The sequence below is a fragment of the Ensifer sp. LBL genome, assembly GCF_050435225.1.
Taxonomy (GTDB): Bacteria; Pseudomonadota; Alphaproteobacteria; order Rhizobiales; family Rhizobiaceae; genus Ensifer.
On sequence record NZ_JBNDJY010000003.1, the window covers coordinates 221,792 to 276,831 of the forward strand.

Here is a 55,040-nt window from a genome sequence, read left to right on the forward strand (position 1 = left end):
ACCGGGGCGTTTCCAAGAGTGGAGCGCCCCGGTGAGATGGACGGTGAGGACACATTTCCAACGGCGCTTAACACCTCGGCAATGCAGAGTGCGTATACACCCAAGATACAATCTGGGGGTGTTGGAATGCGTGTCGAGACACTGTTTTGGATCGCCGTTGTCGTCCTGAGTTGCCTGTTTCTTCTCTACCGGCATTTGGACCGGCGAAGGCTGAGCAGGGCACTCGGCAAATTGCCGGAAATCTACGGCGCGGCTCGTGCAAGCTTTCTGTCCGGTTCGCGCGCAGCGCCTTCCTCAAGTCAGCCGCGGCACGCCATGCTCGGTGCGCTGCAGGCGCTCTCCGAGACCAAGAACGGTGAGCCGCCGCCGGCATTTGCCGACCTCAGCAAGCGCGAGCGGCGTCTTTTCGAATTGTTGCACGCGACAACGTGCATGAACGATCGTGAATTCAAGCGGACGCTCGCCCGGCTTTCCAAGCAGGAGCAAAAGACGTTCCAACAATTGCGCGACATTTACGGTGGGCCGCCGCCACGCAGATCGTATGTTCGGCAGATGATCGATCACGTGGCCGTTTACAGGCGGGTTCGGCGCAAAGCCAAGCTCGACGCGGAGGCTAAACGGGCCTCGGATGCCCGTTGGGCGGCAGAATATTATTTCTGGGAGATTCCAGACATTTTGCAGTGGTTGAGGACTGAAGCGCCGCGAGATCCTGATCTGTGGCACCTGTTGCCTGGTCTCAATTGGGATTATCCGGAGCTCTACGACGTGCTGTTATGGGTTGTGACCCAGCCCGAATGCGATGCTGCAACGGCGATACTCATCCTTCATCTGATGGCGCCGGATGTCGCAATGGATAAAGCTTCGCGCGGTACCCGATGGCTCAAGCCTGGTGAAGTGGAGCCAGCGGAAATTACGGAGGTGAAGCTTCTCGCCATGATCAGCGTGCGATCGGAGGATTCCAGTTTCGCACGTCACGAACTGGCGCCGGATGGGCTTTGTACTACCGAGAGCAATGCCGGACTGCTTGACATGATGCTTTCAGAAAAAGAGCGCATCGAAGCGGCTGGTCGGAATGTGCCTTTCCCGTTGCCGGTGAAACTCCTGTCGACGCCAGTTCCTGTGACGGGGCGAATGCCAGCTACACCCTATGAAGCGCACGACGATCGCTTGCTCCTGGCGAAATCGAAAAATCTCCAGGCGGTTTAGGCAGCCTGAGCCGCAACGCGAAAGTGTGCAAATCACCTCGATATCGATTCCGGGTCTTCCGCATATGCGCTAGAGCTTTTCCTGTCGGGTATCCGCGAGCACTGCGGAGCCCCTTGAGTTCGCCGGATGGCTGTTCCCACGCCATCCGCACCCGATCGCGGAGGAATTGCGATGACCTGGCTACCGGCGGAAAACCGCTACGACACCATGAAATATAACCGCGTCGGCCGTTCGGGCCTGAAGCTGCCGGCGATCTCGCTCGGGCTCTGGCACAATTTCGGTGGCGACACGCCGCATGACCGCAAGGTCGACATGTGCCGCACCGCGTTCGATCTCGGCATCACTCATTTCGACCTCGCCAACAACTACGGCCCGCCTCCGGGCTCCGCCGAAACCGCCTTCGGCGAGATCATGCGCACGGATTTCGCCCACCTGCGCGACGAGCTGATCATCTCGTCCAAGGCCGGCTACGACATGTGGGCCGGTCCCTATGGCGAATGGGGCAGCCGCAAGTACATGATCGCGTCCTGCGACCAGAGCCTGAAGCGCATGGGCCTCGACTATGTCGATATCTTCTATTCGCACCGCTTCGATCCGGAGACGCCCCTCGAAGAGACCTGCGGCGCGCTCGACCATATCGTGCGCTCGGGCCGCGCGCTCTATGTGGGGATTTCCTCCTACAATTCGCAGCGCACTCGCGAAGCGGCGGCGATCCTGAAGGATCTTGGCACGCCGTGCCTTATCCACCAGCCGAGCTATTCCATGCTCAACCGCTGGATCGAGGATGACGGGCTGACCCACACGCTCGAAGACCTCGGCATCGGCTCGATCGTGTTTTCGCCGCTGGCTCAGGGCATGCTGACGACGAAGTATCTGGGCGGTATCCCGTCCGACAGCCGCGCGGCGCAGAACCACTTTCTCAAGAAGGACTTCATTCGTCCCGAAATCATTGACAACATCCGCAAGCTGAACGGCATTGCCGAAAAGCGCGGCCAGACGCTGGCGCAGATGGCGCTCGCCTGGGTGTTGCGGAACGGCCGCATCACCTCGGCGCTGATCGGCGCCAGCCGCTCGGAGCAGATCGTCGATTGCGTCAAGGCGCTCGAAAACGACACGTTCACGGCCGACGAACTGGCCGAGATCGATCTCTACGCGCGCGAGGCCGACATCAACCTCTGGGCCAAGTCAGCCGAGCTCTGATCTTGGCCGAAAATATTGATTTGCCTGCATTTTGGGCAAATCTCATTGCTTTCCGGCGCATTAGACAAAAGTCGAATAAGCGCCGGAAAGCGGCTTCTGGACATGATCAGGTGTTTCTGTAAGGTGCGACAATGCCTGGCGGTTGCGATGCCTGTTTGCGTCGTCTTCGACGGGTAACGAGGAGGAGAGCCACCCATCGTCCGGGAAGGGGCAGGGTGGATTGATGGGCCGTGGTGCTGAACGCGCCCGCCCTTTTGGCGAGAACTAGGGGAGGAACCATGGATCGCCGTTCATTCATGAAAAACGCAAGCCTTGGCGGCTTGGCCGCAGCCGGTGCCGCAGCACTGGCGACGCCGGCGCTTGCGCAGGCAAACCCGAAGGTGAACTGGCGCCTGGCATCGTCGTTCCCGAAGTCGCTCGACACGATCTATGGCGGCGGCGAAGTGCTGTCGAAATACGTCTCCGAGGCGACCGACGGTGCGTTCCAGATCCAGGTCTTTGCCGCCGGCGAAATCGTGCCGGGCCTGCAGGCCGCTGACGCGGCTGCCGCCGGTACGGTCGAGGCCTGCCACACGGTCGCATACTATTACTGGGGCAAGGATCCGACCTGGGCGCTCGGTGCGGCCGTTCCCTTCGCGCTCAACGCGCGCGGCATGAACGCCTGGCACTACCATGGCGGCGGCATCGACCTCTTCAACGAGTTCCTCGGCACGCAAGGCCTCGTCGGCTTCCCCGGCGGCAACACCGGCGTGCAGATGGGCGGCTGGTTCCGCAAGGAAATCAAGACGGTCGCCGACATGCAGGGCCTGAAGATGCGCATCGGCGGTTTCGCCGGTAAGGTCGTCGAGAAGCTCGGTGTCGTGCCGCAGCAGATCGCCGGCGGCGACATCTATCCGGCGCTGGAAAAGGGCACCATCGACGCTGCCGAATGGGTCGGCCCCTATGACGACGAGAAGCTCGGCTTCTACAAGGTCGCGCCCTACTACTACTATCCCGGCTGGTGGGAAGGTGGCCCGACGGTTCACGCCATGTTCAACAAGGCGGCCTTCGAGGCGCTTCCGAAGAACTACCAGTCGCTGCTGCGCACCGCCTGCCAGGCGACCGACGCGAACATGCTGCAGAAGTACGACTACCTGAACCCGGCGGCGATCAAGCGGCTGGTAGCTTCCGGTGCCAAGCTCAGCCCGTTCAGCGCCGAAATCCTGTCGGCCTGCTTCGACAAGGCCAACGAAGTCTATGCGGAGATGGAAGCCTCGAACCCGACCTTCAAGAAGATCTGGGACTCGATCAAGGCTTTCCGCGGCGAGTACTACCTCAACGCCCAGATCGCCGAATACAACTACGACACCTTCATGATGATCCAGCAGCGCGGCGGCAAGCTTTAAGCTTTCTCCCTTGCTCATGGAAACGGGCCGCTCGCGATATCCTCGCGGGCGGCCTTTTCGTTGCGGCTCGCACAGCGCGTTGCGCGCCGTCGTTTCCGCATTTCGTGGTATGGTTGCTGCCTCAACAGGACGGAGGAAGAGCGATGCCAAGCGAAGGCGAATCCGTCGTGCTCGGTCCCGACGAGGGGCGGCGCTACGACATGGGCGCGATCCAGGCGGTGTTCAAAGCCGATGGCGCCGAGACCGCGGGGCGCTTCTCGATTTCGGAATGGTGGCTGGAGGCGCGGCATGAAGGGCCGGGCGCCCACAGCCATGACGACAATGACGAGATCTTCTATGTGATCGAAGGCACGGCGAGCGTGCTCGTCGGCGACACCTGGCACCGCAAGCCGAAGGGTTCGCTGTTCGTCATCCCGCGCGGGACGATGCATGACTTCAAGAATGAGAGCCGGGCCCGCATGGGGCTGCTCAACGTCTATGTCGGCGGACCGTTTGAGGAGATGATGCCGATGATCGTCGACTGGTACCGCGACAATCCGGCCAAGCGGATTGAGTGAGTATTCGACGTCGAAGTCTGCGATCGTCGAAACAAGAAGGCGGGCCATGGTGTGTGACCGAACCAATCGGAAGTCCGGGCAATTGAGCCCGAGATCAGCCGCTTGTATTTACCATGACCGCGCCCAAATGCGAATAGCGATGCGCGAGTTGTTGCGGGGCTTTGCTACCTATAGGAAAGACAACGCACCAGGCGTGCGATGGCGGATTTCGGATCTGGCTGTCCGCGCTTGCTTTTTGATAGGATCATTCGAAACGTGACCTTGCTGAAAAATTTGTTGCTCGCACCATTGATGGCGAGTGCGCTCGCTCAAGTCGTGTTGGCGAAAGAGCCACATGTCCTTGAATACGAAAGAAAGAATCCGGTTGTACTCGAAATGCTTCGGTTGGCCGAGGCCGGCGATGTCGACCGTCAATATGTTCTCGGCTTTATCTACACGACGCTCAAAGACGAGTCCGGGCCAAGGTGGTATCGGCGCGCATACGAAGGATATGTGAAACGTGCTGAAAAAGGAGACCCTGAAGCTATGTACAAAGTGGGAGTAATGCACTTTGACGGCACTGGCGTTTCCAAGGATCTTCGCAAAGCTGCCGAATGGTACCAGAAAGCGGCCGACCGCGATCATCAGGAGGCACAGCAACAACTGGCTGGAATGTACCAATTCGGGGACGGCGTCGAAGCAGACGAAGATAAAGCATTCTATTGGATGTCTCGCGCCGCAAGCCAGAACAAGCCCTGATTTAGGCTGCCGCATGACTAGGTCCGGCCAATGACTAAGGGCGGCCCATGGGCCGCCCTCGCTTTGTCTCTCCGCCTGCCGTCTTACTTGAACGACGGCGGCTGGCTGAGGTCGTTTGAAGGTGCTGTCTGCGGCTGGGCACCCGGGCTGCCAAACGACGGAGGCTGGCTGAGGTCGTTCGACGGAGCGGTCTGCGGCTGGGCGCCGCCCTGGTCGGCTGGCTTCTGGTCGAGCGGGCTGCCACCTGGAAGCTGCAGGCCGCCGGGAAGGCCGAGGCCGCCGCCATTGTCCGGCAAGGTGAGGCCGCCGCCGGGCGCAAAGCCGGGTACCTCGATCTTGATCGTGTTCGGATCGACCGCGGTGCCCGTCCCCTTGTAGTGCATGACCATCTGCGGGAACATGATCGTCAGCGCCACCATCAGGATCTGGATCCCGACGAAGGGCACGGCACCCCAGTAGATCTGGCCGGTCGTGACCGGCTGGATGTTCTTGCCGGTGATCTTGTCGAGATAGGGCACCTTGGCCGCGACCGAGCGCAGATAGAAGAGCGCGAAGCCGAAGGGCGGGTGCATGAAGCTCGTCTGCATGTTGATGCCGAGCAGCACGCCGAACCAGATGAGGTCGATGCCGAGCTTGTCGGCAGCCGGTGCGAGCAGCGGCACGATGATGAAGGCGAGCTCGAAGAAGTCGAGGAAGAACGCCAGGAAGAAGACGAGCAGGTTGACGGCGATCAGGAAGCCGGTTTCGCCGCCCGGCATCGCCGTCAGCAGGTGTTCGACCCAGATGTGGCCGTTCACGCCGTAGAAGGTGAGCGAGAAGACGCGCGCACCGATGAGGATGAACAGCACGAAGGCGGAGAGACGGGTGGTGGCCGTCAGTGCGCCGCGCACCACGTCCATGTTGAGCCGGCCCTTGGCCGCCGCCATGATCAGTGCGCCGACGGCACCCATGGCGCCGCCTTCGGTCGGCGTGGCGATGCCGAGGAAGATGGTGCCGAGCACGAGGAAGATCAGCGCCAGCGGCGGGATCAGCACGATGATGACCTGCTGGGCAAGGCGCGACATCGCATTGATCTTGAGACCACGATCCAGCAGGGCGACGACGTAGATGAAAGCGACGCCCACGGTTGCGCCGAGGATGTCGGCGTTCTCGCCGTGGGTCGGATAGAGGTAGACGTGCGCCGCATAGGCAAAGGCGCCGGCGACGATGAGGGCGATGATCAGCGAGGTGACGCCCGAGCCGAGCGTGCGGGCTGCGAGCGGCAATGCCGGCATCGAGTCACGCCGGATGAAGGTCATGATCAGGATGTAGAGCATGTACAGCCCGGTCAGCACCAGGCCCGGGATCAGCGCGCCGGCATACATGTCGCCGACCGAACGGCCGAGCTGGTCGGCAAGAACGATGAGCACCAGCGACGGCGGGATGATCTGGGCGAGCGTGCCGGAGGCGGCAATAACGCCCGAGGCGACCTTCCGGTCATAGCCATAACGCAGCATGATCGGCAGCGAGATCAGGCCCATGGCGATGACCGAGGCGGCAACGACGCCTGTGGTCGCCGCAAGCAGCGCACCGACGAAGATGACCGCATAGGCAAGACCGCCGCGGATGGGACCGAAGAGCTGGCCGATCGTGTCGAGCAGGTCTTCGGCCATGCCCGATTTCTCGAGCACGATCCCCATGAAGGTAAAGAAGGGGATGGCAAGCAATGTGTCGTTCGACATCACCCCCCAGAACCGGTCGGGCAATGCATTGAGCAAGGGCCAGGAGAGGTTGATCGAGTCCGAAAGGGGCGCGAGTTCGACGCCGATGATGAAGAACAGCAAGCCGTTGGCGGCGAGCGAGAAGGCGACCGGGTATCCCAAAAGCAGGAACACGATCAGCGACACGAACATGATCGGCGCCAGGTTTTCAGCAATGAATTCGATCATGGACGGGTCTCCGGAGACACGACATCGTCAAGCGGCGCATGGGTCGGCACATACGGTGTCGGGTCGTCCATGTTTCCGGTCATGATCGCGATTTTCTTGATGATCTCCGACACCCCCTGGAACGCCAGAAGCAGAAAGCCGACGAGCAGGATGGCCTTGGCTGGCCAGATGATCAGGCCGCCGGCCGAGGAAGAGACCTCGCCCGAGACATAGGACATCTTCACATACGGGAAGAGGTAGTAGAGCACGAGCAGCACGAAGGGCATCAGGAAGAGGAGGTGCCCAAGAAGGTCGATCCAGTGCTGAACGCGGCGCGAGAACTGGCCATAGACCACGTCGATGCGGATGTGCTCGTTCTGGCTCAGCGTATAGGCGGCCGCAAACATGAAGGCAGCGCCGAACAGATACCATTGCGCCTCGAGCCAGGCATTCGACGACATGTTGAAGATCTTGCGGATGATGGCATTGCCGGCGCTGACGAGAACAGCGGCCAGGATCAGCCATGAAACGCTCTTTCCGATAAATTCCGTGATCGTGTCTATAAGTCGGCTAAAGCCGAGCAAAGCTCTCATCGATTTCCTCCCCGCGATGGCTCTTATGGTTCTTGTGCCAAGCACAGCAAGAGTGCCGATTTCAAGCGCGCGTTCAAGTCCGGGCCGCGATTTTCCCGTGTAGTTGGGCCGCTTCCGACTAAAGTAGAATAAGCCGTTTCGGCGCTCTGCTCATTGTTTGTGCAATCCAACCGGCCGGTCCCGGTACATGATGGTCGTCAGCCATCTCTAGGGGCAGATCGCAGTCCCGAATCGATGTGGATAGCTGGCCGCAACAGCGGGGATAGTGCTTTACTGTAACGTTGCAGGCTTGAATTTGTATGATTTTTGGGATCGGATGGCGCCGCCAACGGAGGACACCTAGACATGACCGCCATGATCCGAAACCCGATCCTTAAAGGGTTCAACCCGGACCCATCGATCTGCCGCGTTGGCGACGATTACTACATCGCCACCTCTACATTCGAATGGTATCCGGGCGTGCAGATCCACCATTCGCGCGACCTCGTGAACTGGAAGCTCGTCCGCCGGCCGCTGGAGCGCGCAAGCCAGCTCGACATGCGCGGCAATCCTGACAGCTGCGGGGTCTGGGCGCCGTGCCTTTCTTATGACGACGGCCTGTTCTGGCTGGTCTATACCGACGTCAAGCGCTTCGACGGCAACTTCAAGGACGCGCACAACTACATCGTCACGGCGGAGACGATTGAGGCGACCTGGTCGGATCCAGTCTATGTCAACTCCTCCGGCTTCGATCCGTCGTTGTTTCACGATGACGACGGCCGCAAGTGGTTCCTCAACATGCAGTGGAACCACCGCACGATGAGTTTCGGCGGCTCGCCGAAACATCCGGCCTTCGACGGCATCCTGCTGCAGGAGTGGGACGAGCGAACACGCCGGCTCGTCGGCCCGGTCAAGAACATCTTTGCCGGCTCACCGCTCGGCCTCGTCGAGGGGCCGCATCTCTTCAAGAAGAACGGCTGGTACTATCTGACGACGGCCGAAGGCGGCACCGGCTACGACCATGCCGTCACCATGGCGCGCTCACGCACGATCGACGGTCCCTATGAAATGCATCCGGACATCTACCTGATCACGTCGAAGGATCACCCCGAAGCGCCGTTGCAGCGCGCCGGCCATGGCCAATATGTCGAGACGCCCGACGGGCAGGCCTATCACACCCATCTGACCGGCAGGCCGCTTGCGCCGCAGCGTCGCTCTCCGCTCGGCCGCGAGACGGCGCTGCAGAAATGCGTCTGGCGCGCGGATGGCTGGCTCTATCTGGAAAATGGCGGACCGGTACCGGAGGTGCTGGTGCCGGCGCCGGGACCGGTGGAGCAGGTGGTGGCTCCCGTCGTCGTGGAGACGGAGTTCGACGACGGCGTGCTGCCGATCGACTTCCAATGGCTGCGCACGCCGCAGCCGGAGCGCATCTTCTCGCTCGACCGGCGTCCGGGCCATCTGCGTCTCATCGGTCGCGAAAGCATCGGCAGCTGGTTCGAGCAGGCGCTGGTGGCGCGGCGGCAGGAACATCATTCCTTCCGCGCCGAAACGACGGTCGACTTCACCGCCGAGACCTATCAGCAGGTGGCAGGCCTGACGCATTACTACAACCGCCACAAGTTCCATGCGCTCGGCGTCACCTGGCACGAGACGCTGGGACGGACGCTGACGATCCTCTCGTGCCCCGGCGATTTTCCGCATGCGCGGCTGGAGTTTCCGGTCGGCGGCGGCATCGCCCTTCCCGAAGGTCCGCTCGAGCTTGCGATGGAGGTCCGCGACAACGACCTGCAGTTCCTCTGGCGGGCGAGCGGCACAGCGGAATGGCAGCCGATCGGCCCGGCTCTCGACGCGGGCGTGGTCTCGGACGAGGGCGGCCGCGGCGAGCACGGATCCTTCACCGGGGCCTTCGCCGGCATGTTCGCCTTCGACACCTCAGGGGCGGGCAAGGCTGCCGATTTCGACTACTTCCGCTACGTCAGCCTTACGGCAAGTTGATCCATAAACATTAGAAATGTGAAATAAGTGATGGATATCATTACGCATTTGTAATGTAGAGTTTCATATTCGGTTCAGGAAGCGGGGTCTAATTTTCGGGTGCAGACAACGAAAGGACACCCGAATGAAACGTCTCCTGATCGCGCTCGTCGCCAGCTCCGTTCTGATTACGCCGGTCGCAGCCCTTGCCCAGCCGGCAGGATCCTTCGAGGTGGCGCAGAACTATGATCGTTCGCGTCGACCCGTCGATCGCGACTACGATCGTCACATGGACCGCCGCGTGGATCGTCACGTTGACAAGCACGTTACGATCGAAAAGCGGGTCATCGTCAAGAAGAAGGAGCGCTGGGCGCGCGGCCATCGCCTGTCGCCGGCCGAGCGTCGCCACATGGCGCAAGTGCGCGACTACCGTTACTACAAGCTTCGCCAGCCGCCGCGCGGCCAGCAGTGGGTGCGGTCCGGCAACGACTTTCTGCTGATCAGCCTTGCGACCGGCGTCATCGTCGGCCTGGCGGCAGCACGCTGATAACACCCACTGGGTTCAGCGAAGGGGCGGCGTTTTCACGCCGCCCCTTCGCCTTTTCGGTGACCGGAGCGTGGGTTTTGCCGATCACCAAACAGAAGGAGTTCGATGGTCCCTGCCGCCTCGCACTCGTCCTCACCGGCAGGTTCATCCCCCAGAAACGAATCGAACATCGGCACCGGCCGCCCAGCGGCGTTGAGCGCCATGCAGATGTAGCGCGGTCGACGCGGTACGCGCGCGGCGTCTGCCATCAGGCGGCCCGTGGCGACCAACTGGCGAAGGGGTCGGCAAGATCGCGCCAACGTTCCGGACGAAAGCGCTCGTCGGCGATCAGGCAGGCATCGAGTTCGGCGCGAAGTTCCGCCTCGTCCATCGGGTCGGCGCCGATGAAGACGATCTCCTGGCGACGATCACCCCAGACCGGGTCCAGGTAGGGAGCGACCGCCTTCAGGAAGCCGGGTTCGCGCGGCCATTGCTCCTGCGGCACGGCCGACCACCAGAGCCCCATCTTGCCGGTGCGAACGAGCGGGCCGGCCTGGCTGATCTCGCCGACATAATGCGGTCGGGTCGCCAGCCAGAAGAAGCCCTTGGCGCGAAGCACGCCCGGCCAGGTGCGGTTGAGAAAAGCCTGGAAGCGCATGGGATCGAGCGGACGGCGGGCGCGATAGACGAAGGAGCGGATGCCGTATTCCTCGGTCTCCGGGATATGATCCTTGAAACCGTGCAGTTCCTTGTACCAGAGCGGATGTTCTTCGGCCTTGGCGAGGTCGAAGCGACCGGTTCCAAGGACCTCGCGCAGGTTCACCTTGCCGAAATCGGTTTCGATCAGCCGCGCATCGGGGTTGAGCCCGACGATGATCTTGCGGGCGGCATCCACCTGCTCGGGCGTGGCAGTGCCGACCTTGTTCAAGACGACCACATCGGCGAACTCGATCTGCTCGACCAGGAGGTCGACGAGGGTGCGTGTATCGCCTTCGCCCGCCGTTTCGCCGCGATCGGCGAGGAAATCGAGCGAAGAATAGTCGGCGAGAAGATTTGCCGCGTCGACGACGGTCACCATCGTGTCGAGGCGGGCGACATCGGCCAGGCTTTCGCCGTCCTCGTCGCGAAAATCGAAGGTGGTGGCGACGGGCAGGGGCTCGGAAATGCCGCTCGATTCGATCAGCAGATAGTCGAAGCGGTTCTGTTCCGCGAGATTGCGGACCTCCTTCAGGAGATCGTCGCGCAGCGTGCAACAGATGCAGCCATTGGTCATTTCCACCAATTGCTCCTCCGTGCGCGATAGACCGGCGCCGCCGTCACGCACCAGCGCTGCGTCGATATTGACCTCGCTCATGTCGTTGACGATGACGGCGACGCGCAAGCCGTCGCGGTTGGAAAGCACGTGGTTGAGCAGCGTCGTCTTGCCGGCGCCAAGGAAGCCGGAGAGAACAGTGACGGGGAGCTTTTCCATCGATTGGTTCCTGTATGTTATATCGTTTCAATTGCTATCGGTAAAAAAGGCGAGCGATATTGCTCGCCAGATCCGACTGTGAAACTGGCTTCAAGCCGCGGCATGCCTCCGGTTGTTGCCTAGGCAGATCTTCGCTTGACGTTTCTGTATTCGCGGTCGGCCGCCAGGCTCGTCATCCTCGGGTCGAGCCTGCGGATGACGGATCAAGCCCGAAGGTAAGGAGAGGGGTGGGCGCCCCCATAATCGAGCGACGCGAACGCCCACCGATACCGTCTTGGGAGGACGGGTCAGCTTGCCGAGGTGAGGCAGGTCTTCAGCGAAGTGCCGATCCCTTCCATCATCTGGAAATAGAGATCCGGGCCGGCCTCCAGCGTACCGGCTTCCGGGTCCAGCGTTCCGGATTTTGCCGGCGTTCCCTCGATCACCACATTGATCAGCTTCGGCTCGAACTGCGGCTCGGCGAAGACGCAGGTCGCGCCCAGTTCCTTGATCTTGGCGTGGATCTGGGACACCCGCTCCGCACCTGGCAGCACTTCGGGGCTAACGGTGATCGAGCCGGCGACGCGCACCTTGTAGCGGTGCTCGAAATATTGATAGGCGTCGTGGAAGACGACGAAGGGCTTGTCCTTGATCGGCGCCACCGTCTCCGTGAGCTTGGCGTCGAGTGCATCCAGGCGCTTGTTCAGCGCGTCCAGGTTGGCCTTGTAGGCGCCGGCATTGTCGGGATCGGCCTCGGTGAGCGTCTTTTCGATCGCGGCCGCCATCGCCTTGGCATTCATGGGATCGAGCCACATATGCAGGTCGGTGTCGCCGTGGCCGTGATCATGGTCATGCCCGTGATCGTGCCCGGCTTCGCCCTCGGCATGCTTGTGGCCTTCCTCACCATGGCCTTCGTCGCCATGGTCATGAGCCTCGAACGCACCGCCTTCGCGGAACTTCAGCTTCTCGATGCCTGGGGCTTCGCTGAGTTCCACCACCTTTGCGCCGCTTGTTAATGCGTCGAGTGGCTTGTCGAGGAAGGCCTCCAGGCCGGGACCGACCCAGAAGACGACCTTCGCTGCCTGCAAGGCCGACGCGTTCGAGGGCTTCATGTTGTAGGTATGCGGGGAGGCCGCGCCCTCGACGATCAGCGACGGCTCGCCGACGCCCTGCATGATCGAGGCGACAAGGGAGTGGATCGGCTTGATCGAAACCACCACATTGGGGCTGTCGGCCGCGGCGGGTGCCGCAAGAAGCATGGTGGAGGCAAAGAGCAGGGCGGATGTCGACTTCATCGGGTTCTCCGGGCTTGATTGACGCCCCTGTCCGCATCGGCCAGAGGTACTGTCGGGCATGCAAATCTCTCGCTTCAGCAGGCCGTCGATGGCCTTGAAGTCCGAATGTAATGTTATTACATCAATTGCGTTATGCTATAACGTGTGCGATAGCCAGTGGCAACCATGCAATCCGGAATTTTTTCATGTTGAATGTCCGCTCCCCAGATACGCTGCCGCTGGTCAATCTCAGCAATGCCGGCGTGCGCCGCAACGGCCGCTGGCTGGTGCGCGGCGTCGAGTTCTCGATCAGCCCGGGTGAAATCGTCACGTTGATCGGGCCGAACGGTTCGGGCAAATCGACGACGGCAAAGACGGCGATCGGGGTGCTCAAGCCGGACGAGGGCTATGTCGAGCGCAAGCCGGGCCTGAAGGTCGGCTATGTGCCGCAGAAGCTCGCTGTCGACTGGACGCTGCCCCTGACGGTCGAGCGGCTGATGACGCTGACCGGTCCTTTGAAGGGGCGGGAGATCGAAGAGGCGCTGTCGGCGACCGGCGTGCTGCATCTGGCGAAAGCTGAGGTGCAGCATCTCTCCGGCGGCGAGTTCCAACGCGCGCTTCTTGCCCGCGCGATTGCCCGCAAGCCGGACCTGCTGGTGCTCGACGAGCCGGTGCAGGGGGTGGATTTCAGCGGCGAGATCGCGCTCTACGAACTGATCAAGCAGATCCGCAATCGCACCGGCTGCGGCATTCTCCTGATCTCGCACGACCTGCACATCGTCATGGCCGAGACCGACACGGTCGTCTGCCTCAACGGCCATGTCTGCTGCCGCGGGACGCCACAGGCCGTCAGCCAGAGCCCGGAATATCAGAAGCTTTTCGGCAGGCGGGCCGCCAATACGCTTGCCGTCTACAGCCACCACCACGACCACACGCATCTGCCCGACGGCCGGGTGCTGCATGCGGACGGTTCGATCACCGAACATTGCTATCCTGGCGACGGCCATCACCACGACGACGAGGAAAATGTGCACGACCACGGCGAGGATTGCGGCTGCGGCCACCATTCACGACTGCATGGCTATGACGTGAAGGAGAAGCGCGATGCTTGACGATTTCTTCGTGCGCGCGCTGATCGCCGGCGTCGGCATTGCCGTCATGGCCGGGCCGCTCGGCTGCTTCGTCATCTGGCGGCGCATGGCCTATTTCGGCGACACCATGGCCCATTCGGCGCTGCTGGGCGTGGCGCTGTCGCTGCTGCTCGAACTCAACCTGATGCTCAGCGTCTTCATCGTTGCGGCCGTCGTCTCGGTGCTGCTGCTCTTCCTGCAGCGGCGCGGGGCGCTGTCGACGGACGCGCTGCTCGGCATCCTCTCACACTCGGCCCTCTCCTTTGGCCTTGTCATCGTCGCCTTCATGACCTGGGTGCGCATCGATCTCGTCGGCTTCCTCTTCGGCGATATTCTCGCGGTCTCCGAATCCGACATCGACATCATCTGGGGCGGCGGCATTCTGGTGATCTTTGCGATCGTCTATCTCTGGCGGCCGCTCCTGGCTTCGACCGTCAATCCGGAACTGGCTGAAGCCGAGGGGCTGAAGCCGGAGCGCACGCGGCTCTTTTTCATGCTGTTGATGGCGCTGGTGATTGCGATCGCCATGAAGATCGTCGGCATCCTGCTCATCACCTCGCTGCTGATCATCCCGGCAGCAACAGCACGACGCTTCTCGACTTCGCCGGAAGTCATGGCGGTACTCGCCTCGGTCATCGGCGCGCTCGCCGTCACCGGCGGGCTTTTCGGCTCGCTGCACTGGGATACCCCGTCGGGACCGTCTATCGTCGTTGCCGCGGTTGGGCTTTTCGTTCTGAGTCTGCTACCGATCGGCCGCCGCCCGATCGAGGCGGCGCATCATTCCACGCCTGGAGGGCACCACTAATGGCTACGCCGCAACTGACCAAGAACCAGACGCTGGTGATGGATGCGCTCAGCCACTCCGAAGGGCCGATGAGCGCCTACACCATCCTCGACAAGCTGCGCGATCATGGTTTTCGCGCGCCGCTGCAGGTTTATCGGGCGCTCGACAAGCTGCTCGAATACGGTCTCGTGCATCGGCTGGAGAGCATCAATGCCTTCGTTGCCTGCACCTGCCCGCACGATCACGAGCACGACCATGGCGTCACCGCCTTTACCATCTGCGAAGGCTGTGGCCAGGTGACCGAATTTCATGACGAGGCAATCGAGCAGCGGCTTTCGACGCTGACGCGGGCGCAGAACTTCAAGACCGAAAAGACGACGATCGAGATCCGCGGCCATTGCCAGAGCTGCGCGTAAGGGCAACTCCTTCAGGGCCTGTGGAAAGCTTACCTTGAGGTGTTTGGCGCTCAGTCCAGCCGCGTGAGATCGGCGGCGTAGCGCCGCCAGTTCTTGACGTAATGCGCCGCCGAGCGCTTCAAGCCTTCCACCGCCGCCTCGTCCAGCGTGCGGATCGCCTTGGCCGGCGCGCCGACGATCAGCGAATTATCCGGGAACTCCTTGCCTTCGGTGACCAGCGCGTTGGCGCCGACCAGGCAGTTGCGGCCGATCTTGGCGCCGTTGAGCACGGTTGCGCCCATGCCGATCAACGAATTCTCGCCGATGGTGCAGCCATGGATGATGGCGCCGTGCCCGATGGTGCAACCTTCGCCGATCGTCACCGGGAAACCGGGGTCGACATGGATGACGACGTTTTCCTGGATGTTGGTGCGCGCGCCGAGCCGGATGGGTTCGTTGTCACCACGCAGAGTCACGCCGAACCAGATGCCGACCTCGTCGCCGATCTCGACCTGGCCGACGACATTGGCGTCCGGGGCCACCCAATAGCTACCCTTCGGCGGCGTCTGTGGGCGCAGTGATCCAAGGGCGTAGAGCGGCATCCATTCTGTCCTTTCGCTACATGGCCGATTGCGGCCGGGCGGCAGGCGGCGGGCCGCCTGCCGGAAGTGAGCCGGTCAGACGACGCTGACGGCGAGTGCCGCAACGCCATCGACGCCGCAGGTGACCTCGTCGCCGCGCGCGACTGGGCCGACGCCAGAGGGCGTGCCGGTCATGATGACGTCGCCGGGAGCCAGTGTGAAGAGCTTGGAGAGTTCGGCGATGATCTCCGGCACTTTCCAGATCATCTGGTCGAGATCGCCCTGCTGGCGCAGTTCGCCGTTGACCTTCAGCCAGATATTGCCGTTGACCGGATGGCCAATCGTTTCGGCAGATGCGATCGCCGAGAGCGGGGCGGAATGCTCGAACGCCTTGGCTGCGGCCCAAGGCTTGCCAGCCTTCTTTGCCTCTGCCTGCAGGTCGCGGCGGGTGAAATCGATGCCGACGGCATAGCCGTAGACGCAATCGAGCGCGTCTTCGACGGCGATGTCGCTGCCGCCACGCTTCAGCACCACGACCAGTTCGACCTCGTGATGAACGTCGGTGGTCAAGGGCGGGTAGGGGAAGGCGCTACCGGCGGCAAGCAGGTTGTCGGGGTTCTTCTGGAAGAAGAACGGCGGCTCGCGGTCCGGGTCGTGGCCCATCTCGATGGCATGGGCGGCATAGTTGCGGCCGACGCAATAGACCCGGCGGACCGGAAAGCCGACGAGGCTGCCGGAAATCGGCAGCAGCACGGGAAGCGGTGGGGGGATGATTGTTTCCATGATCGTCCGGTCTTGGGCGCCCGCCTAATCGCAACCGACAGGAAGAGCGCCGCGCGTGTGTTGTGCGCTCGCTGTTGGCCGATTTCGGTTCCAGCGAGGCGGGAGAGAATCCGGACGTTACTGCATAAATCCGCGAATCGGAATCGATCTGCAGAAAAATTAGGAACAAGGATTGAGGAAGAAGGTTTTGGTTGAAGCGCGCCCGACCGGGCGCGCGCGATCACGGCATCCGCAAGGATGCCATCATCGCCAAAATCAGGCGCACTGCGCGTAGGCCTGAAGCTGGTCGCGGGTCAGGAACCGACCGTCCGAACGCGAATTGAGCTCGGGATGGCTGTATTCGAGGCTGGGGACCTGGGGAAGCTCAAGGGCCTGGCGCACGGTCATGATGCCGAGATCACGACGGCCACCTTCACGCTTCACGGTGACTTCAACGATGCGATAGAGATTGCTCTCGCTCATATGTTCTCTCCCGTATATCGTTTTTCTTGAATTCCCTTGCGGGGACTAAGGCGCTCCGAAATGGGTTTTTGTGAGGCACCTCAGAATATAGTAGAAAGAAATGAATGCTTCACGACAGAAATCGGGCCATTTCTGGAAAAATCACCCGAGATTGGGCAGTAATGTGCTGAAATGATGCGTTTGTCGGGCGAATGCCCGGAGCTTGAACAATCGTAATCGGCCATCAGAGGCCGTGGTTTTTCAATCAAAAAGTCATTGTGCCGCTTGCCCGATGACAAGCGCTCGCCACCTTGACGGCGGCATCTTCCATTCTGCGCCGGCTGGCGCGTCAGTGCGTATGCAGCTCGGCTTCTTCGGCGGCCGAGATGAACAGCGATCGGGCTTCCTCGGCGGTGCGACGGCCGTCGATGGCGGCACGGCAGGCACTGCGAGCGGCGACATAGAATGGTCCGCGGCGAGGCCAGTGGTCTGCAAGGCAGGCGAGGGCGTCTGAGGGGCCTTTGACGGTGCGGCAGTCGCCGCTAACGAAGTCGAGTTCGATCGGCTGTTTCCAGACTAGTTGCATGCGTCTCCTCCTCGAGATCATCTCAATGAACATCGGCATTTGCGACCGCCGGCGTCTGGCTCCTCTCGAGAGCGCCGACAGTCGATCTTGCTAATGTAGCGCAGGAGTTTGCTTTTGTAAGCAGCTTTTCGGCATGGCAGGGCCCGCTGCCAGCGGCGGTGGCGAAGCCATGTCGTGCGAATGTCGCTGGTGGCGCTATCGGGGCATATCGCGCTGCAATCTTTCGGCAAATGCGCGACCGGCAATGAGCAGTCGCCCCTCGCTCGTATTGCCCGCGAGATAGTCGTCGATCAGCATCCTGGCATGGCGCCGCGCCGGCTCCCCGTCGCGTGCCCAGCCCTGCTCGATGCAAAGCGCGTCGAAGACACGCTGCAGCCTCGCCATGTCGACCTTCGACAGCGCCAGGCATTGTGTCGCTCGCAATGGGGCCACCCGTCCCTCCCACAAGGTCGCATTCCCGCGCGCACTATGGCAGAAGGCCGGCGAATTGAACCCCTCGGGAATGAGGGGTTACACAGGCGCCCGTTGTCCTCGAGTCAGGCTGCCGGGACGACGCGGTCGACCTTGGTGCGGCGGCCGCCTTCCTCGATCCGGTAATAGTCGGAACCGATCAAGGCATACTGGTCGCAGCGACGCCCGCCGTCCTCGAAAGTGATGCAGACCTCGTCGCCTGATATCGTGTAGCTGCCGCCGTCGCGCACCTCGTAGTCGCGATAGCCGTAGCGGCCGTCGGGGAAGAAGGTCGAGTTGACGCCGTTGAGATTGTAGCGGAGCGTCTTGCCGACGAGAAAGGCCTGGAGCGCGTCGCCCGACAGCGTCGGGACGGACGGGGCGGCCGGTCGGGGCCTTGCGATTTCGGGCGCCTCCAACTCCATCGATTGGCATCCGGCCAAGAGAAGCGTGAGAAGTGCCGCGATCGCGCGTTTCATGCCGTCCGTCCTTATTCCTGTGACCGGTAACGATACAGGAACGCTGCCCTAGTCCTGTCCGCGGGCGCCGTCAAGCCCGTGGGGGTGGAACGGAGAGGGCGACGCGGGCCGATCATCTGCCTTCTTCCCGCTGGCAATCACGCGCCCGTCCTCTGTCGTTCAAAGCCGCAAAAAATTGCCTGTCGCTCAGAAAAGGTTCGTGCCAACCGATGCTGCCACCGTGGCCGCCAGTGCCAGCAGCAGAAATGCGGCGCCTATGACGGTCGCAATTGTCCGCCGGCGCCGTGCGCCGCTCCAATCGTAGCTCATGTTTCGCTCCGATGACGATCCAGTCGATGCGGCACAATCGGTGATTTTGCTTAACAAAATGGAAACCATGCCCCTATGGGCGCGCGCCGGCGCGGCGCTCCCCTTTGGGGGGGCACTTTGACGGAACCCAGCTGGTAATCCCGTCAGCCCCGTATTGCGAGGAGCTCGCAGACGTCGTTGTCGCGCAGCAGCTTGTCGCCGCAGGGCTGATCGTTGTGACGCTGGGCGATCCGTGATAGCTCGTCGCGCAGTTGTACGAATCCCGATGATGCGTTCGGTCACCCTGCCGTTGATTTCGGAGCGTTTTTTCGGAGTTCCGGTGTTCGGGCGCGTGCGGCACGCCATGCGGCGTGCGCCTTCGACCCACACACGCCAAGATGGAAGGAAGCAGGGGTATCCATGCGCTGCCTGGTGATCAATCTCGACCGTTCCCCTGAGCGCTTGATCCATATCGGTAGCCAGTTTTCCACCCTCGGCCTGAATTTCGAGCGCGTCGCTGCCGTTGACGGGCGAGAGCTCGATGACGCCGTTCTGGCGATGCAGCCGGCGTCGAAGCAGTGGAAGAGGATGAACAAGGCGGAGATTGCCTGCTTCATGAGCCATCGGACGTGCTGGGCCGTCATTGCGGAAGGGAACGATGCCTATGGCGCGGTGATCGAGGACGATGTCTTCTTTTCGCCGAGCGCCACCCATGCGCTGTCGTCATCGGATTGGATCCCAGCCGAAGTGGGGCTGCTGAAGATCGAAACCTTCCGGCAGAAGGTGTTTCTCAGCCGCGCCCGTGTGCTCGCCGATGCCGGGCGCTCGATCCACGCGTTGCGGGGATGCCATGTCGGCACGGGCGGCTATGTGATCTCTCGGGACTATGCAAAGAGACTGCTCAAGCTCTCGGAGGCGGCGTTTCCATGCCCCGTCGATCATTTCATGTTCGACGACGAGGTGCCGCGGCCCGAGGACTGCCGCATCCATCAGCTCTATCCGGCCGTCTGCATCCAGGGCATGCTGCTCGACAGTGCCGACCCCGCGCATGGAAGCACGATCCGCAAGCCGGCCGCCGCGACGCTTCGCGTGAAGCCAAAGCTCGGGATACACCAGAAGCTCTGGCGCGAGTGCAAGCGCCTGTCCTTGCAGCTAGCGGCCCTGCCGCCGTTCCTTTTCCGCAGCATTCGCTACCGCTGGACGGCCGTGCCGTTCGGTTAAGCCTGACGCTGTCCACGTCGGCGGCATTATCACTCATTTGCGCTGCGCGTTTTGCGGCCGAAAGGCGGGCAGGCGATCTTCATCGAGGCCCGCTCTTTCTGACGTCATCCAACGTCACGCATTCAGAATTTCATGCATCGGACTGCCGGCCGGAACGCCACTTGGCTTCAGGCGGGAGTTGCAGAGATGAAGAAAGGACGAGCGGCTGGTCGCCAGGTCGCGAACGGAAAGCCCAGGTTCGTACAGCAGGCCCGTGCATTCGAAATGCAGATTGTAGAAGGCATCTATGCTGGACGCGTGGTTCGTCAGGTTCATCTCACGCACGTGGTGCGTCAAGAGTTGGGGACCAATGACGCCCCAAGCCTGGTCTGCGACATGCACCGGAAAACCGAGCTTTTTCCGCAGCCCCATCTTGTTTCTCTTGCGGCGAGGCAGCCATGGCGGAATGAAATGAAGGTCCTCGGCTGCCTCCAGAAGCTCTTGTAGCAAGCGGCTTTGAGGCGGAATCTTCAGAACGGCGCTGCCGATCAACTTGGAGCTTTCCCATCCGAAAATGTAATCATCTTCGTCCAGGGGCTTCAGGCAATACACATCGCAGTCGGCATAGAGCCCCATACCCTCGCGTTGAATGCGATAGCGATAGATGTCCGACGCAAGAGCCAACATCTTGGCTTTTCGAAAAACGTCGACCTCCTGCAAAGCCATCAGCTTGCTTGCATCAAATAATCTTACGCCTAGAGGTGCATCTTCTGGCATTCCAAACGAATGCAGCACCACATCATAACCATTGCGTAAAAAGGATCGCAAACAAGCGGCATGAACAGGGCCGAGCTGCTTGCCGATCCAAACTGTGTTGACAATATTCGACATCAATCCCTCATTGCGACGGTCAGCTCTAACTAAACAAAAATTGTGGTTTGTAAACGAGTTAGAGACGTTCGAGCCTGCCGTCATTCTCGCCTCTGCGCCTTCGTGCGTCCGACAAGACTGCTCGGCCTCAGATGTCGGTCGAGCACGCCGGTGGGAGTGGTCGGGGCCTTCAACTCTGTCCGGTCTGCCACGTCTTCTACCCTTGGACTGTTTGCCCTCTCGCATTCTGCGGATCCACGCGGTATATGACGCCGACCCATTGGGGCGCATTGGCCGGACGATGCTGCCCATGGGTTTACGACAAGCCCCGGACCACTTGCTACAATGTAGCAATCGCCCAGCGACGGCGGTCAGAGCAGGGCTCAAGCAAGAGCTGACAAGAGATGATGAAGACAGCGCAAACGGTTGAGAGCGTGGGTGGGTGCAGGTACTTCAGGGGACCTGTCTTTGCCGTTGCGCCCATGATCGACTGGACGGACAGGCATTATCGCTTTTTCGCGCGGCAGCTGTCGCGGCATGCGCTGCTCTACACGGAGATGATCGTCGCTGAGGCGATCCTGCGGGGTGACCGGCAGAGGCTGCTCGGCTTTGACGGATCGGAACATCCCGTCGCGCTACAGCTCGGCGGCAATGATCCGGCGAAGATGGCGGAGGCGGCACGGATCGCCGAATCCTTCGGCTACGACGAGATCAACATGAATGTCGGCTGCCCGTCGGACCGGGTGCAATCCGGCACGTTTGGCGCCTGCCTGATGCAGGAGCCGGCGACGGTGGCTGCCTGCGTTGCGGCGATGAAGGCGGCGGTAAAAATCCCGGTCACGGTCAAGTGCCGGATCGGCGTCGATGACCAGGATCCGGAAGTGGCGCTGCGCACGCTCGTTGCGCAGGTGGTTGATGGCGGCACGGATGCCGTCTGGGTGCATGCCCGCAAGGCTTGGCTGCAGGGCCTGAGCCCCAAGGAGAACCGCGAGATCCCGCCACTCGATTATGGTCTCGTGCATCGTTTGAAGCAGGAAAACTCCAATATTTTCATCGGCATAAACGGTGGCCTTCAGACCCTTGATCAGGCGCTTGAACAGCTTCAGCATCTGGACGGCGTCATGCTTGGCCGCGCCGCCTATCACGACAGTGCCATGCTGACCGCGGCGGATCGCCATTTCCCGCATCCGCTAACGGGGGCCGAGCCCATCGTCGAAGACGGCGTCACCTTCTCCGAGCGAGGCCATCGCCTCGATCTCGATTTCTGGGCCGGCGTCCGTGACGCCATGGCGGACTACGCTGCCGCGCATATCGCCAATGGCGGGCGGCTGATCCACGTGACCCGCCACATGGTCGGCCTGTTCCAGGGCTGGGCGGGCGCCCGACGCTATCGCCAGATCCTGTCTTCCGATGCGACCCGCCAGGGCGCGGGTCCGGACGTGATCCACGCGGCCTTCGAGGCGGTCTTCGAGGCGACGGCGGCAAAGCAGGCGGCGGAGTAGGCGACGAGCACGAGCAGATCGTGGCTGGCGCGATGCGCGGCGACCCGTAGGGCCTTCGAGGGCGGGTGTCACCGAGCTTTCCATCCGTCATCCTCGGGCTCGACCCGAGGATCCACCGGGCGGTTCTGTCCCGGATGGAGATTGCGCTACCAAGGGAAGATGGCGAGCATGGTTCTGGATGCTCTGGTTCGGCCCGGGCATCACGGGGCGCGGTCTGCGTGCGTTTCGACTTTTCCCAGAGGATCTTCAACAACTCCGAACAAGCGGGGCGTGCCGGTTCTGGATGCTCGGGTCAAGCCCGAGCATGACGCTGGGCGTGGAGGCTTGGGGCGCTGCGCTCTAGCGATCCCCCCAAACGAAAACGGCGCCCCTTGCGGAGCGCCGTTCCCAAATGAATGTCCGACTGGACGATCCGGCTTAGGCAGCCTGGATGTTGACGGCCTTCGGGCCCTTGCCCATGCGATCCGGCTCGGTGTCGAAGGTGACCTGCTGGCCATCCTTGAGGGTAGCGAGGCCAGCGGCCTGAACGGCGGAGATGTGTACGAACACGTCCTTCGCGCCGCCATCCGGCGTGATGAAGCCGAAGCCCTTGTCCTGGTTGAAGAATTTAACGATGCCCTTAGTGGCCATGGAAGAAGTCCTTTTCCTTCAGTCAATTTGCGTTGCCCGCGCCCCCTGGGGGATGTGGGCATCTCGTCTTCCGCTTGCAAGCGGAAAGGCGTCGAGTGGTCACGATATCGGGGAAAAGACGTCTACGGTGCCGCTGCCGGCAGTCCCGACACAAGGCCGGGCGCAGTTGAAAGTCCAGTCTCCGGGATAGAAATCGCCCGAACGGCGGAAGAAGTGACAGGATTTGCAGAAAAAGGCAAGCGCCTTGTGCGCCGCGGCAAGCCGTCCGGCCTCTGTCTTTGCAGGGCTTTGGCCGGTTCTCGATCGTCGCTTTCCGGGCCGGGAGAAAAATCGGGGACGGCCGGTTTGCGGACACAATTTCGTCCCGACCGCGACCGAACGTGCGCGCCGCCAACGGGCGTTCGCGTCTTGGGGCGGACTGCCGTTGGTGGGCCTGCGCCTCGCTATAAGACTTGCGCATCCCCAGGATAACGCGCAGGTTTTACCGAAGGTTGGTTCCGTCTTGGCCGGCAATGGCTTAGCGATGCCCTGCCGGCCGCCCAAAGCGGGACGGCGTGACGTGCCTGAAGAATGCGCCGACGGCTTTGGCCTGCGGTGGGAGTGACATACGGAGAGGGACAGCGTGATCGACCCTTACGAACTGCTTGGACTGGAACGCGACGCCGACAATCAGGCAATCCGCAACGCCTATCGCAAGGCGGCGAAATCCGCGCATCCGGATTCCGGCGGCGATCCCGAACAGTTCGCGCGGCTGCAAGTGGCCTATGAGTTGCTCAAGGATCCGGTCCGTCGCAAGGTCTATGACGACACCGGCTACGATCCGCAACTGGCAGACGCGCGCGATCTCAAAGGCCTGATGATGCTGGAGACGCTGGTCAACGAGTTCATCCTCGACGAGCGCGAGCCCGGCAGCTTCGATCCCGTCGCCGCCATGCGGCGCAAGCTTTCCGACGATATCGTCAAGAGCCGCTTCCATATTCTCGAGCTGGAGCGTCACCGCGCCCGCGTGCGCAAGCACCTCGACCGCCTCGGCCGCCGGCCGGAGACCGACGTGCTCGGCTCGATGCTGCGCGCCCGCTCGCGCTCGATCGCCGAGGCGATCAAGAACACCGACGAGCAGATCAAGACGATCGAGCAGGCCTATGAAATGCTGGAAGGTTACTCTTATGAACTTGAGGCGCTGGAGGTGAAGGCGCACGCGGCGGAGTAGGCTGCGCCGTCCCGGCTTTTGCCTTTGATAAGCGAGCCGGGTCGATCGCAACAGCCGCGCTGACACCTGGGTAGCGACCGGCGCGATCGCCGGTCTTGATGTCGCCAGCGTTCGCCTTTTTGGCACCGCTGTGCAGTCGCCTCTATCGGTGCCATAGTCTCCGTCTGTTCCCGATAGCCGGGACCTCTGCCATCGTCTGGAGCGAAGGAGAGTGGCATGAGCCGCCGCTCACACATGCGTGCAGTCGTTCTCCTTCTGGCGACCATGCTCGCCGCCTATCTCGCGGTCAGCTATTTTCTCGTTCCGGAACTCTGGGTCTTCCATGACTCCAGGCGCAGGGTTCCGCTCAATCCGATGGTCACGTCCACGGAGCAGGGCATTCCCGGCGACCCGATCAATGTCGGGCTGCTCGGCTCCAAGGAGCAGATTATCCGCGCTTTCGTCGCGGCCGGATGGGACGCTGCCGACAAGGTGACGCTCAGGTCCTCGGTCGATATCTGCCTCAGCGTCGTGCTCGAGCGGCCAGATCTCGACGCGCCCGTCAGCCCGCTGTTTTATGAGGGGCGCAAGCAGGACCTAGCCTTCGAGAAGCCGGTCGGCCACAGCGCCGACCAGCGCAACCATGTGCGCTTCTGGCAGACGACCAAGCCTGTGGAGGGCAACGGCCCACTTTGGCTCGGTTCGGCCAGCTTCGACCGCGGTGTCGGCCTCAGCCACGATACCGGCCAGATCACCCACCACATCGGCCCCGATCTCGATGCCGAACGCAATCTGGTCATCGGCGACCTCGACAAGGCCGGGCAGGTAGCGTCGACCTATGAGATCCCCGGCATCGGCGCCACCACATCGGGCCGCAACGGCGGCGGCGATCCTTACTTCACCGACGGCAAGACCTTGGTCGGAGTGCTCAAGCCGGCAGGCGAAGGGGGCGGTGCGGAGGCCGCGAAATGAGTGCCCACCGCCGCACGTGGCGCAAGGGGGCGGCAGGCGCGAAACGCGGCGGTGGACCAAAGGCTTAAAGCGCAAATCTGAAAGATTGTGGCGCGGGGCGGCACAGCTGACGGCGCGCGCGCCCCGTCACCTACGCCTTACGGACGCCCCATGAACAGCGACAACGATGCAAAATCGTCGTGCAGGTGGCCGGCGTCGATGGCGCGGCGGAAGATCGCCTCGTAGCCGTCGGTGATCGTCCGGTCGATGCCGCGGGCGGCCATCAGCTCGACCAGATGGTGGAAGGTGCCATAGTGCGGCGAGACCGAGGAAAGCGTCTCGCCGTCGGCGGCATAGCGCCCGGCGGCGCTGCGCTTGATCAGGTTGGCGACGAGGCCATCGATGACAGGCGCGGTCGCCGACCATTGCTTGCCCAGCGTTTCGAGATCGATCGCCTCGGCGCGCGAAACCGCGATCGCCTGCAGTCCGCCGAACAGCGCGCCCCACATCAGCGCGAGCACGGCGCTGTCGAGTGCGTTGGCAAGGCCCGGATCAGCGCCGATATGCTGCACATTGCCGCCGAGCGCGCCGAGCACCGCGCGGCTTTCCTCAAACGCTGCGGCCGGGCCGGAGATGAGCAGGGTGCCCGCTTCGGTGCCGATGAAATCGGGCGTCGCCAGGATTGCGCCGTCGAGGTAGCGGATGCCATGTCGCCCGGCCCAATCCTGCACCTCGCGGGCGCCACAGGGCGTGCCGGAGGTCAGCTCGATGATCAGCTTGCCCTTGAGGGCGCCAGTGACGTCGGGGGCGCGCAGCAGGCTTTGCGTCGCCTGGTAGTCGCTGACGTTGACGATGACGATATCGGACGCGGCAACGGCGTTGCGGACATTGGCCGCCACCTCGGCTCCAGCAGCGGCGAGCGGCGCCGCCTTTGCCGGCGTACGGTTCCATACCGTCGTCGGGTGTCCGGCCTTCAGCAGCGCATGCGCCAGTGCCGATCCCATTCGCCCCATTCCCAAAACGCTGATTGCAGGTTGCATGCCCAGTCTCCATATCCATGACGCGGGTCGGCGCTGCTGCGCATCCCGCTTCGATTGTTCGACGCGACAGGATTGTCGTCGCGGCTGAGACGTAAGGTGGGGCAACCGGGTCGCAATACGCACCCGCGGGTAAGTGGTTACCCCAACGTAAGGGAGGAAGACGTGACGGATGCGATGGAGAACTGCGGTTTCATGACCGCGCTGCGGGCGATCGAGGGCAAGTGGAAGGTCGATATTCTCTGCGAACTCGGCAAGGCCGCGCGCCGCTTCGGGCGCCTGCGCCAGGCGATGCCCGCCATCAGCGAGAAGATGCTGGCGCAGCAGCTGCGCGAACTGGAAGCCGATGGCCTCGTCAGCCGCACCATCTATGCCGAAACGCCGCCAAAAGTGGTCTATTCGCTGACCAAACGCGGTGTCGCGCTGAACGTGGCGGCGGATGCGCTCTGCAAGTGGGGCGAAGAGTTCGGTGACGATGCAGGGCAGGTCGAGGCGAGGGCGGTTGCGGCGGGCTGACCGCCGCGACGTCAGCGTGGCCATGGAGCGCATCACACTCTCTCTTGGCGTTGAAGCCGCGATGCAGGCCGCTGCAGCCTTTTGGCCGGCATTTCGCACCATGGCAGCCACGATCTTGGCAGCCGCAGCCCGTCGCTACTCATCCCTGCTTCCAGCGGCGCATTCGCGTGGCGGATAAATGCGCGACTGCGCTCGTGCGCCTGCACTGGAGTGCAGATTTCCTTTGCGCCGCAGACGCGGCGCGGCTGGATTCCTGTGACAAGCACAGGAATGAGGGTGGTGGTGTCGTTGTGGTGTTTGCGGAGACCATAGTACGCGCCGACACAGGGGACGTTGCCCGACTTCTCGCAGCTGCCATCTCGCCGCCGCTCTGTCTCAGGTCCCAGCCCCGCGGATGAGGGTGGTGGTGTCGTTGGGAGAGCATTGGACGCGGCGACCCAGGGGACGTTATTCGACGTTCTCGGAGTTGCCATCTCGCCGCCGCTCCGTCTCAAGTTCCAGCCCCGCGGATGAGGGAGCCCGGTTCTGGCCGGATACAGCCCCTCTCCAGCCTCATCCCTGTGCTTGTCACAGGGATCCAGCAGCCGTGCGTCCGCACGGCGGGAGGTACGATGCGACGCCCGCTTGTTGGACAGGGCCTGTGGGAGCCTGGTTCTTGCCGAACAAAGCCCCTCTCCAGCCTCATCCCTGTGCTCGTCACAGGGATCCAGCAGCCGTGCGTCCGCACGGCGGAAAACGGCACCCGCAACGCTGGCCCCGACCGCTTCGCGCCGAAGGCGCGGCGCGGCTGAAATCCTGTGACAGGCCCCTGAACGGGGCGGCGGCGGCGCGGCCGCCGCCGCCGGCTGGCCTACTTCACCACCACATGGCGCTTTTTGCCGAGCGAGAGCCGGAGCGGCTGTCCGCCGACGGTTACCAGTCCGTCCGCATCCTCGACGACCTCGCCGTCGATCCGGACGCCGCGGCCGGCAACCGCCCGCCGTGCCCCGCTCTTCGATGACGCCAGGCCGGCCCGAACGAGCAGGTCGACCAGCGCCACACCGGCGGCGCGCTCGGCGTTGTCGAGTTCGACGGTCGGCAAGCCCGCGGCGGCTTCGCCTTGCCCGAAAGCCTCTCGCGCCGTCTGCTGCGCCCGTTCGGCCGCGTGCGACCCATGCACCAGCGCCGTCGCCTCGTTGGCGAGGCGTTCCTTCACCGCGTTCAGGTCCGCACCTTCGGCGCGGCCGAGCCTTTCGATCTCGTCGATCGGCAGGTCGGTGAAGAGCTTGAGGAAGCGCACCACGTCGGCATCCTCGACGTTGCGCCAGAACTGCCAGTAGTCGTAGGGCGACAGGCGGTCGGCGTTGACCCAGACGGCGCCGGCCGCCGTCTTGCCCATCTTGACGCCCGAGGCGGTGGTCAGGAGCGGCGTGGTCATGCCGAAGACCTCGGCGCCCTCGATCCGGCGCAACAGATCGACGCCACCGATGACGTTGCCCCACTGGTCGCCGCCGCCAAGCTGCAGCCGGCAACCGGTGCGGCGGAACAGTTCCAGGAAATCGACCGCCTGCAGGATCATGTAGTTGAACTCGAGGAAGCTCAGGTTCTCCTGCTGCTCCAGCCGTGACTTCACGCTGTCGAAGGAGAGCATCCGGTTGACGGAGAAATGTTTTCCCACGTCCCGCAGCATGTCGATCCAGGCCATCCGGTCCAGCCAGTCGGCATTGTTGACTATGACCGCATCGGTCGGCCCGTCGCCGAAGGTCAGCAACCGCTCGAACACTGTGCGGATGCCGGCGACATTGGCCGCGATCTCGTCCTCCGACAGCATCGGTCGTGCCGCCGAGCGAAAACTGGGATCGCCGATGCGGGTGGTGCCGCCGCCGATCAGCACGATCGGCTTGTGGCCGGCCTGCTGCATCCGCCTGAGCGCCATGATCGGCATGAGATGCCCGACGTGCAGACTATCCGCCGTCGCGTCGAAGCCGGCATAAACAGGCACGATCCCGCCCGCAAAGGCGCCGTCGACGCCCGCAATGTCGGTCACCTGGTTGACATAACCGCGCTCGACCAGCGTCCGGGTGATCGCCGAACGCGGCTCAAAGGCATCGGTGGGATTGTCGGATGTTGTCATCGGTACTCTCCATGGCTTTGCCACCAGGGAGCACTGAACAAAACAAAGCCGCCTGACGGCGGCTTGTTTCAAGGCATGATCGAAACGCGCCGCTCCCTATGGAAACGTCGCATAATAGGTGGCAGCGATGTGCGCGGTGTTGATCATGCGGGAGGTTGTAGCGGGGAATGGGGGAGGCGGCAAGGGTGTGGAGGGAGAAGGTATTAGCTACCTGTATAGATTAGGCCTAGCTGCGCATGTGCCAAGGTATATTTAGAGCCGTTGCAAACTCAGCTCGCATATCTTTAGCGATCAAACCATAGGAGACCGATACGTGCGGAGTTCCAATAGAATATGGGCCAACTTGATAGGATGAGAAATATATATCTAATGCATCTTCATTGAATACAAATGCCCGAAAGTCATTCCAGTTTTCTGTTCCTGGAAATACGCTATCCTCCGATAATTCTAAATCGGAGTTGGATAGAAGCTGTTTGCGCGCCTCTTTCTGAATTGCAAGAAACGCGTCACTTGGGTCAGAAAATACGGACTCAAGAAAGGTGATATGGATCAGCGGATCTAGGAGAAAAGCGAATGTTCGGTGGCTGTGCACTGGATGCGCGGCCCCTGCGCCGTATCCAGTAACAGCATAGTTTAGCGTCAAGATTCTCCCAGAGAATATAGGATCTCCGCAGTGTGCATCGAAGGTATTCGTACGTTGCCAGCTGTCTTGGGCATAGTTGTACATCGTGCTGTCTTGTTCTAGTTTTGCACCTCTAGATGCGAGAAGAGCTCCGAGTAGGTCACCGCGAACAAGTTGCGAAACTTGCCCCACATTTTTGTATGTGTCCGATGAAAAATCCAAAACTTGGATCTCGACGGCGTACCCAGGGATACCATCCCATTCTTCTTTCAAGATGGTGGGTTGCCAGTAAACGTCTAGGTTTTTCTGTATCTTCTTGCGCTCCCCGCCGAGTCTTTCCATTTGATGCGTGACTGCATCTGCGAGGTCTTGTCTAAAAGTAGGATGCTCGGCGTACAGGCAATGAATATTCTTGAGTTGTTCTGGGATCGAAATGTTGTCTCTGAGAATTACTGGAATAATAAATATATCATCTATTAGTTTTTCCTGAAGTTTATCTAGGGAAATTTTAAGTTCTCTCTGAATGTATCCTCTGCGGTCTTGAGAATTTTCTGACCATAATAGAATAACAATATTAGATTTATCGAGTGCGCGCTTAATCTCGAAATCCCAATTCTGGCCGCCTTTGATTTTTTTGCAATCAATCCATGGACTAAAGCCTTGCTGCTCGAGCCAGGCGTACAATTCCGTCGCTGTTTCACGATCTGGTCGCGCATAACTAATGAAGATTTGAAAGGTGTCTTCCAAGGGGTACGTCCTTCAAGTTTAGTGGCGATTAGCCCAGTCGCGTTTGGGTTTGAGGCGCTGCGCGCGCGGGTTCTGAGTGGAGCTTTTTAGCGCGACTTTCGCTGCGCTGGGTAGGGTGTCTGATAGTAGCATCACCGCCCGGGCCGCCCCGTCTTTCCCTTCGTTCGCCCCTTCTGTCGCTTCTGGTCCGCCGGGTCCTCATAGGACCCGACACCCGGTTTTGCCCGGGTGAGAATCGGCTTCTCCGGCACGTGGCCGATGACCGGCTTTTCGGTGCGGCCGACTGTCATTTCGTCCAGCGTGTTCCGGCGGAACAGCGATTTGTCCGCGACGGCGGGCGTGGCGACATCGCGGCCCATCTCGTCGAGGTCGGGCTTGCGGAACAGTGGGGTTTCCGTGTCGGTGCCCGGGCCCATGTCGTCGAGGGACGGTTTTTGGAAGAGGGACTTTTCGTCCTTGGTCTTGGATCCTCGGGTCGGGCCCGAGGATGACGGAGAAGACGGGGATGCCGGGGAGGAGGCGACCTTGCGGCTCTCCAGTGACTTCGCCTCTTCCCGCGCCATCGGGTCGTCCATGGCGGCGAGTTCGGCGGCCTTGAGGCGTTTGATCTCGTCGCGCAGGCGGGCGGCCTTTTCGAAGTCGAGGTCGGCGGCGGCGTCGCGCATCGCCTTTTCCAGCGCGTTGAGGTGAGCCTGCAGGTTGTTGCCGACGAGGTGGCCGCCGTCTGCAAAACCCTTGCCGGCGACGCCGGAGATGTCGGCGCGGACGTGGTCTTTCTCGTAGACCGAGTCGAGGATGTCGGAGATCTTCGCCTTCACCGATTCCGGCGTGATGCCGTTGGCCTCGTTATAGGCCATCTGCTTTTCGCGGCGGCGGCTGGTTTCGTCCATGGCGCGCTGCATCGAGCCGGTGATCTGGTCGGCATAGAGGATGACCTTGCCGTCGACGTTACGGGCGGCGCGGCCGATGGTCTGGACCAGCGAGGTTTCGGAACGCAGGAAGCCTTCCTTGTCGGCGTCAAGGATGGCGACGAAGCCGCATTCGGGAATGTCGAGGCCTTCACGCAAAAGGTTGATGCCGACGAGCACGTCGAAAGCACCGAGACGCAGATCGCGGATGATCTCGATGCGCTCCAGCGTGTCGATGTCGGAGTGCATGTAGCGCACGCGAATGCCCTGTTCGTGCAGGTATTCGGTGAGGTCTTCGGCCATGCGCTTGGTGAGCACGGTGACGAGCGTACGGTAGCCGGCAGCCGCCGTCTCGCGGATTTCGCCCAAGACGTCGTCGACCTGGGTCTTCGCCGAGCGGACTTCGACCGGCGGGTCGATCAGGCCGGTCGGGCGGATGACCTGTTCGGCGAAGACGCCGCCGGACTGTTCCAGCTCCCAACTGCCGGGGGTGGCCGAAACGGCGATCGTGTCCGGGCGCATGGCGTCCCATTCCTCGAAGCGCAAGGGGCGGTTGTCCATGCAGGAGGGCAGGCGGAAGCCGTATTCGGCCAGCGTCGCCTTGCGGCGGAAGTCGCCGCGATACATGCCGCCGATCTGGCTGACGGAGACGTGGCTTTCGTCGATGAACAGCAGCGCATTGTCGGGGATGTATTCGAACAGCGTCGGCGGCGGCTCGCCGGGATTGCGGCCGGTAAGGTAGCGCGAATAGTTCTCGATGCCGGCGCAGGAGCCGGTCGCCTCCAGCATCTCGATATCGTAGCGGGTGCGCTGCTCCAGCCGCTGGGCTTCGAGCAGGCGGCCGCCCTTTTCCAGTTCGGCGAGGCGATGCACAAGCTCTTCCTTGATCGCCTTGATGGCGCCGTTCAGCGTCGGGCGCGGCGTGACATAGTGCGAGTTGGCGTAGATTTTCACCGACTTCAGGTCGCCGGTCTTCTGGCCAGTCAGAGGATCGAACTCGGTGATGGCGTCGATCTCGTCGCCGAACATGGAGATGCGCCAGGCGGCATCCTCCAGGTGGGCCGGGAAGATCTCGATCGTATCCCCGCGCACGCGGAACGAGCCGCGCTGGAAATCCATGTCGCGGCGCTTGTACTGCTGCGCCACCAGGTCGGCGAGCAATTGCCGCTGGTCGAGCCGGTCGCCAACGCTCATCTGGAAGGTCATGGCGGTATAGGTCTCGACCGAGCCGATACCGTAGATGCAGGAGACCGAGGCGACGATGATGCAGTCGTCGCGCTCGAGCAGCGAGCGGGTGGCCGAGTGGCGCATGCGGTCGATCTGTTCGTTGATCGAGGATTCCTTCTCGATGAAGGTATCCGAGCGCGGCACGTAGGCTTCCGGCTGGTAATAGTCGTAGTAGGAGACGAAGTACTCGACCGCGTTATCCGGGAAGAAATTCTTGAACTCGGAATAGAGCTGGGCGGCGAGCGTCTTGTTCGGCGCGAGGATGACGGCCGGGCGCTGCGTCGCCTCGATCACCTTGGCCATGGTGAAGGTCTTGCCCGAGCCGGTGACGCCGAGCAGCACCTGGCTGCGCTCGCCGGAATTCAGCCCGTCGACCAGATCGGCGATCGCCGTCGGCTGGTCGCCGGCCGGCTGGTATTCCGAGGCCATGCGGATCTCGACGCCGCCTTCGGACTTCGGCGGCCGGGCAGGGCGATGCGGCGTCCAGAGCTTTCCGTCCTTGAACAGCGGGTTGCCGCTTTCGATCAGCGCCGAAAGCGCCTCGACGGTGGCGGTGACGCCTGAGGTGGAGGTCAGCTTGGCGGCGTCTTCGAGCGACACGTCGAGGCCCGCGACCGGATTGAGGCCGGCGGCGGCGCGCGTCTTCGGGTCGGTCGAGCCGCCCATGGAGGTGCCGCGGGCCGATTTGCTGCCGACGATCTCGACCTTGCCCTTCTTGCCCGCCTTCTTCGGCTGCGCCTCGTCATCTGCGCCGGCGGCCTTGCGCGCTGCCTTGGAGGCGGCGATCTCCACCGTCTTGCGGTGCTTGCCGGCCTTGGAGGCGATCTCGCGCTGGGTCTCGAATGCAGACGATTCCGCTTCCGCCTCGAGCTGCTTCACCCAGTCGGAGACATTGCCTGACAGAGGCGTGCCTGACAAAGGCGCCTGGGGCGCTTCTTCGAAACCGGACGGCGTGGAGGGCTTCGGCGGGGCATTCTTCGGAGCTTTGGTCATGGCGGGGAATATGGAGAGAGTCCGGCGGAAAGTGAAGGGGCGAAGGAGTACAAAAAGGCAACATTTCTCGGCTGCGCCAAGCCCTTGCCTTGCAGGTGGTTGTGTCGCGAAACAGCCCTTTTCAATCCTGGCGGACTGCGATCGCGGCCTGGCCTAACCCTCGCGGTTGCGGCCTGACGCTGGGTTACGCCGTTTGGGCGACAAGACACGAAAGCCGGCGGCATGATAATTGTACTTCTTTGGAGGGCGCCATGTTCTGCTTGCGTGGTGCCGCGCTCGTGCTTTGTGCCGTGGTCCTCGGTCCGGCATCGCTGCTTGCCGCCGAACCGGTGGGCAAGGCGGTTGAAATCCGGACGGCCGTCAGCGGCGCGCGTGGTGCGATTGCGGTACGGGACCCCGTATACAAGGACGAACGGATTTCAACATCGAAGTCCGGACTGGGGCAGTTCGTTTTCGAGGACGGCACCAAGCTGGCTGTCGGCTGGGGCTCGTCCGTTGTCATCGACAAGTTCGTCTACGACGACAAGAAGTCGGTGAAGAAACTCACCATCATGGCGGCCAAGGGGACGTTCCGCTGGATCAGCGGCAAGTCCGGCCATTCGGCCTATGAGATCGTCACGCCGGCCGGGACCATCGGCGTGCGTGGCACGGCCTTTGATTTCTTCGTCGGCCCCGATGGCACCACCGCCGTCGTGCTGCTGAGCGGCGCTGCGGATTTCTGCGGCCCTGGCGGCTGCCGGCAGCTGACGCAGCGTTGCGACTGCGTCGTCGCCAAGCCCGGTCGTCGCGCCAGTGAGCCGACACGGGTCAGCCGCACGACGCTGAAGACGCTGGGCAATGCGCAGGCGCTGCCGTTCCTGTCCGGCGGACAACGCCTGTCCGGAGCGATCGGCTGGGTGGGCGGCGGTTGCGGCCTGCGCGCGGCCCAGTTCGAGGGCACCACACGTACCGTCCCGGAGCAGCCGGCCCGCGTTGAAGAAAAGCCGCGCGAACAGAAACCGCCGCCGGAAGAAAAGCCCCGGGATCCGGGTCCGCAGCCGGAGAACCCCGGCGATCCCGGACCGCAGCCGCATAATCCGGGCGATCCGGGGCCGCAGCCGAACAACCCGGGCGACCCCGGCCCGCAAACCGAGCAGCCCGGCGACCCCGGTCCACGCAACGACAACCCCGGCGATCCGGGACCACAGACGGGCGGCGGCGGCGACCAGCCGAGCCAGGACCAGGGTACGCAACAGCACGAGGGCGAAAGCCACGATTGAAGCGGCGGCAAAAGGCTTGTCTCGGGAGATCCTGAACGAGTAACCAAATCACTGTGCCTCGCTGCCATCCTGAAAGGGGGCCGCGAGCTTCCCGATGCTCGGTATGCTCCAGGATATCAGTTTCGGGATGCGGTAAGCGCAAACCGCCCTGCGACTGGTGCATGATCGCTCCACGAAAGTATTTCATCGTCAGCGTCCTGCGGATATTTCCTCATGTATCCTGTGAGGTATATGCGAAGGCCGCCCTGCGCCGGAAAACTCACTCGGCCGGGCGCTTGGTACTCTCTTCCGTCGCCGGGACGAAATGGTCGGCGCGGCGGCCGATCCGGGCGTAGAAGCCGGCGAGCGCCGGCGTCAGCGCCGCCGCCTTCAGCTTGGCGGCGTTGATAATGCTGCGGCTTGCCTGCGTGCGGGCGCCGAGCGCGGCGACCAGACGATCATGCAGACCGCGGAGATCCGCAAAGGCGGGCGAGGCCGCGAGGTTTTCGTCGCCGGCGACGGCATAGACCCGCGTTCGCGTCGTCTTGCCCTTGAGCCCGAGGGCGCCGGCGTCGAGCATGGCGTGGTCCGGCAGCGCCTGGGCGGTCGCCTCGGACACGAGAATGTCGGTGTTGACGTCCTTGCAGGCCGCTTCGATGCGTGCGGCGATGTTCACGGTGTCGCCGACGGCGGAATAGTTGAACCGCGTCTCGGCGCCCATGTTGCCGACGCAGGCAAGCCCGGTATGGATGCCGATGCCGATGCGCACCTCCTGGTCGGCGCCGAAGCCGAAGGCATTGTCGGCGTTGAGCCGCGCCAGCGTCTCACGCATGCCAAGCGCTGCGCGCACTGCCTTTTGCGGATGGTTGGCGACGTCGACCGGCGCATTCCAGAAGGCCATGATCGAATCGCCGATGAACTTGTCGAGCGTGCCCTCGTTGGCCAGCACATGCCGGCTCAGCGCGTCGAGCAGCGTGTTGAGAAAGGCGACGACCTCGGTCGGCGTCATGCGTTCGCTCATCTCGGTGAAGCTGCGCACATCGACGAACATCACGGTGAGCTCGCGATCGTCGCCGCCGAGGCTGAGCGCATTGCGGGTATGCTCGATGCGATAGAGCAGCGACGGCGAGAGATAGCGGCCGAAGGCCTGCCGCACCTCGCGGCGTTCGCGATCGGTCACCAGGAAGCGATAGGCCGTGGCCGCGAAATGGGTGATCGAGGCGGCGAGGATCGGCGCCAGCGGATCGAAGAGCCGTCCGCCATAATAGAAAGCGATCCAGGAGGCGACGAGCGCCAGCACCGTCACCGCCAGGCCGCAGACGAGTGCGACCACGGGGCTGACGAAGGTGGTGAGCAGCACCAGCAGCGTTCCGGCAAGCGCGATCGAAAGGATTTCGAGGCCGTTCGCCCAATCCGGGCGCGAGAGATAGCGACCCGAGAGGATCTGCTCGACGATCTGTGCATGGATCGAAACACCAGGCACGTTCTGGCCGAGCGCGGTGGTGCGCACATCCTGCAGCCCGGCCGCCGAGGTGCCGATGAAGACGATGCTGCCTTCGATGCCGGCGCGGATATCCGGCGAAGGCTCGCCGTCGGCCAGAATGCGGCGTGCGGAGATATAGCGCTCCGTCGTGTCCGGCGTCACATAGAGCCAGACCTCGCCGGTCGACATCAGCGGCACGACGAAGTCGCCGATCTTGACCGCCGTCAGCGTGTTGGCGACGTCGGGCGCGGCGGCCAGCACATAGGTCGAAGCGCCCTGGGCCACGCGCAGGGCCTCCATGGCCAGGCTCGGGTAGAACTGTTGGCCGTCGCTCAGGAACAGCGGGGCGGTGCGCACCACCGCCGAGGAGGAGCCGGGATTGAGGCTGATATGGCCGAGGCCAGCGGCATTGGCTTCGAGCTGCGGCCTGAGTGGCGTTGCAGCCCGCAGGCGCGGCGGCGCTTCGTTGGCGCTTTCGCCGGTCAGGGCAAAGCCGGCCTTGACCGGGGGAAGGTAGCTGCCTTCGTTGGTCAGCCCGAAGCCGAGCACAACGGGCTTGTCGCGGATCGCCTCGGCGAAGATCTCGTCATTGTCGGGCAGGGCGGCAAGGAAGGAGGGATCGACGCCACCGACATCGCGCACGACGGTGCGGGGCGACAGGCGGTCCGGCTCGGCAAAGAGCACGTCGAAGGCGATCGCGGCCGCACCCATCTCGCTCAAGCGGTTGGTCAGCTTCGCCAGTCGGTCGCGCGGCCAGGGCCATTGGCCGAGGTCGCGCAGCGACGCTTCGTCGATGTCGACGATCTTGACCGGCATCGGCTCGAACTGGCGTGGCGCAATGCGCTGGTATTCGTCGAAGGTGACGTCGCGCGCCTGGCGCAGCAACTGCGGATCCTGGGCGCGCAGAACGGTGAAGAACGCCACCACCGTCATGCCGATCAGAACCCCGAACAGTTGCGATCGTGTCATGGCGGCCTACGGAACCATGGGCAGGCCCGCCTTGACGAGCCCGTCGTTGAAATGCGCGTGGTCGGCGGGATCGACATAGGCGGTAAAGAAGCGCCAGTAGCGCGGCACGTCGCCCGGTGCGTTGGCGATCGCTTCCGGAAGGAGCTTGCGCGCCTCGTCGATGCGGTCGAGCTGGCCGAGACAGGTGATCAGCATCACCAGGTTGAAATAGGTGCGGCGCAGGAGCAGCGCCCGCTCGGCGCAGCGCAGGGCTTCGTCGTAATTGCCGAGATGGTAATGGGCGAGTGCCATGCGGTTGAGGAAGAGATAGGTGAGCGGATCGTGCGGGCTCAGCCTCAGCGCCTTGTGCAGCGGGTCCAGCGCCTCGGCGAAACGGCCGATATAGATGCGCGCCCAGCCGAGCGCCATGTGGGCGAGCGCGAAGTTGGAATTGATGTCGATCGCGTGCTGCGCCTCTTCGACTGCTGCTTGCGGCCGCTGGGCCGCGAAGTTGGCGAGACACATGACATAGTGGCAATAGGGATCGTGGTCGTCGATCACCACGGCGTGCGCGGCCTCCGCCTGCAGCTCGGCGCTGTCGCGGTCGATGTCCTTGCTGAAACCGAAGAAGCAGCGGGCAAAGAGCGAGCGGGCGAGCATCATATGCGCGCGGCCGAATTCGGGATCGAGAGCGATGGCGCGGCGCTGCCACTCGATCGCTTCGTCGAAATGGGCGGCGGAATCCTGCGCGTTGTGCAGCAGCGTGCCGCGCATGTGGCATTCATAGGCGCCGAGATTGTCGGTGCCCCGCAATTGCGCGCGCCGGTTTTCGCCGATCAGGATCTCCGGCTCGATCGCGGCGACCACATGCTGGGTGATTTCGTCCTGAATGGCGAAGAGGTCGGCGAACTCACGCTCGTAGCGCTGCGCCCAGAGGTGGTTTCCGGTCTCCGCCTCGATCAGCTGGCCGGTGACGCGCACCCGCGAGCCGGAGCGGCGCACGCTGCCTTCGACGATGTAGCGCACGCCGAGATCCCGGCCGATCTGTTTGACGTCAACGGCGCGGCCCTTGTAGGCGAAGGAGGAATTGCGGGCGATGACGAAGAACCAGCGGTAGAGCGACAGCGCGGTGATGATGTCCTCGGTCAGGCCGTCGGCGAAGAAATCCTGCTCGGAATCGCCGGACATGTTGACGAAGGGCAGCACGGCGATCGACGGCTTGTCGGGTAGCGACAGCGGCATACCGGGAAGGTCTCCGCCCACCGGATCCTCGCGCCAGTCGACACGGTGGACCAGGACCGGGCGCGGAATGTTCTTCAGAGCGCGCTCGCCGAGCCGCTGCATCGGAAACTCGAGCTTGCCTTCGATCTGGTCGTGCAGGGCGCCGGAAATGCAGATGTCGTTCGGCTGCGCAACCTGTTGCAGGCGGGCGGCGACGTTGACGCCGTCGCCGAGCAGATTGCTGCCGTCGACGACGACGTCGCCGAGCGTGAGGCCGATGCGAAACTCCATGCGCCGCTCCGGCGAAAGATCGGCGTTGCGGCGCTGTAGCGTGCGCTGGATGGCAACCGCTGCCCGCACGGCCTGTACGGCGCTCTGAAACTCCGCGACCAGGCTGTCTCCGGCCGCGCCGAAGACGCGCCCCCCGTGCTCCGCAGCCAGGCCGGAAATCGTCTCGCAGTAGGTGGCCAGGGTCGCAAGCGTGCCTTCCTCGTCGATCGCGACGAGGCGACTGTAGCCAGCGACATCGGCAGCAAGGATCACGGCGAGCTTCCGTTCCAAGGCGGCGGGCCCCTCCTGCGGCATCTGGTCAGAAGGAAATTAAGCGTAACTTAAATTAGAAAGTCCGAGAAGCGCAAATCGCCCGGATCGGGCCTGAAGACGCTGCACAATGCGCAAAAATGCTCCGCGCTGCTTCTACGACAGATTGTACTCGCGGGTGCTTCCCCGGGGCGGCCGACTGTGCAAGGTTCGCAGCCTTCCCGCCGCCGCGCCTCGTTCGGCCGGCATCTCTTTCGCACATGGGACCAACCAACAGTGATGGCGCCTTTTTCCGTTCGCCAGCTCAACTCCAGTGATGCCGAGGCCTACCGGGCCGTTCGGCTGGACGGGCTGCTGAAACATCCGGAAGCCTTCGGTGCGTCCCATGAGGACGAGGCCGGCCGACCGATCGCGGTCACCGCGGAACGCCTTGATAGCGGCTTCGTCCTCGGCGCCTTCGATGGCGATGAAAGGCTCATGGGTGTTGCTGGCCTCGCGATCCCGACGGCTGCAAAGGCAAGGCACAAGGGCACGCTCTGGGGCATGTATGTCTTGCCGGAGGCGCGGGGCACCGGGCTTTCGCGGCTGCTGGTCGACGGGATCATCGCGGAGGCGCGAGGCAAGGTGGAGCGGCTGTTGCTGACGGTCGTCTCGTCGAACGCTGCTGCCCTCAACCTCTACCGGAATGCGGGATTTGTCGAATACGGCCTGGAACAGCGCGCGTTGCGGGTCGACGATGCCTATTTCGGCGAGATGTTGATGGTCTTGCCGCTTTAAGCGTCTGACGATCCGCCAGGGAACGCGAAGCGGGGTCGACCTCGCGCCGCGCGGCGGTAGGATGGCGCCATCATGCCCCTGATTCGACCGACACGCGAAAGCGACCTTTCCCTTCTGCCCGATATCGAGCGCTCCTCCGGTGAGGCGTTCCGCACGATCCCTGAGCTTGCCTGGATTGCCGACGACGACGTGCAATCGGCGGAAGCCCATGGCGCGTTCCTGCGCACCGGGCTGTCGGTGGTGATCGTCGATGCCTCCGATCGGCCGATCGGTTTTCTTTGTGCTACCATTGCCGACGGTGCCATGCACATCTGGCAGCTTGCTGTCGAGGCGGAGCGTCAGGGGCAGGGGCTTGGGCGCATGCTGATGCTGGCGGCAATCGCGCATGCGCGCGTGACATCGCTTGCCGCCGTCACGCTGACGACGTTCCGCGATCTTGCCTGGAACGAGCACTTCTATCGCAAGCTCGGCTTTGTGACGCTCGACGCGGGCGAACTCGATCCGCGTCTTGCCGAAATCCTTGCCAACGAGGCGAAGCATGGGCTGCCACCGGAGCGACGCTGCGCCATGCGGCTAAAGCTCGCTTGAAGGCGCACGTCCGCATTCCGGAAAGCCGGCGCTGAAAGATGCTCGTTCGGGCGCGGTGTGGCCGCGCTACCGCCTGATGGCGACCACCTGGCCGCGTGCGAACTGCGAGACCCTGACGCCGCCGGACTGGTTGCCGCCGATCAGCTGGGCCGTCGATTTCGACAGCATGGACAGGATGCCGACGTGATAGCCGCGGCCGGTGCGCACGACGACAACGTCGCCGGGGCGGGCATAGGCGAGCTTCACGGGTGCGCCGAAACGCAGCCAGGAGCGGGCGATGCCGAAGCTTTGTGGCGGGCTGCGCCCGGCCTTGCGGGCGACCATGCCCATAAAATGGCCGCACCAGGGTGTGCGGGCCGGGTTGATGCCGAGCGCTGCACGAAGGGTCTTGTTGTTCTTGACCTCGTGCAGGCCCTTGTATTGCTGCGCCTGGGCAAGCATGCCCGCATTGGCGAATTCAGGTGTCAGTAGCGCGACATAGGCAGCCGCAAGAAACGCCAGGACCTTCATGGTCAGGTCTCCTTGACAAGGTGCTTGGTGCGAACGGTTGGGGCGGCCGGGCAATCGCCGGCATGGCACCCGGTTGCTCAACGGTTTCCAATGTTGGGCGGGGAGATATCAGCGGGCGCACGCGTGCAGGCGTCGAGAAGACGCCGCATCGGGCACGTCGGCGAACCGCGGTAAACGCGGAGCCAGCTTCACGGCAACTGCCGTATCGAAGTGTGGTATTCCCCTGTCTGCCCCGTCGGGCAGCAAAGCTTCATTCACCATGCGCCGGTGCAAAATTGTGGCAAAACCCGTAAAAAACTAGGGCAGGGATTGCAAACGCGCGGAATTGCTGCGCGATTCGCGCCGGCTCGCCACCGTAAGTACTAGAAAAATAGCGGGCGCGCGCGCTCCGGTAGCGGTGCGGGCGTCGAGAAACAGTCGGCACTTGCGCCCATGGGGAGCGCCGGCGCATCGTCTGAAGGTGATTCGCGCGCCGAGGTTCTTCATGTCGTTCACCCTTGCTCCGGCCTATCTCTGGCCTGTTCTGCTGCTCCTGGTCTCCAACGTCTTCATGACCTTCGCCTGGTACGGTCACCTGAAGTACACGTCGTCGCCGCTCTACATGGCCATCGTCGCCAGCTGGGGCATCGCCTTCTTCGAGTACTGCCTGGCGGTGCCGGCCAACCGCATCGGCCATCAGGTCTATTCGGCGGCGCAATTGAAGACGATGCAGGAAGTCATCACGCTTCTGGTGTTTGCCGCCTTCTCGGTCTTCTGGCTGAAGGAATCGATCGGATGGAACCACCTCGTCGGGTTCTCCCTGATTGCCATCGGCGCCTCCTTCATCTTCAAGGGGTGAAGGACGTCCGGCAATTGACGGTAAACATCGCTGCAAACGCAAAAGGCAGGGCAAAAGCCCTGCCTTTTTCCATTGCTTGCGATTTGCGGTCGCCGACCCGGCGTCAGACCACCGCCGCCACGGCCGGCGCGACATGTGGCCAGACCTCGACCCAGCCGCGATAGATCATGTCGAGCGCGACATAGAGGATGATCGCGAGACCGATATAGGCAATCCAGTGATAGCGGTTGAGCAGCCGGGCGATGAAGCCGGCGGCGATGCCCATCATGGCGATCGAAAGCGCAAGGCCGATCACCAGGATCGTCGGATGTTCGCGGGCGGCACCGGCTACGGCAAGCACGTTGTCGAGCGACATCGAGACGTCGGCGACGACGATCTGGATGGCCGCCTGCATGAAGGTCTTCCTGGGCGCCTCGGAGCCCTGTCCGCTTTCGCCCGCAGCGTTTGCTGCCTGCTGCTCGCGAATTTCACGCCACATCTTCCAGCAGACCCAGAGCAGCAGAATGCCGCCGGCGAGCAGCAGGCCGATGATTTCGAGCAGTTGCACCGTGACGCTGGCGAGCGCGATGCGCAGCACGGTGGCGGCGATGATGCCGACGAGAATGACCTTCTTGCGTTGGTCCGTCGGCAGGCCGGCGGCAGCGAGACCGATCACGACGGCGTTGTCGCCAGCGAGAACGAGGTCAATGACGATGACTTGAAGAAGCGCAGCCAGGCCGGCAGCGGTAAAGATTTCCATGATGCAACAGTCCCCCGACCTGCATATGCAAGATACAGATATGACTAACGGATAAAGCACTGCCGTGCCGCTGGATCAAGACCGCCGGGCGGAAATCCTCAACGACGGCCCTGCGGCGTCTCAATCGAGAAGATCGAAAGCGCGGTACATCCAGACCAGCTGGTAGGCGACGGCTGCGACGACGAAGACCGCGTGAAAGCGCCGGTTCGGGGTCCAGGCGGCGGCAATGCAGAGCAGGATGTAGACGGCGTTGCGTGCCGGATACTCAAGGCCGTAGGACGCGAAATAGGCCTTTCCCTTCAGCGCGGTGTCGACGAGATCGACGGCGAAGGCAAGCGCCAGTGCGCCGAAGAACCAGGCCCGGCGCGACATGAAATAATGTTCGTAGTCGCTGTAGTCGTCGAGCGTCGTTGGAAACAGCATGACGCAGAGAAAGAAGAAGACGCAGCAATAGAGAACGACGAACAGGTAGACGCTGACATCGATCACCGCCAGCGAATGCAGGTGGAACTCCCACCACCAGAAGTGCACGAGGAAGACGAACATGAACAGGACCCAGCCGAGGTGGATCCAGTAGACGCGCGTCTTGCCGGGATGCTGGACGAAGAGTGCAATGCCGCTCAAAAGCCGGGCGAGGCTCAGGCTGACGATCATGCCCATGACGACGCGGATATGCGAGAAGATCTCCGGGTCGGTATGGGTAGGCTCCATGCGCCGCGCTCCTATTCTTCCGCCGGCACCGGCTTCGGTTTGCCGTTCTCGTCGAGCGCGACCATGACGAAGATCGCGTCCGTCACCTTCTCCATCAGATGCGAGAGATAACGCTGCGCCCAGGCCTCGACCTTGAGCGTCATCGAGGTACGGCCGACCTTGACCACGTCCGTATAGATGCAGAGCGTGTCGCCGATCTTGACCGGCAGCGCGAAGGCCATTTCCTTGACCGCCGCCGTGACGACGCGGCCGCGCGCCCGTTCCGCCGCGCGGATGCCGCAGGACAGGTCCATCTGCGCCATTACCCAGCCGCCGAAGATATCGCCCGCCGCATTGGCATCGCCCGGCATGGCGAGCGTGCGCAAGGTGAGTTCGCCGGTCGGTTTCGTCTGTTCGGTCATGCAGCCTGTCTCCCTGTTGGAGACAAGATGTAACCCGAGCGCGCTTCCAGAGGGAAGAGCCGGTGCCGCACAAATGCGGGCGAAGTCCTCGAACTGCCGGCTCGTTAGACTTTCGCATAAGCTGATTGAGAATTGTCAAATTTAGGGGGTGCTCGTTAGGAGCTTTGCAAAGACCTGACCCTAACCTGCAGGCTCTGGGAGTGCCTGCCGGCTATGCCGCAGCGGCCAGGATTCGGGGCGGCGCGGGGAGCGCCGAGGGGCAGGGGATTGGCAATGAAGAAATTCAGGATTTCGGCGCGCCTCTACGCGCTGGTGGCATTCGCGCTTTTGACCATGGCGGCGGCGCTGACCTTCGGTCTGTTCCAGGCGCAGGAAAAGCTCGTCGGCGAACGCAAGGCGATGCTGGCGGCGATGGACGAGAACGCGATCGCCGTGTTCGACGCCTATCACAAGCTGGAAGTGGCCGGCACGCTGCCGCGCGAGGAGGCGCAAAAGCGCGCGCTCGAAGCGATCAAGGCGATGCGCTACCAGGGCAGCGGCTATTTCTGGGTCAACGACATGCATCCGACCATGGTGATGCATCCGATCAAGCCGGAGCTCGACGGCAAGGACCTGACCGAAAACAAGGATCCCAACGGCAAGCAGCTCTTCGTCGAGTTCGTCAAGACCGTCGAAAAGAGCGGCCAGGGTTTCGTCGATTACTATTGGCCGAAGCCCGGTGCCGACGCGCCGGTGCTGAAGTATTCCCACGTCGCCGGCTTCAAGCCCTGGGGCTGGGTGGTCGGGACCGGCGTTTATGCGGACGATCTGGCGGCGATGTTCCGGGAGCGCGCCTGGCAGGTTGCCGGCATTCTTGCCGCTGCCGCGCTCGCCATCCTGATGGCGGCGCTGGCGATCGTGCGCAGCGTCGTCAAGCCGGTCGAGAAGCTGAAGGCCTCGATGCGGGCGATCGCCGACGAGGATCTTTCCTCTGAGGTGCCGGAAACCGACCGTGGCGACGAGATCGGCCAGATGGCCAAGGTCCTCGTGGTGCTGCGCGACTCGGTGCGCGAACGGCTGGAGCTGCGCTCGCGCGAGGCAGAGCAGCAGGAGCGACTGAGTTCCGAGCGGCGCGGCAACGAACAGCGCCAGCGGGCGACGGCCGAGGCGCAGGCCGAGACGATGGAAACCGTCGGCGCGGCGCTCGAACTCTTGGCAAGCGGCGACCTCACCGCCGAGATCGGCCACATCGCGCCGGAATACGGCAAGCTGCGGGATGACTTCAACACCGCCGTCGCAGCGCTTCGCGATGTCATCGGCTCGATCTCGCATTCGACCGAGATCGTCACCGCTAGCGCCGGCGACATTTCCGAGGCCGCCAACAATCTGTCCCGCCGCACCGAGCAGCAGGCAGCCGCCCTTGAGGAGACAGCCGCGGCGCTCGACGAAATCACCTCGACGGTTCGCCACGCCTCCGAGCGGGCAAACGAGGCGCGTGCGATGGTCGACCAGACCAAGACCAGCGCCGCAAAGTCCGGCGGCATCGTGCGCAATGCCATCGACGCCATGGGGCGGATCGAGAGTTCGTCCGGCCGTATCGGTCAGATCATCGGCGTCATCGACGAGATCGCCTTCCAGACCAACCTGCTGGCTCTCAATGCCGGCGTCGAGGCGGCGCGTGCCGGCGAGGCGGGCCGCGGCTTTGCCGTCGTCGCCCAGGAAGTCCGCGAGCTGGCGCAGCGTTCGGCCGGTGCCGCCAAGGAGATCAAGGAACTGATCAGCGCCTCGGTGCGCGAGGTTGGCGCCGGCGTCGATCTGGTCCGCTCCACCGGCGAGGCGCTCTCGGAGATCGAGGCGCAGGTCAACCGCGTCAACGAGCAGGTGGCCTCGATCGCCACAGCCGCCCGCGAGCAGGCGACCGGGCTGCAGGAGGTCAATGTCGCCGTCAATAGCATGGACCAGATGACCCAGCAGAACGCCGCGATGGTGGAGGAAACCACGGCAGCGAGCCAGACGCTGGCGGCCGAAAGCCGCGAGCTGAAGTCGCTGCTGACGAAGTTCCGGCTGCAACCTTCAGGCTCGCACGCAGGTTACGGCCGCGCCGCCTGATCCATAGGTTTGTCGATTGCGACCCGCGCGGCACGCCGCGCGGTTTTTTCATGCGGGTCTGACCGCAATGCTGTCGCAAGGATCGCTGTTTAGGTGCCGCCGTCGTCACGCCGGTTGTCGTGTACGGAGACATTCTCCGTCTTGACCTCAGCACTGCCGGGGATAGATACGCGAGAAGCGGGAGGTGTTCGACGGGGCGTCGCTCCGGTTGCCAGCCGCTGCACCAGAGGGGACACCATGGCACTTCTCAAACTACTTCTGACCCGGCCGATCGCCTTGCTGATGCTGGCGCTCGGTTTTCTTTCCGCCTGTACCGTGGTCGTCGATGAGCCGCGGCCGGGGCCGAGGCCCACGCGCCCGCAGGCCTGCACGATGGAATATGCGCCGGTTTGCGGCGAGCGCGGCAATCGCACGCGCAGTTTCCCGAATTCCTGCCAAGCGCGCGCCGATGGCTTCAACGTCATCCATCGCGGCGAGTGCCGCCCGGACTACCGTCCGCCGGAGCGTCCGCCCCAGGCCTGCACCATGGAATACATGCCGGTCTGCGGCCAGCGCGGCGGTCGCATGCAGACCTTCCCGAACTCCTGCCAGGCGCGTTCCGAGGGCTTCCAGGTGATCGGTCGCGGCGAATGCCGCAGGGAGGACGACCGTCCGTCCGAGGGTCAGTTCTGCACCCGCGAATACGCCCCGGTCTGCGGCCAGCGTGGCGGCCGCATCGAAACCTTCTCCAACGCCTGCGAAGCGGGTGGTGCCGGTTTCCAGGTCATCCATCGCGGCGAGTGCCGCTAACCCCTGCGCGATCCAGTCTTGAGCATGCGAGCCCGCGTCCGATGAGGACGCGGGCTCTTTTTTCATCATATAGCGGCCGGCTCTCGCCCGGCGCACCCGATTTCCTGCAGGTGATGCGCAAGCCTTCGTTTACCGTATTTGAATAAAATCCCAGGCAAATCAGGCTTTTTGACCGCTGTGCCCGGTTTGCGACACAGGCAAAAGGCAGCAATTGCAGGTGCTGCGGCAACCATTGCGTGCCAATCGAGCGCAAGGCGGCTGCAGGGGCAGCGGGGCGAAGACGGTGGTCTTTCTGGCCATCTGGAGGAAGGCGCAGTTCGGTATGGCCTATGTTACTCGTCTCCATCGCCCGCTGACGGCGCTCGTTCTCTCGTTTTCGCTCGTCACCTGCTCGACCGATGACGCGTTGTCGCCGCCCGGCCGCATCGATGGCGGGGCGCGGGTCGGATCGATCGGGCCGGTTCCTGTCGATGCCGTGCCGGCAGAGGAGGTGGCCGCCTATCCCGCCGCCACGCAACCGTCGACCTTCCAGGCCAATCCGCAGCATGCAGCACCCCAGCAGACGCGCCGCGCGCTTCCGATGCTCGATAGCGACGAGGCGGTTGCCACGGGCGCGCAACCGGCAGGCGCCGGCTCCAGCCCCATTCCACAAGAGGGCGTCAACATGGATGCGATGCTCGGCGTCGAGCAGCCCGTGGTGGGGCTCGCGGAAGAGCAGAGCAACGACATCGCCGAGGGCAATGCCAGCCAGCCGGTGGTCGGCGGCATTGGGGACGAGAATGTGCGTCAACTCGGCGGCGCAAACAGCGCAGCACCGGCCGAGGCGAACCTTGGCTACGATCCGGATCTGCCGCCGCTGTCGCCGGACAAGATGGCCGCCGACGAAGCGCAGCGCACCCGCGCCATGGAACGGCAACGCGCCCTTCAGCGCACGCAGGAGCCACAGCAGGTCGCCTTCCTGCCGCGCGCCAACAATCCGATGTCGACGCCCGAAGATACCGGCGCGATGCCCGGTTCCGAAATCGCCTGCCGCCAGCGCCTGAAAAAGCTCGGCGTCACCTTTCGCGACATTCCGCGCATCAGCAACGGTCCGTCCTGCGGCATCGACTATCCGATCGAACTCAGCGGACTGTCCGGCGGCATCGGCGTGAAGCCGGCGGTGAAGCTCAATTGCGAGGTGACCGAGGCTTTTGCGAAGTGGGTGAAGTACGAACTCGCGCCGTCGTCGCGCTACCGCTACTGGTCTGGCATCAAGACGATCAAGCCGCTCGGCGGCTACTCCTGCCGCACCATGAACTCGCGTCGCGGCAATCCGATGTCTGAACATGCGCGCGGCAACGCCATCGACGTCGGCAAGTTCGTGCTGAAGAACGGCAAGGAAATCGACGTGCGCAAGCCAGGATTTTTCGCCTTCCGCGAGAAGGCGCTGCTGAAGGCCGTTCGCTCCGACAGCTGCAAGTACTTCAACACCGTGCTCGGCCCGGGCAGCGATCCGTTCCACAAGGACCACTTCCACTTCGACCTGAGAACCCGCAAGACCGGCTATCGGCACTGCGATTAGTGGTTCGGTCGGTCAGCAGCTGTGCTTTCGAGCCGCCGGCTACCGAAGCTCGGAAGCCGGCAAAAAAAGAGGCCGGCGGGGAGGCCGGCCCAACGACCGGAGCAAAAGGGGGAGGCTCCGGCGTGCAAATCACGAGCGCAAATCAAAGGGCGATGTCGCGGCCCGCGCGTTGCAAACTGATCGAAGAGCGTCACGGTTTCGTGACAGCCGGGCGCAATTGCTGCGGTCGGCCGGGGAAATCTTGCGCCGGCTTTCGTTTGAATGCTTCGTTGGCCGGCTGTCGGCGAAGGTCCGCGGACCGCGCCGATTCTCTAAATAAGTAGTATTATACTTTAGGTTTTAGTCCAATTGGATCGTGTTCCGAACGGTTGCCCCAAATATGGCGATTCGCGACTTTTCCGAATCTTGTTATAACTAACTGAATTTTCTATCTATTTTTCTGCGCGCAACAAAACCTCGGAATGCCGGGGCCATGCTGATCTTTCCCTTTCGTCTGGTTTTGTAATAAGTAATACGATATTATATTAGTTCATATAACAATCTTGGATAGTGTCTGGTTGGCCGCTACAAGCATTGGGGGCCCTACTCACTCCTTGACGCCACAGGAGGGACGAAATGGGAACGGTCATGCAATTTCCGGGAATGCGCAGCGATATGGCTGTGCACGCCGCCGAAGTCTCAAAAATCCTCAGGACACTTGCCAACCGCAACAGGTTGCTGATCGTGAGCGCCTTGCTCGAAGGCGAGCATTCTGTCGCAGCGCTCGAGGAAATGCTGGGCATTCGCCAGCCCACGCTTTCGCAGCAATTGACGGTGTTGCGGGATGCCGGCATTGTCTCGACCCGTCGGCAGGCCAAGCAGGTTTTCTATCGGCTTAGTCACGACAAGGTGGCGCGTCTCGTCGGCGCGCTCTATCAGATCTTCTGTCGGGATGGTTCTAAAGCATGAATGAATACGGGAATGCGCTGGCGGGCGGGCTGTTGATTGGCCTGTCGGCGGCGATCCTGATGGTGGCCAATGGCCGGGTGGCCGGCATCAGCGGCATAGCAGGGCGCCTGCTGCAGGGCGTACAGGCTTCGTCGGGCGCATTGTTCGTGCTGGGGCTGATCGCCGGACCGGTGCTGTACCGTCTCATTTTCGATGCCTGGCCGTCGGTGACCGTGACGGCCTCCTGGCCGCTTCTCGTGGCTGGCGGCCTGCTGGTGGGCTTCGGCTCGCGCATGGGCTCGGGCTGCACCAGCGGTCATGGCGTCGTCGGGCTTGCAAGGCTGTCGCGTCGCTCGATCGCAGCGGTTGCCACCTTCATGGCAGCGGCGATCGTCACCGTCTTCGTTGCGGGTTTCTTCGCATGAACAGCGCCTTGCTCCGCCTTGCCGCGACGCTCGTCTCCGGCGTCGTATTCGGGTTCGGTCTTTCGCTGTCCGGCATGCTCGATCCGGCCCGCGTGCGCGCATTCCTAGATATCACCGGCAACTGGAACCCCAGCCTTGCCTTCGTGCTCGGCGGGGCCGTCTTCGTTTCGGCGCTCGGCGTTCTCGTGACGCGCCGGCTGAAACATCCTCTGTTTGACGAAAGCTTTCATCTGCCCAACAACCAGGTCATAGACCGGCGACTGATCGTCGGCTCGGCGATCTTCGGCGTCGGCTGGGGGCTGGTCGGGCTTTGCCCGGGTCCGGCGCTCGCCTCGCTGTCGCTTGGCTTGCCGGCAACGGTGCTCTTCGTGGTGGCAATGCTGGCCGGGATGCTGGTCCATGACCGGCTGGTCGACCGCAAGCTCCCGAGGCAGACTACGGCCGGAGCGGGCACCGATACGCGACTGTCTCAGCCGCGTTGACGCACAGTCATCTTGTTTTTTCATTCCAGCCGGCTGCAAATCGGAATGAATTGTCCCATATAGGGCGGGACCTCAAGACTCTGCCCCTCCTTCCGGATCAGTTTTCATGGCGCCAATCGTTTCCGTTTCCAATCTGTCGAAGACCTATGCCTCCGGCTTCAAGGCGCTGAAGGGCGTCAGCCTCGATATCGAGGAAGGCGAGATCCTGGCGCTGCTCGGGCCGAACGGCGCCGGCAAGACGACACTGATCTCGATCATCTGCGGCATCGTCAATCCGAGCGGCGGAACGGTGATGGTCGGGGGGCATGACGTGGTGCGCGATTTCCGCGAGACCCGCGCGATGATCGGGCTCGTGCCGCAGGAGTTAACCACCGATGCTTTCGAAACCGTCTGGAACACGGTCTCCTTCTCCCGCGGGCTGCACGGCAAGAAGCCGAACCCCGCCCATATCGAAAAGGTGCTGAAGGACCTGTCGCTCTGGGACAAGAAGGACAACATGCTGCGCGAGCTTTCGGGCGGCATGAAGCGGCGCGTGCTGATCGCCAAGGCGCTGTCGCATGAGCCGCGGGTCCTCTTCCTCGACGAGCCGACGGCCGGCGTCGACGTCAACCTGCGCAAGAGCATGTGGGACGTGGTCGAGCGCCTGCGCGCCTCGGGCGTGACGATCATTCTGACGACGCACTACATCGAAGAGGCGGAAGAAATCGCCGACCGCATCGGCGTCATTAATGGCGGCGAGATCCTGCTGGTCGAAGACAAGGCTGCGCTGATGTCGAAGCTCGGTCGCAAGCAGTTGCGCGTCGATCTCGCCCATCCGCTGGATGGCGTGCCTGACGTGCTGTCGGGCTACAACCTGACGCTCGAAGGCGATGGCCATTGCCTGATCTACGATTACGACACCAGCGCGGAGCGGACCGGGATCACCACCCTGCTTGCCGCCCTGGCCGAGGCCGGCATCAGGCTCAAGGACATTTCCACGCGGCAGAGCTCGCTGGAGGACATTTTCGTCGAAATCGTGGGGGCAGGGCGATGAACATCGAAGCGATCAAGTCGATCTATTTCTTCGAGATGGCCCGCACCCGCCGCACGCTGCTGCAGAGCGTCGTGTCGCCGGTCATTTCCACCTCGCTCTATTTCATCGTCTTCGGGGCGGCGATCGGCGGGCGCATCCAGGAGATCGACGGCGTCTCCTATGGCGCCTTCATCACGCCCGGCCTGATGATGCTGACGCTTCTGACCCAGTGCATCGGCAACGGCTCCTTCGGCATCTACTTCCCGAAGTTCACCGGCACGATCTACGAGGTGCTTTCCTCGCCGGTCTCGATGGTCGAGATCGTGCTCGGTTATGTCGGAGCGGCGGCGACCAAGGGGCTGATGATCGGCACGATCATCCTGCTCACCGCGTCGTTGTTCGTCGACCTGACGATCGCGCATCCCTTCGTCATGATCTTCTTCTTTGTGCTGACGGCCATATCCTTCAGCCTGTTCGGCTTCATCATCGGCATCTGGGCCAAGGATTTCGAGCAGCTGAACCTGATCCCGATGCTGGTGATCCCGCCGCTCGTCTTCCTCGGCGGCAGCTTTTACTCGATCAAGATGCTGCCGCCCTTCTGGCAGGCTGTCAGCCACTTCAATCCAGTGCTGTATCTGATCAGCGGCTTCCGCTGGAGCTTCTTCGAGGTCTCGGACGTCAACCCGATCTTCAGCGCAGTGATCATCATCGCCTTCCTGACGGTCTGCATGTCTGTGCTCGCCTGGATCTTCCGCACCGGCTACCGCCTGCGAAACTGACGGCCACCGGTCGTCAGGGTGCCGGCGCTGGCACGGCTCCGCTGGCATAGGCGATGATCGTGCTGGCGGCGACCATCGCAAGCAGCGCCTGAAGAATCGTGACCAGGACGTGGAGGAGCGACCGCACGGCGGAAAGCCCGAGGTCGGCCATGAACCAGCGCGTTTCGGCAACGATGTACCAGACGATCGAGGCGACCACGAAGGCGGCGCCGACGGAGGTGAAGGCGTTGTGCCCGGCAAGCAGCAGTTGGCCGCCGAGGCTGATCGCAAAAGCGAAGGGTGCCGTGACGTAGCACTGACTGAAGAAGGGTGGACGCAGCGTGTCACGCGTCAGCTTCGCGCCCTTGCTGCGCAGGAGCTTCACCGCCATCAGCAAGGGCAGAATGCTGAAGGCGACGGCGCGAAACATCAGCAGGTTGGAATCGGAGGCAAGCAGCGACGTCGCGGTCCACGGAACAGCCTGCCTGACGAGGCCAAGCTCCAGCGCGTGTGCCAGAAGCAGCGTGATCAGCAGAAAGAGCGGTGGGCTCAGCGCATCCGAATACTGGTCCTGAAGCTCGTCGCCAAGCTCGACGTCGGCATAGCGCATCATCGCCTGCGGGTGGCGCAGCGTGCGCCACAGGGTCAGCGGATAGAACAGCAGCCAGCAGACGAGCTCGTAGAGCAGCTCTTCGATCGACTTCAGCAGTCGCATGAAATCCATGAGCGGCTCCTCTACCAGGATTGATCGGGCCGGAGCAGTGACCGGCCGGATGTGCGGTCAGTCGCGCAGGCGCAGCTCGTCGGTGCGCATCTGCAGCATTTCCAGCGTCGACAGGAAGCTCATGCCAAGCAGGCTCTGGTCGAGCTTGCCTTCGGCCGCAACCGTCGCACCGATGTTGCGCCGCGTGATCGGGCCGATCGAAATCTCCTGAAGCATCACCGGGGCTGCCTGCGCTCGGCCATTGGCAGTCATGACGGTGACGATGTAATTGAGGTTGGCCGGGTCGAGGCCGATCTTTTCCGCATCTTCATAGGTGAGTGCGATGCTGCTGGCGCCGGTATCGACCAGCATGCTGATGTCCTTGCCGTCGACCGTCGCGGTGGTCTCGAAATGACCGTTCAGCATCTTCTGCAGCACCACTTCCTGCTGGCCTTCGCTGTCGGTGATGATGGTGGCGCGGCCGGGGATGAGGCCGGCGAGCAGGCGGTTGCCGAAGCCCTGCAGCTCGAAGCGGTAGACATAGGCCGAGACCAGCGCCAGAACGACGAAGAGCCAGATGGCAATCTGGCGCAGCCCTTCCCCGAAGCGGTGGCGGCTTTGCAGGATACCGGCGCCGATCAGCGTGGCGATGGCGCCGAGCGAAACCAGTTGTCCGAACTGGTCGTTGGCAAGCCCCATGGTGCGGCCGGTGTCGTGGTTGACGATCAGCAGGACGAGACCGATGGCCAGGATCGAGAGCAGGATGGCAAGACGGGTCATGCTTCGCCGCGTTCCCTCGCCATGCGCGTGCGCCGGGTTTCACGCCGCGGTTTGCGCTCGACGGTCTCGAGGCGCTGAGGCAACGCGCTCATGATCGCCCGGCGTTCGGCATCGGTATAGAGCGTCCAGCGTCCGACTTCGTCGCGGGTGCGGCCGCAGCCGAAACAGTAGCCGGTCTTGTCATCGATCGAACAGACGAGAATGCAGGGAGATTCCATGGGCGTGCTCAGTTTTCCCTTGATATATCGATGTTTCAAACCGTCAGCGCAAGGGCACCGAGTACGGCGATTTCGGTCAGTTGCTGCGTGGCTCCGATCGTGTCGCCCGTTTGTCCGCCGATCTTGCGCATTGCCAGCCGAGCGAAACCCTTGACGGTGACAAGGAATGCGACGAGCGCTGCGACGAGGCCGAGGGCGGGAACCTGCGCAAGATAGAAGAGCAGCATCGCGACAAGAACGCCCGAGGCGAGTGCGAAGCGCGTGGCCGCCGGCTCGGGCGCGCCAGCTGCTGCCGCGACACCGCCGCTGCGTGCCGGTGGCAGCGACGACCAGTGCCAGACCATGGCGGCACGGCTGAGGCAGGCGGTACCAAGGATAGCCATGGCAGCGCCGAGCGGCGAAAAGAGCGGCAGGATCGAGGCGAGCGCCGAGACGCGCAGGCCGAAGGAGAGGATGAGGGCGACAGCCGCATAGGTGCCGATGCGGCTGTCCTTCATGATCGCAAGCGCCGCGTCGCGGTCGCGACCGCCGCCAAAGCCGTCGGCCGTGTCGCCAAGCCCGTCTTCGTGCAGCGCGCCGGTGACTAGTGCCTGGATGGCGACGACGACAAAGGCGGCAAAGAGCGAGCTCACCTGCAGCGCCACGAGGCCCATGGCGAAAGCGCCCGACGGCAAGGCAATCAGCAGGCCGGCAAGCGGGAAGGCGCGCACGGCGCGGCTCAAGCGCCCGTCATAGCCTTCGAAGTGGCGCGCGGGCATGGGGATGCGGCTGAGAAAGCCGATCGACCGCGCCACATCGTCACAGAAATCGCCAACGAAGCCCATGGCTCCTCCAAGGTTGCGGCCATTGAGCCGGCCTCTGCCAAACTACCGACTGCGGCGAGTCTCGCAAGCCGGACGGGCTCGCCGGTGCGTATCGGCCACACTTTTCCAAGACCTTTCAACGGCCGTCTCCGACCGATGACGGATCGAGGCGGCGACGCCGATTGGCGCAAATGTCGTTGCCCGAATTTTCAGCGACCTCTATGAGGGGCGTAGATAGAGCTTCACGATGATGCAAGGATTCCTCCCATGAGTGCCAGCGGCCTGCCGTTTGATGATTTTCGCGAATTGCTGCGCAACCTGCCGGGCCCGGATGCGGCAGCACTTGTTGCCGCGCGGGAGCGGGACGCGCAGTTGACGAAGCCGCCGGGAGCGCTTGGGCGCCTCGAGGAGATTGCCTTCTGGCTCGCCGCCTGGACGGGCAAGGCGCCGGCCGTCAACCGGCCGCTGGTGGCGATCTTTGCGGGCAACCACGGCGTCACCCGTCAGGGCGTGACCCCGTTTCCGTCATCCGTCACCGCGCAGATGGTCGAGAATTTTGCTGCCGGCGGTGCGGCGATCAACCAGATCTGCGTCAGCCATGACCTCGGCCTCAAGGTCTTCGACCTCGCGCTCGAATATCCGACCGGTGACATCACCGAGGAAGCGGCACTCTCAGAGCGCGATTGCGCGGCGACCATGGCCTTCGGCATGGAGGCAATTGCCGGCGGCACGGATCTGCTGTGCATCGGCGAAATGGGCATCGGCAACACCACGATCGCGGCCGCGATCAATCTCGGCCTTTATGGTGGCACGGCCGAGGAATGGGTCGGCCCGGGTACCGGCTCCGAAGGCGAGGTGCTGAAGCGCAAGATCGCTGCCGTCGAAAAGGCCGTGGCGCTGCATCGCGACCACCTGTCCGATCCGCTCGAACTGATGCGCCGCCTCGGCGGCCGCGAGATTGCGGCCATGGCCGGGGCCATCCTGGCGGCGCGTGTGCAGAAGGTGCCCGTGATCATCGACGGCTATGTGGCGACCGCCGCGGCCTCGATCCTGAGGGCGGCCAATCCGTCCGCGCTCGACCATTGCCTGATCGGCCATGTCTCGGGCGAGCCGGGGCATCTGCGCGCAATCGAGAAGCTCGGCAAGACGCCGCTCTTGGCGCTCGGCATGCGGCTCGGCGAAGGTACGGGCGCGGCGCTCGCCGCCGGCATCGTCAAGGCGGCAGCCGCCTGCCACAGCGGCATGGCGACCTTTGCCCAGGCCGGCGTCAGCAACAAGGAATAGTGAAG

General features: G+C 63.0%; 54 protein-coding genes. 28 read left to right on the forward strand and 26 right to left on the reverse strand.

Annotated elements, in window-relative coordinates:
- Nucleotides 1–126: 126 nt before the first annotated feature.
- The 5 genes from OKW20_RS12750 (at nucleotide 127) to OKW20_RS12770 (ending at nucleotide 5,086) form a co-directional block, all read left to right on the forward strand.
- Nucleotides 127–1,206 carry a DUF4274 domain-containing protein gene (locus OKW20_RS12750; protein WP_197067210.1) on the forward strand — a complete coding sequence of 360 codons (1,080 nt, stop codon included), beginning with the start codon at nucleotides 127–129 and terminating at the stop codon, nucleotides 1,204–1,206.
- 171 nt (nucleotides 1,207–1,377) lie between these two features.
- Entirely contained in the window at nucleotides 1,378–2,406 is a 1,029-nt protein-coding gene (gene mgrA, locus OKW20_RS12755) for an L-glyceraldehyde 3-phosphate reductase (protein WP_429172667.1), read from the forward strand.
- Between the two features lie 278 nt (nucleotides 2,407–2,684).
- Nucleotides 2,685–3,791, forward strand: a complete 1,107-nt coding sequence (locus tag OKW20_RS12760) for a TRAP transporter substrate-binding protein (protein ID WP_043625148.1) — start codon at nucleotides 2,685–2,687, stop codon at nucleotides 3,789–3,791.
- Between the two features lie 143 nt (nucleotides 3,792–3,934).
- A complete protein-coding gene (locus tag OKW20_RS12765) occupies nucleotides 3,935–4,348 on the forward strand; it encodes a cupin domain-containing protein (RefSeq protein ID WP_429172671.1) in 414 nt (137 codons plus the stop codon).
- 255 nt (nucleotides 4,349–4,603) lie between these two features.
- A complete protein-coding gene (locus tag OKW20_RS12770) occupies nucleotides 4,604–5,086 on the forward strand; it encodes a tetratricopeptide repeat protein (RefSeq protein WP_429172674.1) in 483 nt (160 codons plus the stop codon).
- An 83-nt stretch (nucleotides 5,087–5,169) separates the two neighbouring features.
- On the opposite strand, the gene OKW20_RS12775 is transcribed toward OKW20_RS12770, so the two are convergent.
- Nucleotides 5,170–7,014: a TRAP transporter large permease gene (locus OKW20_RS12775; protein WP_429114021.1), complete on the reverse strand. Its 1,845-nt coding sequence runs from the start codon at nucleotides 7,012–7,014 to the stop codon at nucleotides 5,170–5,172.
- Nucleotides 7,011–7,586, reverse strand: coding sequence for a TRAP transporter small permease subunit (locus OKW20_RS12780; RefSeq protein ID WP_429172677.1), 576 nt, complete (start codon nucleotides 7,584–7,586; stop codon nucleotides 7,011–7,013). Before OKW20_RS12780 ends, OKW20_RS12775 begins: the two co-directional genes overlap by 4 nt.
- Before the next feature lie 345 nt (nucleotides 7,587–7,931).
- On the opposite strand from OKW20_RS12780, the gene OKW20_RS12785 reads away from it, so the two are divergent.
- On the forward strand, nucleotides 7,932–9,560 hold the full coding sequence (locus tag OKW20_RS12785; RefSeq protein WP_429172680.1) for a glycoside hydrolase family 43 protein: 1,629 nt from the start codon (nucleotides 7,932–7,934) through the stop codon (nucleotides 9,558–9,560).
- 124 nt (nucleotides 9,561–9,684) lie between these two features.
- Complete coding sequence (locus OKW20_RS12790; protein WP_034788451.1) at nucleotides 9,685–10,086, forward strand: RcnB family protein; 402 nt, start codon at nucleotides 9,685–9,687, stop codon at nucleotides 10,084–10,086.
- Between the two features lie 247 nt (nucleotides 10,087–10,333).
- Here the strand turns inward: OKW20_RS12790 and zigA are convergent, their stop codons facing one another.
- Nucleotides 10,334–11,536: a zinc metallochaperone GTPase ZigA gene (gene zigA, locus OKW20_RS12795; RefSeq protein WP_429172682.1), complete on the reverse strand. Its 1,203-nt coding sequence runs from the start codon at nucleotides 11,534–11,536 to the stop codon at nucleotides 10,334–10,336.
- A gap of 287 nt (nucleotides 11,537–11,823) precedes the next feature.
- Nucleotides 11,824–12,810 (reverse strand): zinc ABC transporter substrate-binding protein ZnuA, encoded by a 987-nt coding sequence (gene znuA / locus OKW20_RS12800; RefSeq protein ID WP_429114030.1) that lies wholly within the window; start codon nucleotides 12,808–12,810, stop codon nucleotides 11,824–11,826.
- A gap of 185 nt (nucleotides 12,811–12,995) precedes the next feature.
- Between znuA and OKW20_RS12805 the strand changes: the two genes are divergently transcribed.
- The 3 genes from OKW20_RS12805 to OKW20_RS12815 are packed head-to-tail and all read left to right on the forward strand — an operon-like array spanning nucleotide 12,996 to nucleotide 15,119.
- The gene (locus OKW20_RS12805; protein ID WP_043625173.1) at nucleotides 12,996–13,901 is read left to right on the forward strand and encodes a metal ABC transporter ATP-binding protein; all 906 of its coding nucleotides are present in this window, start codon (nucleotides 12,996–12,998) and stop codon (nucleotides 13,899–13,901) included.
- Complete coding sequence (gene znuB, locus OKW20_RS12810) at nucleotides 13,894–14,724, forward strand: zinc ABC transporter permease subunit ZnuB (protein ID WP_043625176.1); 831 nt, start codon at nucleotides 13,894–13,896, stop codon at nucleotides 14,722–14,724. Before OKW20_RS12805 ends, znuB begins: the two co-directional genes overlap by 8 nt.
- Nucleotides 14,724–15,119: a Fur family transcriptional regulator gene (locus tag OKW20_RS12815; protein ID WP_192446335.1), complete on the forward strand. Its 396-nt coding sequence runs from the start codon at nucleotides 14,724–14,726 to the stop codon at nucleotides 15,117–15,119. Before znuB ends, OKW20_RS12815 begins: the two co-directional genes overlap by 1 nt.
- Nucleotides 15,120–15,169: 50 nt before the next feature.
- Here the strand turns inward: OKW20_RS12815 and OKW20_RS12820 are convergent, their stop codons facing one another.
- From OKW20_RS12820 to OKW20_RS12845, 6 genes are all read right to left on the reverse strand, one after another.
- Nucleotides 15,170–15,700 carry a gamma carbonic anhydrase family protein gene (locus OKW20_RS12820; protein WP_205238647.1) on the reverse strand — a complete coding sequence of 177 codons (531 nt, stop codon included), beginning with the start codon at nucleotides 15,698–15,700 and terminating at the stop codon, nucleotides 15,170–15,172.
- Nucleotides 15,701–15,775: 75 nt separating this feature from the next.
- The gene (locus tag OKW20_RS12825; protein ID WP_429114037.1) at nucleotides 15,776–16,462 is read right to left on the reverse strand and encodes a fumarylacetoacetate hydrolase family protein; all 687 of its coding nucleotides are present in this window, start codon (nucleotides 16,460–16,462) and stop codon (nucleotides 15,776–15,778) included.
- Between the two features lie 255 nt (nucleotides 16,463–16,717).
- The gene (locus tag OKW20_RS12830) at nucleotides 16,718–16,924 is read right to left on the reverse strand and encodes a hypothetical protein (protein WP_043625188.1); all 207 of its coding nucleotides are present in this window, start codon (nucleotides 16,922–16,924) and stop codon (nucleotides 16,718–16,720) included.
- Nucleotides 16,925–17,252: 328 nt separating this feature from the next.
- Entirely contained in the window at nucleotides 17,253–17,489 is a 237-nt protein-coding gene (locus OKW20_RS12835; RefSeq protein ID WP_082006202.1) for a DUF982 domain-containing protein, read from the reverse strand.
- 195 nt (nucleotides 17,490–17,684) lie between these two features.
- Nucleotides 17,685–17,921 (reverse strand): hypothetical protein, encoded by a 237-nt coding sequence (locus tag OKW20_RS12840; protein WP_246765000.1) that lies wholly within the window; start codon nucleotides 17,919–17,921, stop codon nucleotides 17,685–17,687.
- Nucleotides 17,922–18,025: 104 nt separating this feature from the next.
- A complete protein-coding gene (locus OKW20_RS12845) occupies nucleotides 18,026–18,418 on the reverse strand; it encodes a hypothetical protein (RefSeq protein ID WP_429172690.1) in 393 nt (130 codons plus the stop codon).
- A 708-nt stretch (nucleotides 18,419–19,126) separates the two neighbouring features.
- On the opposite strand from OKW20_RS12845, the gene OKW20_RS12850 reads away from it, so the two are divergent.
- On the forward strand, nucleotides 19,127–19,927 hold the full coding sequence (locus OKW20_RS12850) for a glycosyltransferase family 25 protein (RefSeq protein WP_429172692.1): 801 nt from the start codon (nucleotides 19,127–19,129) through the stop codon (nucleotides 19,925–19,927).
- A gap of 114 nt (nucleotides 19,928–20,041) precedes the next feature.
- Here the strand turns inward: OKW20_RS12850 and OKW20_RS12855 are convergent, their stop codons facing one another.
- Nucleotides 20,042–20,797, reverse strand: coding sequence for a hypothetical protein (locus OKW20_RS12855; RefSeq protein ID WP_429172695.1), 756 nt, complete (start codon nucleotides 20,795–20,797; stop codon nucleotides 20,042–20,044).
- A gap of 383 nt (nucleotides 20,798–21,180) precedes the next feature.
- Between OKW20_RS12855 and dusA the strand changes: the two genes are divergently transcribed.
- Nucleotides 21,181–22,278, forward strand: a complete 1,098-nt coding sequence (dusA, locus tag OKW20_RS12860) for a tRNA dihydrouridine(20/20a) synthase DusA (protein WP_429172697.1) — start codon at nucleotides 21,181–21,183, stop codon at nucleotides 22,276–22,278.
- Nucleotides 22,279–22,695: 417 nt separating this feature from the next.
- On the opposite strand, the gene OKW20_RS12865 is transcribed toward dusA, so the two are convergent.
- Nucleotides 22,696–22,908 carry a cold-shock protein gene (locus OKW20_RS12865; RefSeq protein ID WP_034788487.1) on the reverse strand — a complete coding sequence of 71 codons (213 nt, stop codon included), beginning with the start codon at nucleotides 22,906–22,908 and terminating at the stop codon, nucleotides 22,696–22,698.
- A 622-nt stretch (nucleotides 22,909–23,530) separates the two neighbouring features.
- Here OKW20_RS12865 and OKW20_RS12870 point away from each other — a divergent pair.
- On the forward strand, nucleotides 23,531–24,118 hold the full coding sequence (locus tag OKW20_RS12870; protein WP_043625202.1) for a J domain-containing protein: 588 nt from the start codon (nucleotides 23,531–23,533) through the stop codon (nucleotides 24,116–24,118).
- Between the two features lie 216 nt (nucleotides 24,119–24,334).
- Nucleotides 24,335–25,069: an LssY C-terminal domain-containing protein gene (locus tag OKW20_RS12875; protein WP_429172700.1), complete on the forward strand. Its 735-nt coding sequence runs from the start codon at nucleotides 24,335–24,337 to the stop codon at nucleotides 25,067–25,069.
- 137 nt (nucleotides 25,070–25,206) lie between these two features.
- Here OKW20_RS12875 and OKW20_RS12880 read toward each other — a convergent pair whose 3' ends face one another.
- On the reverse strand, nucleotides 25,207–26,088 hold the full coding sequence (locus tag OKW20_RS12880; RefSeq protein WP_429172702.1) for an NAD(P)-dependent oxidoreductase: 882 nt from the start codon (nucleotides 26,086–26,088) through the stop codon (nucleotides 25,207–25,209).
- A 162-nt stretch (nucleotides 26,089–26,250) separates the two neighbouring features.
- Between OKW20_RS12880 and OKW20_RS12885 the strand changes: the two genes are divergently transcribed.
- Nucleotides 26,251–26,601, forward strand: a complete 351-nt coding sequence (locus OKW20_RS12885) for a winged helix-turn-helix transcriptional regulator (protein WP_429172704.1) — start codon at nucleotides 26,251–26,253, stop codon at nucleotides 26,599–26,601.
- 850 nt (nucleotides 26,602–27,451) lie between these two features.
- On the opposite strand, the gene tyrS is transcribed toward OKW20_RS12885, so the two are convergent.
- The 3 genes from tyrS to uvrB all read right to left on the reverse strand — a co-directional run bounded on the left by tyrS (nucleotide 27,452) and on the right by uvrB (nucleotide 33,211).
- A complete protein-coding gene (gene tyrS, locus OKW20_RS12890) occupies nucleotides 27,452–28,714 on the reverse strand; it encodes a tyrosine--tRNA ligase (RefSeq protein ID WP_429172706.1) in 1,263 nt (420 codons plus the stop codon).
- A gap of 226 nt (nucleotides 28,715–28,940) precedes the next feature.
- Nucleotides 28,941–30,083 carry a TIR domain-containing protein gene (locus OKW20_RS12895; protein ID WP_429172709.1) on the reverse strand — a complete coding sequence of 381 codons (1,143 nt, stop codon included), beginning with the start codon at nucleotides 30,081–30,083 and terminating at the stop codon, nucleotides 28,941–28,943.
- Nucleotides 30,084–30,214: 131 nt separating this feature from the next.
- Nucleotides 30,215–33,211 carry an excinuclease ABC subunit UvrB gene (gene uvrB / locus OKW20_RS12900; protein ID WP_429172712.1) on the reverse strand — a complete coding sequence of 999 codons (2,997 nt, stop codon included), beginning with the start codon at nucleotides 33,209–33,211 and terminating at the stop codon, nucleotides 30,215–30,217.
- Nucleotides 33,212–33,462: 251 nt separating this feature from the next.
- Between uvrB and OKW20_RS12905 the strand changes: the two genes are divergently transcribed.
- Nucleotides 33,463–34,470 (forward strand): FecR domain-containing protein, encoded by a 1,008-nt coding sequence (locus tag OKW20_RS12905; RefSeq protein WP_429172714.1) that lies wholly within the window; start codon nucleotides 33,463–33,465, stop codon nucleotides 34,468–34,470.
- A gap of 259 nt (nucleotides 34,471–34,729) precedes the next feature.
- Here OKW20_RS12905 and OKW20_RS12910 read toward each other — a convergent pair whose 3' ends face one another.
- Both OKW20_RS12910 and OKW20_RS12915 read right to left on the reverse strand, forming a co-directional pair.
- Nucleotides 34,730–36,901: a CHASE2 domain-containing protein gene (locus tag OKW20_RS12910; RefSeq protein ID WP_429172716.1), complete on the reverse strand. Its 2,172-nt coding sequence runs from the start codon at nucleotides 36,899–36,901 to the stop codon at nucleotides 34,730–34,732.
- Nucleotides 36,902–36,907: 6 nt separating this feature from the next.
- Nucleotides 36,908–38,662, reverse strand: coding sequence for an adenylate/guanylate cyclase domain-containing protein (locus OKW20_RS12915; protein ID WP_429172719.1), 1,755 nt, complete (start codon nucleotides 38,660–38,662; stop codon nucleotides 36,908–36,910).
- Nucleotides 38,663–38,920: 258 nt separating this feature from the next.
- On the opposite strand from OKW20_RS12915, the gene OKW20_RS12920 reads away from it, so the two are divergent.
- Both OKW20_RS12920 and OKW20_RS12925 read left to right on the forward strand, forming a co-directional pair.
- Nucleotides 38,921–39,418 (forward strand): N-acetyltransferase family protein, encoded by a 498-nt coding sequence (locus OKW20_RS12920; protein ID WP_429172722.1) that lies wholly within the window; start codon nucleotides 38,921–38,923, stop codon nucleotides 39,416–39,418.
- Between the two features lie 72 nt (nucleotides 39,419–39,490).
- On the forward strand, nucleotides 39,491–40,006 hold the full coding sequence (locus OKW20_RS12925) for a GNAT family N-acetyltransferase (RefSeq protein ID WP_429172725.1): 516 nt from the start codon (nucleotides 39,491–39,493) through the stop codon (nucleotides 40,004–40,006).
- Nucleotides 40,007–40,072: 66 nt separating this feature from the next.
- On the opposite strand, the gene OKW20_RS12930 is transcribed toward OKW20_RS12925, so the two are convergent.
- Nucleotides 40,073–40,516, reverse strand: a complete 444-nt coding sequence (locus OKW20_RS12930; RefSeq protein WP_429114068.1) for a TIGR02594 family protein — start codon at nucleotides 40,514–40,516, stop codon at nucleotides 40,073–40,075.
- Between the two features lie 484 nt (nucleotides 40,517–41,000).
- Here OKW20_RS12930 and OKW20_RS12935 point away from each other — a divergent pair, with 484 nt between their 5' ends.
- On the forward strand, nucleotides 41,001–41,354 hold the full coding sequence (locus OKW20_RS12935) for a DMT family protein (protein WP_429172728.1): 354 nt from the start codon (nucleotides 41,001–41,003) through the stop codon (nucleotides 41,352–41,354).
- 103 nt (nucleotides 41,355–41,457) lie between these two features.
- Here OKW20_RS12935 and OKW20_RS12940 read toward each other — a convergent pair whose 3' ends face one another.
- The 3 genes from OKW20_RS12940 to OKW20_RS12950 form a co-directional block, all read right to left on the reverse strand.
- Nucleotides 41,458–42,093, reverse strand: coding sequence for a TerC family protein (locus tag OKW20_RS12940; protein WP_429114070.1), 636 nt, complete (start codon nucleotides 42,091–42,093; stop codon nucleotides 41,458–41,460).
- A 120-nt stretch (nucleotides 42,094–42,213) separates the two neighbouring features.
- Nucleotides 42,214–42,804, reverse strand: a complete 591-nt coding sequence (locus OKW20_RS12945; RefSeq protein WP_043626008.1) for a hypothetical protein — start codon at nucleotides 42,802–42,804, stop codon at nucleotides 42,214–42,216.
- Nucleotides 42,805–42,815: 11 nt separating this feature from the next.
- Nucleotides 42,816–43,205 (reverse strand): acyl-CoA thioesterase, encoded by a 390-nt coding sequence (locus tag OKW20_RS12950; protein WP_192446307.1) that lies wholly within the window; start codon nucleotides 43,203–43,205, stop codon nucleotides 42,816–42,818.
- A gap of 273 nt (nucleotides 43,206–43,478) precedes the next feature.
- On the opposite strand from OKW20_RS12950, the gene OKW20_RS12955 reads away from it, so the two are divergent.
- The 8 genes from OKW20_RS12955 to OKW20_RS12990 all read left to right on the forward strand — a co-directional run bounded on the left by OKW20_RS12955 (nucleotide 43,479) and on the right by OKW20_RS12990 (nucleotide 51,268).
- Nucleotides 43,479–45,293 carry a methyl-accepting chemotaxis protein gene (locus tag OKW20_RS12955; protein ID WP_429172732.1) on the forward strand — a complete coding sequence of 605 codons (1,815 nt, stop codon included), beginning with the start codon at nucleotides 43,479–43,481 and terminating at the stop codon, nucleotides 45,291–45,293.
- A 237-nt stretch (nucleotides 45,294–45,530) separates the two neighbouring features.
- Nucleotides 45,531–46,082: a Kazal-type serine protease inhibitor family protein gene (locus OKW20_RS12960; RefSeq protein ID WP_429172735.1), complete on the forward strand. Its 552-nt coding sequence runs from the start codon at nucleotides 45,531–45,533 to the stop codon at nucleotides 46,080–46,082.
- Between the two features lie 322 nt (nucleotides 46,083–46,404).
- Nucleotides 46,405–47,643 carry an extensin family protein gene (locus OKW20_RS12965; RefSeq protein ID WP_429172737.1) on the forward strand — a complete coding sequence of 413 codons (1,239 nt, stop codon included), beginning with the start codon at nucleotides 46,405–46,407 and terminating at the stop codon, nucleotides 47,641–47,643.
- A gap of 615 nt (nucleotides 47,644–48,258) precedes the next feature.
- Entirely contained in the window at nucleotides 48,259–48,591 is a 333-nt protein-coding gene (locus tag OKW20_RS12970; RefSeq protein ID WP_043626019.1) for an ArsR/SmtB family transcription factor, read from the forward strand.
- On the forward strand, nucleotides 48,588–48,995 hold the full coding sequence (locus tag OKW20_RS12975; protein ID WP_429172740.1) for a YeeE/YedE family protein: 408 nt from the start codon (nucleotides 48,588–48,590) through the stop codon (nucleotides 48,993–48,995). The genes OKW20_RS12970 and OKW20_RS12975 overlap by 4 nt, the downstream gene beginning before the upstream one ends.
- Nucleotides 48,992–49,477: a DUF6691 family protein gene (locus OKW20_RS12980; protein ID WP_429172742.1), complete on the forward strand. Its 486-nt coding sequence runs from the start codon at nucleotides 48,992–48,994 to the stop codon at nucleotides 49,475–49,477. Before OKW20_RS12975 ends, OKW20_RS12980 begins: the two co-directional genes overlap by 4 nt.
- Before the next feature lie 106 nt (nucleotides 49,478–49,583).
- A complete protein-coding gene (locus OKW20_RS12985) occupies nucleotides 49,584–50,510 on the forward strand; it encodes an ABC transporter ATP-binding protein (protein ID WP_429172744.1) in 927 nt (308 codons plus the stop codon).
- Nucleotides 50,507–51,268, forward strand: coding sequence for an ABC transporter permease (locus OKW20_RS12990; RefSeq protein ID WP_429172746.1), 762 nt, complete (start codon nucleotides 50,507–50,509; stop codon nucleotides 51,266–51,268). Before OKW20_RS12985 ends, OKW20_RS12990 begins: the two co-directional genes overlap by 4 nt.
- Before the next feature lie 13 nt (nucleotides 51,269–51,281).
- On the opposite strand, the gene OKW20_RS12995 is transcribed toward OKW20_RS12990, so the two are convergent.
- The 4 genes from OKW20_RS12995 to OKW20_RS13010 are packed head-to-tail and all read right to left on the reverse strand — an operon-like array spanning nucleotide 51,282 to nucleotide 53,772.
- Nucleotides 51,282–51,971, reverse strand: a complete 690-nt coding sequence (locus OKW20_RS12995) for a permease (protein ID WP_429172749.1) — start codon at nucleotides 51,969–51,971, stop codon at nucleotides 51,282–51,284.
- A gap of 57 nt (nucleotides 51,972–52,028) precedes the next feature.
- Complete coding sequence (locus OKW20_RS13000; RefSeq protein ID WP_402317809.1) at nucleotides 52,029–52,730, reverse strand: TIGR02281 family clan AA aspartic protease; 702 nt, start codon at nucleotides 52,728–52,730, stop codon at nucleotides 52,029–52,031.
- Nucleotides 52,727–52,948, reverse strand: a complete 222-nt coding sequence (locus OKW20_RS13005) for a DUF1289 domain-containing protein (protein WP_043626030.1) — start codon at nucleotides 52,946–52,948, stop codon at nucleotides 52,727–52,729. Before OKW20_RS13005 ends, OKW20_RS13000 begins: the two co-directional genes overlap by 4 nt.
- A gap of 35 nt (nucleotides 52,949–52,983) precedes the next feature.
- Complete coding sequence (locus OKW20_RS13010) at nucleotides 52,984–53,772, reverse strand: adenosylcobinamide-GDP ribazoletransferase (protein ID WP_429172752.1); 789 nt, start codon at nucleotides 53,770–53,772, stop codon at nucleotides 52,984–52,986.
- Nucleotides 53,773–54,018: 246 nt separating this feature from the next.
- Between OKW20_RS13010 and cobT the strand changes: the two genes are divergently transcribed.
- Nucleotides 54,019–55,035: a nicotinate-nucleotide--dimethylbenzimidazole phosphoribosyltransferase gene (gene cobT / locus OKW20_RS13015; protein WP_043625456.1), complete on the forward strand. Its 1,017-nt coding sequence runs from the start codon at nucleotides 54,019–54,021 to the stop codon at nucleotides 55,033–55,035.
- Nucleotides 55,036–55,040: the final 5 nt, after the last annotated feature.

What these genes read in the sequence shown, in the direction of transcription:
- OKW20_RS12830 (WP_043625188.1), bottom strand. Translation starts at nt 16,924, where the DNA reads ATGAGCGAGAGCAATCTCTATCGCATCGTTGAAGTCACCGTGAAGCGT.
- OKW20_RS12765 (WP_429172671.1), top strand. Translation starts at nt 3,935, where the DNA reads ATGCCAAGCGAAGGCGAATCCGTCGTGCTCGGTCCCGACGAGGGGCGG.
- OKW20_RS12850 (WP_429172692.1), top strand. Translation starts at nt 19,127, where the DNA reads ATGCGCTGCCTGGTGATCAATCTCGACCGTTCCCCTGAGCGCTTGATC.
- uvrB (WP_429172712.1), bottom strand. Translation starts at nt 33,211, where the DNA reads ATGACCAAAGCTCCGAAGAATGCCCCGCCGAAGCCCTCCACGCCGTCC.
- OKW20_RS12910 (WP_429172716.1), bottom strand. Translation starts at nt 36,901, where the DNA reads ATGACACGATCGCAACTGTTCGGGGTTCTGATCGGCATGACGGTGGTG.
- OKW20_RS12920 (WP_429172722.1), top strand. Translation starts at nt 38,921, where the DNA reads ATGGCGCCTTTTTCCGTTCGCCAGCTCAACTCCAGTGATGCCGAGGCC.
- OKW20_RS12960 (WP_429172735.1), top strand. Translation starts at nt 45,531, where the DNA reads ATGGCACTTCTCAAACTACTTCTGACCCGGCCGATCGCCTTGCTGATG.
- OKW20_RS12995 (WP_429172749.1), bottom strand. Translation starts at nt 51,971, where the DNA reads ATGGATTTCATGCGACTGCTGAAGTCGATCGAAGAGCTGCTCTACGAG.
- OKW20_RS12875 (WP_429172700.1), top strand. Translation starts at nt 24,335, where the DNA reads ATGAGCCGCCGCTCACACATGCGTGCAGTCGTTCTCCTTCTGGCGACC.
- znuB (WP_043625176.1), top strand. Translation starts at nt 13,894, where the DNA reads ATGCTTGACGATTTCTTCGTGCGCGCGCTGATCGCCGGCGTCGGCATT.
- OKW20_RS12945 (WP_043626008.1), bottom strand. Translation starts at nt 42,804, where the DNA reads ATGGAGCCTACCCATACCGACCCGGAGATCTTCTCGCATATCCGCGTC.
- OKW20_RS12760 (WP_043625148.1), top strand. Translation starts at nt 2,685, where the DNA reads ATGGATCGCCGTTCATTCATGAAAAACGCAAGCCTTGGCGGCTTGGCC.
- OKW20_RS12955 (WP_429172732.1), top strand. Translation starts at nt 43,479, where the DNA reads ATGAAGAAATTCAGGATTTCGGCGCGCCTCTACGCGCTGGTGGCATTC.
- OKW20_RS12950 (WP_192446307.1), bottom strand. Translation starts at nt 43,205, where the DNA reads ATGACCGAACAGACGAAACCGACCGGCGAACTCACCTTGCGCACGCTC.
- OKW20_RS12985 (WP_429172744.1), top strand. Translation starts at nt 49,584, where the DNA reads ATGGCGCCAATCGTTTCCGTTTCCAATCTGTCGAAGACCTATGCCTCC.
- OKW20_RS12905 (WP_429172714.1), top strand. Translation starts at nt 33,463, where the DNA reads ATGTTCTGCTTGCGTGGTGCCGCGCTCGTGCTTTGTGCCGTGGTCCTC.
- OKW20_RS12880 (WP_429172702.1), bottom strand. Translation starts at nt 26,088, where the DNA reads ATGCAACCTGCAATCAGCGTTTTGGGAATGGGGCGAATGGGATCGGCA.
- OKW20_RS12780 (WP_429172677.1), bottom strand. Translation starts at nt 7,586, where the DNA reads ATGAGAGCTTTGCTCGGCTTTAGCCGACTTATAGACACGATCACGGAA.
- zigA (WP_429172682.1), bottom strand. Translation starts at nt 11,536, where the DNA reads ATGGAAAAGCTCCCCGTCACTGTTCTCTCCGGCTTCCTTGGCGCCGGC.
- OKW20_RS12935 (WP_429172728.1), top strand. Translation starts at nt 41,001, where the DNA reads ATGTCGTTCACCCTTGCTCCGGCCTATCTCTGGCCTGTTCTGCTGCTC.
- OKW20_RS12930 (WP_429114068.1), bottom strand. Translation starts at nt 40,516, where the DNA reads ATGAAGGTCCTGGCGTTTCTTGCGGCTGCCTATGTCGCGCTACTGACA.
- cobT (WP_043625456.1), top strand. Translation starts at nt 54,019, where the DNA reads ATGAGTGCCAGCGGCCTGCCGTTTGATGATTTTCGCGAATTGCTGCGC.
- tyrS (WP_429172706.1), bottom strand. Translation starts at nt 28,714, where the DNA reads ATGACAACATCCGACAATCCCACCGATGCCTTTGAGCCGCGTTCGGCG.
- OKW20_RS12855 (WP_429172695.1), bottom strand. Translation starts at nt 20,797, where the DNA reads ATGTCGAATATTGTCAACACAGTTTGGATCGGCAAGCAGCTCGGCCCT.
- OKW20_RS12965 (WP_429172737.1), top strand. Translation starts at nt 46,405, where the DNA reads ATGGCCTATGTTACTCGTCTCCATCGCCCGCTGACGGCGCTCGTTCTC.
- OKW20_RS12990 (WP_429172746.1), top strand. Translation starts at nt 50,507, where the DNA reads ATGAACATCGAAGCGATCAAGTCGATCTATTTCTTCGAGATGGCCCGC.
- OKW20_RS12825 (WP_429114037.1), bottom strand. Translation starts at nt 16,462, where the DNA reads ATGGAAACAATCATCCCCCCACCGCTTCCCGTGCTGCTGCCGATTTCC.
- OKW20_RS12785 (WP_429172680.1), top strand. Translation starts at nt 7,932, where the DNA reads ATGACCGCCATGATCCGAAACCCGATCCTTAAAGGGTTCAACCCGGAC.
- OKW20_RS12835 (WP_082006202.1), bottom strand. Translation starts at nt 17,489, where the DNA reads ATGCAACTAGTCTGGAAACAGCCGATCGAACTCGACTTCGTTAGCGGC.
- OKW20_RS13000 (WP_402317809.1), bottom strand. Translation starts at nt 52,730, where the DNA reads ATGACCCGTCTTGCCATCCTGCTCTCGATCCTGGCCATCGGTCTCGTC.
- OKW20_RS12940 (WP_429114070.1), bottom strand. Translation starts at nt 42,093, where the DNA reads ATGGAAATCTTTACCGCTGCCGGCCTGGCTGCGCTTCTTCAAGTCATC.
- OKW20_RS12750 (WP_197067210.1), top strand. Translation starts at nt 127, where the DNA reads ATGCGTGTCGAGACACTGTTTTGGATCGCCGTTGTCGTCCTGAGTTGC.
- OKW20_RS12815 (WP_192446335.1), top strand. Translation starts at nt 14,724, where the DNA reads ATGGCTACGCCGCAACTGACCAAGAACCAGACGCTGGTGATGGATGCG.
- mgrA (WP_429172667.1), top strand. Translation starts at nt 1,378, where the DNA reads ATGACCTGGCTACCGGCGGAAAACCGCTACGACACCATGAAATATAAC.
- OKW20_RS12980 (WP_429172742.1), top strand. Translation starts at nt 48,992, where the DNA reads ATGAACAGCGCCTTGCTCCGCCTTGCCGCGACGCTCGTCTCCGGCGTC.
- OKW20_RS12865 (WP_034788487.1), bottom strand. Translation starts at nt 22,908, where the DNA reads ATGGCCACTAAGGGCATCGTTAAATTCTTCAACCAGGACAAGGGCTTC.
- znuA (WP_429114030.1), bottom strand. Translation starts at nt 12,810, where the DNA reads ATGAAGTCGACATCCGCCCTGCTCTTTGCCTCCACCATGCTTCTTGCG.
- OKW20_RS12925 (WP_429172725.1), top strand. Translation starts at nt 39,491, where the DNA reads ATGCCCCTGATTCGACCGACACGCGAAAGCGACCTTTCCCTTCTGCCC.
- OKW20_RS12845 (WP_429172690.1), bottom strand. Translation starts at nt 18,418, where the DNA reads ATGAAACGCGCGATCGCGGCACTTCTCACGCTTCTCTTGGCCGGATGC.
- OKW20_RS12775 (WP_429114021.1), bottom strand. Translation starts at nt 7,014, where the DNA reads ATGATCGAATTCATTGCTGAAAACCTGGCGCCGATCATGTTCGTGTCG.
- OKW20_RS12970 (WP_043626019.1), top strand. Translation starts at nt 48,259, where the DNA reads ATGGGAACGGTCATGCAATTTCCGGGAATGCGCAGCGATATGGCTGTG.
- OKW20_RS13005 (WP_043626030.1), bottom strand. Translation starts at nt 52,948, where the DNA reads ATGGAATCTCCCTGCATTCTCGTCTGTTCGATCGATGACAAGACCGGC.
- OKW20_RS13010 (WP_429172752.1), bottom strand. Translation starts at nt 53,772, where the DNA reads ATGGGCTTCGTTGGCGATTTCTGTGACGATGTGGCGCGGTCGATCGGC.
- OKW20_RS12975 (WP_429172740.1), top strand. Translation starts at nt 48,588, where the DNA reads ATGAATGAATACGGGAATGCGCTGGCGGGCGGGCTGTTGATTGGCCTG.
- OKW20_RS12790 (WP_034788451.1), top strand. Translation starts at nt 9,685, where the DNA reads ATGAAACGTCTCCTGATCGCGCTCGTCGCCAGCTCCGTTCTGATTACG.
- dusA (WP_429172697.1), top strand. Translation starts at nt 21,181, where the DNA reads ATGATGAAGACAGCGCAAACGGTTGAGAGCGTGGGTGGGTGCAGGTAC.
- OKW20_RS12805 (WP_043625173.1), top strand. Translation starts at nt 12,996, where the DNA reads ATGTTGAATGTCCGCTCCCCAGATACGCTGCCGCTGGTCAATCTCAGC.
- OKW20_RS12820 (WP_205238647.1), bottom strand. Translation starts at nt 15,700, where the DNA reads ATGCCGCTCTACGCCCTTGGATCACTGCGCCCACAGACGCCGCCGAAG.